This is a genomic window from Mycobacterium sp. 852002-53434_SCH5985345, from assembly GCF_001667155.1.
Taxonomy (GTDB): Bacteria; Actinomycetota; Actinomycetes; order Mycobacteriales; family Mycobacteriaceae; genus Mycobacterium.
In genome coordinates, this window is the sequence record NZ_LZIE01000058.1 from 1 (window position 1) to 57,671 (window position 57,671).

Consider the following 57,671-nt stretch of genomic DNA (forward strand, 5'->3'; position numbering starts at 1 on the left):
GCCGAGGGGGTGTAGCGCGGTTCGGCTTCGGTCGGGACACTCACCGGCACCAGCGTCGCCGAACCGGCCAACTCGGCCACCACCTCGGCGGGCACCAGCCCCTCCACGCCGGGCACCACCCCGGGGGCCGCGCCGCCCCCGGCGACCGTGGCCGCCTCGGCCACCACATGAATCACCACCGCGCTCGCGGCCGGTGTCCCCGCGGCGCACTCCGACCCCACACACTGACACCCCAACCGATCCGCACCGGCGGCCAGCGCACCCAGCGCATCGGCCCGGCGCTGCCGTGGGGTGCGCGGATCGGCCCCACACACGCTGGCCGCCAACTCATCCAGGCGCCGATCCAGCACCTGCCCGTCGGCGCCGAACACGCTGCCGCTCAGCCACGCCATCCCCGACTCGTTGGCCTGCACATCGACAAACCGATCATCGATGGCCTTTTTGGCCCGGCGCACCGCATCGGCATCCACCACGGCCACAATGCGGTCCACCGCCGCAGCCAGTCCCGCGCGGGTCAGCGACGGGCGCCGTGAGATCAACACCGCCAGCCGCGCATCCACCCGCGCCATCACCTCGGCGTCGGTGATCAAATCGGTGCGAAACACGATCGTCTGAAACGCCCGATAGTCGATACCCCCGGCCTGAAACACCTTGCCCACCTGCGGCAGCCGCTCACGCATCGCCATCGCATACCGCAGATAGCTATGGGCCAACCCCACACTGCAGCCCAACGCCGCACCCACCTGAGCGGCCACCGCATCCCACGCATCAGCCGCCCACTCGGCCCGCTCCCCCGAATCACGGCACCGCAACACCAACAAATCCCCCACCGCCACCAACCGTGTGGCGGCCGCCCGCGCCTCCGCACGCCCCGCCCCGCGCACCCGCGCCAGCAACACCGCCGACTCCGGGGTAGACCGCGACGCCAACGCATACTCGAACATACATTCGACACTACGCCGAACGTCCGACAACTTCGGGACGCACGCGAGGCGCCCCGGAGGCAGCCGTCCACCTGGACGGTTTGCGCCGACCCAAACCGGGTACGCACCCCATGCGCTTCGGTCACGACGCGCCGTCGAGACCACCTCGGTTGAAACACACAGCTGGGCGCTTACCAGTTCTCTGGGCAGTCATCGCGAGTCTTCATCGCGCGATGACTGCCTGAGCGTGTTTCGTTTCAGAAGTGAGGTGACGCATGGGCAGGACGGCCCCAGAAGTTTTGTGCGCGCGGCTCCCATGGCCGAAATTCCGACAGTGCTTGCCTCGCAATGCCTCCCGTATGTCCGTGTCGTTCAGTGCGCGGCACCGATCGGCCTGCGCGGGCGAATCAACGAGCTAGGAAGGAAACCCAAATGTTGTTGTTAGGCAACGCAGGACGGCGCGGGGGCGAGGCCCAACAGCTCGCCGAGCGGGCACTGTACGACGTCGCGCACGGTCGCTTCGAGCGCTCGCTGTCCGGGCTGACGGCCATCGCTGCCCTCGTCACGACGGCGGAAATCTATTTCGAGCACTACAAGGCCAGCTTCGGTAACAAGTGGATGTGGAGCCCGATCGTGGTGACACCGCCGGTGGTGGTCGCCGGCATTGGCGGGGTGTTCTCGCGACGCTGGGCCAAGCTCTGGCTGCCGATCACCGCGGGCATCTACACCGCCAACGGCCTGATGGGCGAATACCTGCATGCCCGCGGCGTCGCGCGCAAGCCGGGCGGGTGGAAGAACGCGTCCTACAACGTGCCTATGGGTCCGCCGATCGCGGCGCCCGGGTTGATGTGCATGGTCGGTGGGATGGGGCTGCTGGCCTCGATCCTGCGACGCGAGCGGTTCCGGGGCTGAGCGCGATGGCCGACACCTCGCGCCCCGACCACCTGCCCAACCTGCGCGCGGATCGCAAACCGCCGCACCCGTCCTGGCTGCCCAAGCAACGCCGTGGTGTCACCCCCCAAATGATCGGCCGCTACCCGGATTACGACGTGCTGGAGACGACCGACACCTGGGACGAAGCCACCAGGAAGGTGGTGCTGGCCCGGCTGGAACCGCCCGGCCCGCTGCGGTTCTTCACCGCGGAGGAGGAACCGTGCCTGCGCGCGTTCTGCGACACGGTGCTGGCTCAGGACCGCGAGCCGCGAGTGCCCGTGCCCGAGTCCGTCGATTCCAAGCTCGCCGACGGCCGACTCGACGGCTACCAGTACGCCGACATGCCCGACGACCGCGACACGTGGCGCCTGGTGCTGCTCGGCCTCGACGAGACCGCGTCCAGCCGGTATGGGAAGGCATCGTTCGCCGACGCCGACCCCGACACCCGAGAGGCGATCATCGACCAGTTCTCGCAGGGAGCCTTGGAGGGCGGGACCTGGGAGCGCCTCAACGTCAAACGGGCGTGGTCGGTGTGCATGCGAATGACCTTGTCCGGGTTCTACTCCCACCCGTGGGCGTGGAACGAGATCGGGTTCGGCGGCCCCGCCTACCCGCGCGGGTTCATGCGCCTCGGCGGTGCCACCGGTCCCGCCGCCGCCCGCGAGCCGTTCGAGACCCCGGGCGCCACCGACGAGGACCCGGTCCGCGTAGTCCAACAGGGAGAGTTGTGATGGGCGATCGACTCCGCGGGCTCCTCAGGGGGGCGATCGGACCCAAGGACAACGAATCCCGGTTCCTGCTCGACGTACATTCGCGCGACCTGCCCGGCGAAAAGACCATGCAACGCTACGGCGACGACGACGAGGTCGACCTGGTGGTCGTCGGCGCGGGCGCCGGCGGATCCGTGCTCGCGCAACGGCTGGCCCGGGCCGGCTGGCGGGTGGTGATCCTCGAGGCGGGCCCGTTCTGGCACCCCGACGAGGACTGGGTCTCCGACGAGGCGGGTTCACACTCCCTGTACTGGACGCAGAAGCGCATCATCGGCGGCGACGACCCGATCGAGCTGGGCAAGAACAACTCCGGTCGAGGGGTCGGCGGGTCGATGGTGCACTACGCCGGCTACACCCCGCGGTTCCATCCCAGCGACTTCGACACCTACACCCTCGACGGGGTCGGGGCGGACTGGCCGATCGGCTACGAAGACATCCGCCACCACTACGAGCGGATCGAGCTCGAGTTGCCGGTGGCCGGGCAGAACTGGCCCTGGGGCTACCCGCATCGGTATTCCTTTTCCCCGCACCCGATTTCGGGTGCCGCGGCGAAACTCTGGCGGGGGGCGATGCAGCTCGGCATCGAGATGCGGGTCGGGCCCGTCGGCATCGTCAACGGCACCTTCGGTAACCGCCCGCACTGCATCTACCGCGGCTACTGCCTGCAGGGCTGCAAGGTCAACGCCAAGGCCAGCCCGTACGTGACGCACCTGCCCGACGCTCTGGCCCACGCCGTGGAGATCCGAGCCAACTGCATGGCCGTCCGCGTCGAGCTCGACGAGGCCGGCTCCGCGCGCGGGGTGGTCTACTACGACGAGGCCGGCGGCAGCGAGCGGCTGCAGCGGGCCAAGGTCGTCGCGATCGCCGGGTATTCCATCGAAACGCCGCGCCTACTGCTGAACTCGGCCAGCGAACGCTTTCCGAACGGGCTGGGCAACAACGACGACCAGGTCGGTCGTTACGTGATGGTGCAGGGCGCCACGCAGTCCGCCGGCCGGTGGTCGGAAGAGGTCCGGATGTACAAAGCCCCGCCACCGGAGGTGACCTCGGAGCAGTTCTACGAGACCGACTCCTCGCGCGGGTTCGCCCGCGGCTTCTCCATCCAAACGGTTTCGCCGCTTCCCATCGGCTGGGCCGAACACGTGCTCGCCGACGGGCATTGGGGCCGGGCGTTGCGCGAATACATGCGCGACTACAACCACTGGGCGACCATCGGCGTGCTCAACGAGCTGCTGCCGTGTCCTGACAATCGGGTCACCCTCGCCCAGGAGACGGACGCGTACGGCATCCCGGTGGCCCGGTTCGACTACACGCTGTGCGACAACGACAAGGCCAACATGGCCTACTCCACCAAAGTGATCGGCGACATCCTGCACGCCGCCGGCGCCCAGGACGTGCTCACCATCGAGCGCTTCGCCCACCTGATCGGCGGCGCCCGGATGGGGACCCGCCCGGACAACTCGGTGGTCGACTCCGATCACCGGGTGTGGGGCGTGCCGAACCTGTTTCTGGCCGACGGCTCGGTGTGCCCGACGCAGGGCTCGGCGAACCCGGCGTTGACGATCATGGCGCTCGCCTCGCGGCTCGCCGAACGGATGGCGACCGGAAAGATCGACAGCACCGCCCCGGCGAGGCGGCCATCGGAGGCGGGGGTCCGTGGCTGACCGCACGATCGACATCGAGGCGACCTTCTCGCCGCGGGTGCTGCGCGAATACGCCCTGCTCGCCGATGGTGAGCGGGGTGCCCTGATCGGACCGCAGGGCGACGTCGCGTGGATGTGTGCGCCGCGCTGGGATTCCGACGGCGTGTTCTCGAATCTCATCGGGGGCGGCGGCGTCTACGCGATCACACCGACCGACGTGCGGCACGTGTGGGGCGGCTATTACGAGCCGGGCAGCATGATCTGGCGCAATCGCTGGATCACCCGCGACGGCATCGTGGAATGCCGTGAGGCGCTGGCCTTCCCGGGCGATCCCGACCGGGTGGTGCTGCTGCGTCGTCTCATCGGCTGCCGCGGGACCGCGCGGGTGCGAGTGGTGCTGGCGCCGAGTGCGGAGTTCGGCCGGCACGGACCCGGCGACATGACCGTCGACGGCGGGGCATGGAGCGGAAAGTCGGGACGGCTGCGCTGGCGCTGGCTGGGCGGCTGCGACGTGCGATCGGTGAAGGCGGCCCGCGGCCGCGGCGAACTGCTCACTTGCGAGATCACCGTCGACGAGGGCGATCAGCACGATTTCGTGCTGGAGCTCTCCGAGCGCACTCTCCCCGACCAACCACCCGACGCCGACATCGCTTGGGACGCAACGGAAGCCGCCTGGCGTCGCAGCATTCCCGAGCTGAACTGCACCATCGCGCCCCGCGACGGGCGTCACTCCTACGCGGTGCTGCGCGGGCTGACCAGTAGCGGGGGGGGCTTGGGGGCCGCCGCCACGATGAGTCTGCCCGAGCGCGCGCACACCAACCAGAACTACGACTACCGGTACGCGTGGATCCGGGATCAGGTCTACGCCGGCATCGCCGCGGCGACCGTCGGGGCGACCGAGTTGCTCGACCGCGCGGTCGAATTCGTCGGGGCCCGGTTGCTCGAACACGGCCCCGACCTCAAGCCGGCCTACACCGTCACGGGTGACAGTGTGCCCGGCGAGGAGACGCTCGACCTGCCCGGCTACCCCGGGGGTGCCGACAAGGTGGGCAACTGGGTCAACCAGCAGTTCCAGCTCGATGTCTTCGGCGAGGCGCTGCAGCTGCTGGCCTGGGCGGGCAACGCCGACCGGCTCGACGCCGAGGGCTGGCGCGCCGCGCAGACCGCCATCGGCGCGATCGAAAAGCGCTGGCGCGACGCGGATGCGGGCATCTGGGAGATCGATGAAGAGCACTGGACGCAGTCGCGCCTGGCGTGCGTGGCCGGGCTACGCGCCATCGCGAAGGTTTCCGGCGGCGGCCACGAGGTGGCGGCCTGCGCCTCGCTGGCCGACGCGATCCTGGCCGACACCGCGGCCAGCAGCCTGCACCCGCACGGCGGCTACTGGCAACGCAGCCCGCGGCTGCCCGGGGTCGACGCGTCGCTGCTGCTGCCACCCGTGCGCGGCGCCGTGCCCGCCGACGACCCACGCACCCGGGCCACTCTGGACGCCGTCCGCACGCAGCTCAGCCACGACGGGTTCGTGTACCGGTTCCGGCACGACGAGCGCGACCTCGGCGACGCCGAGGGCGCCTTCCTGCTCTGCGGATTCATGATGGCGCTCGCCGAACATCAACTGGGACATGCCCATTGCGCGATGCGCTGGTTCGAACGCAATCGCGCCGCCTGCGGGCCCCCCGGCCTGTTCTGCGAGGAATACGACGTCCGGCAGCGCCAGCTCCGCGGCAACCTCCCCCAGGCGTTCGCGCACGCGCTGATGCTGGAATGCACGGCCACCCTCGCCGACGACGCCGTCCACCATGACTGATTCGACGCAGAAGGAGATTTTGGCGATGACACAGACAGTCGTAGTCACCGGGGCCAGCGCCGGCATCGGCCGGGCCACCGCCCAACTGTTCGGGCAGCGCGGGGCGAACGTCGCCCTGCTCGCCCGTGGGTCCGCCGGGCTGGACGGCGCGGCTCGCGACGTCGAATCCGGTGGGGGCAAGGCGCTGACCATTCCCACCGACGTCGCCGACCACGCGGCCGTCGCCGCCGCCGCCGACGAGACCGAGGCGACCTTCGGCCCGATCGACGTCTGGGTGAACGTCGCGTTCACCTCCGTGTTCGCGCCGTTCAGCGAGATCAGTGCCGAGGAGTTCAAACGCGTGACCGAGGTGTCCTACCTCGGATACGTGCACGGCACCATGGCGGCGCTGGCGAAGATGCGCCCGCGCGACCGCGGCACCATCGTGCAGGTCGGCTCCGCGCTCAGCCAGCGATCCATCCCGCTGCAATCGGCCTACTGCGGCGCCAAGCACGCCATCAACGGTTTCACCGAGTCGGTGCGCTGCGAACTGCTGCACGAGCACTCCAAGGTGCGCATCACGGTGGCCCAGATGCCCGCGGTCAACACCCCGCAGTTCTCCTGGGTGCTGTCGCGGCTGCCGCGCCATCCCCAACCCGTCCCGCCGATCTATCAGCCGGAGGTCGCCGCTCGCGGCGTCGTGTATGCCGCCGATCATCCGGAGCGCAAACAATATTGGGTCGGCGACAGCACCATGGTGACGCTGCTGGCGCAGAAGTTCGTCGCACCGCTGCTGGACCGCTACCTGGGCCGCACCGGTTATGACTCGCAGCAGACCGAGCAGCACGTCGGCCCTGGCCGCCCGCACAACTTGTGGCACCCGCTGGACGAGGAACCCGGCAGCGACCACGGCGCCCACGGCGGGTTCGACGACAAGTCCCACGCGCTGAGCCCGCAGCTGTGGGCGTCGCAGCACCCGGTCGTCAGCGGTACGAGCGCGCTCGGCGCGGCCGGACTGGGCGCGTGGCTCGCCGCACGCCGGTGGACGCGATGAGTCTCGACGCACGCATCGACGAGGTCACCGCACGGGTCTACGAAATCCCCACCGACGCACCGGAAGCCGACGGCACCCTGTCCTGGTCGTCGACCACCCTGGTGCTGGCCGAGGTTGCGGCGGGCGGCCGGCGCGGGATCGGCTACACGTACGCCGACGGCGCGTGCGGCACCCTGATCAACGGGCCGCTCGCCGGCACGATCACCGGACACAGTGCGCTCGACATCGCCGGTCGGTGGCAGGCGACGGTCCGGGCGATGCGCAACAACGGCCGGCCGGGCTTGGTGTCGTGCGCAATCTCGGCGGTCGACACCGCGCTGTGGGACCTCAAGGGCAAACTCCTGGGCCTGCCGGTATGCCGACTGCTCGGCATGGCGCACGACCGGGTGCCGATCTACGGCAGCGGCGGCTTCACCACCTATGACGAGCGCGCCACCCGCGCCCAACTCGAACGCTGGGTGGACGAGTGGAAGATCCCGCGCGTCAAGATCAAGATCGGCGAGTCGTGGGGCTCCGACGAGCGCCGCGACCTTGACCGAATCGCGCTCTCGCGCAAGGTGATCGGCCCGGACGTCGAACTGTATGTGGACGCCAACGGCGCCTATCGCCGCAAGCAGGCCATCCGGATGGCCCACGCGATGGCCGACCACGACGTCACATGGTTCGAGGAACCCGTCTCCTCCGACGACCTGGCCGGGCTGCGGGAGGTGCGCGATCAGGTCGCCCCGGACGTCACCGCCGGCGAGTACGGCTACGACCTGGCGTACTTCAACCGGATGCTCGCCGCGGACGCGGTCGACTGCCTGCAAATCGACGTCACCCGCTGCGGCGGCATCACCGACTGGCTGCGGGCCGCCGCCGTGGCCGCCGCCTACAACGTCGACGTGTCCGGTCACTGCGCCCCCAACCTGCACGCCCACGTGGCCAGCGCGATCCCGAATTTGCGGCACCTGGAGTACTTCCACGATCACCACCGCATCGAACACATGCTGTTCGACGGCGCCCTGCCACCCGACGGTGGGGCGTTGCGGCCGGACCAACAACGGCCCGGGCTGGGCCTCGAGTTCAAGCCCGCTGACGCCGAGCCCTATCGAAAAGCCTGATCCATGAATGGACCCGCCGGAAAGTGGGCATTGATATACGGAGGACATAGTTACGGATCTGAAGGGCAATGCGCGATGACCGTTGACTTTGAAGACGAGGCCGTACGGAGGCGCAATCGGGGGCCCGCCCATGATGGTTCGGCCGACTCGGCGTGTGAGGCGTTCATGTCCGATGCCGTCGACGAACACGACCTCAACGCGGTCGACCTGGTCCTGGGCCTCGGCGAGCCGCAGAGCGTCGGCCGGTTTCGATTCTTCCTGGACGGGCACCGCTGGGAGTGGTCGGACGCCGTCGCCCGGATGCATGGGTACAAGCCGGGACGGGTGCAACCGACCACCGAACTGCTGCTCAAGCACAAGCACCCCGAGGAACGCGAGCGGGTCGCCGCCGTCCTGGAACGCGTGCGGCAGGGCAGGCCGTTCAGCAGTCGCCACCGCATCATCGACACCGGCGGGCGCACGCACTGTGTCGTCGTTGCGGGCGACCGGATGCTCGACGACCACGGCACCCCGATCGGGACGTCCGGCTTCTACATCGACGTCACCGACTCGCTGCAGACCGACATCAACAACGTGCTGTCGGCGGTGGCCGACGCCCGCGCCCGCATCGAGCAGGCGAAGGGCGTGCTCATGGCCGCCTATGGCATCTCCGCGGAGCGGGCGTTCGACATCCTGGTCTGGCGATCCCAGGAGACCAACCTGAAACTGCGCGACCTCGCCAGCCGCTTCCTGGACGCGGTGGCCAGCAAGGCGTCGGCGGAGACCCAGAGCGAAGTCGACCGGGCGCTGCTGACCCTCGAATAGCCGCAGTAGGGTCGGGCCGGTGGCACACCTATTGGGCGCCGAGGCCATCCACCTCGAATACCCGACCCAGTTGGTATTCGGATCGGTCACGCTGGGCGTGAACGACGGCGCGCGCATCGGCATCGTCGGACGCAACGGGGACGGCAAATCCAGCTTGCTGCGGTTGCTGACCGGCCAGTTGCAGCCCGACTCCGGCCGCGTCACCCGCCGCAGCGGATTGCGGGTCGGCGCGCTGAGCCAGGCGGACACCCTGGAACCGCACCACACGGTGGGCTGGACGCTGGTCGGCGATGTGGCCGAACACCACTGGGCCGGTGACGCGCGGGTGCGCGACGTGGTCAGCGGCCTGGTCTCCGACATCGGCTGGGACGCCGCGATATCGACGCTGAGCGGCGGCCAGCGCAGGCGCGTCCAGCTGGCCAGGTTGCTGGTCGGCGAGTGGGACGTCATCGCGCTCGACGAACCCACCAACCACCTCGACATCGAGGGCATCGCCTGGCTCGCGGAACATCTGCGGCAGCGCTGGGCGCGCAATACCGGCGGGCTGCTGCTGGTGACGCACGACCGCTGGTTCCTCGACGAGGTCGCCACCACGACGTGGGAGGTGCACGACGGCATCGTGGAGCCGTTCGAGGGCGGTTACGCGGCCTACGTGCTGCAGCGCGTCGAGCGCGACCGGATGGCCGCCGCCACCGAAGCCAAGCGGCAGAACCTGATGCGCAAGGAGCTGGCCTGGCTGCGTCGCGGCGCGCCGGCCCGCACGTCGAAGCCCAAGTTCCGCATCGAGGCCGCCAACCAGCTGATCGCCGACGTGCCGCCGCTGCGGAACAACGTCGAACTGGCCAAGCTGGCGACCGCCCGGCTCGGCAAGGACGTCATCGACCTGCTCGACGTGTCGGTCGCGTTTGATGGCCACCCGGTGCTGCGCGACGTCGAGTGGCGGATCGCCCCCGGCGAACGCACCGGGATTGTCGGCGCCAACGGCGCCGGGAAATCGACGCTGCTCGGACTGATCGCCGGGAGCATCAAGCCGGACACCGGGCGCGTCAAGCGCGGCAAGACCGTCCAGCTCGCCGTGCTCGACCAGCAGGGTGACGCCCTGGCCGGGCTCGACGACGACCGCATCGCCGATGTGCTGGGCCGGCTGCCCGGCGGATACCAGGTCGAGGGCCGTGAGGTGACGCCCGCTCAACTGCTGGAGCGGCTCGGCTTCGGTAAGGGCCAGCTCTCGGCTCGGATCGGCGAACTCTCGGGCGGGCAGCGGCGCCGGTTGCAGCTGATGCTCACTCTGCTGTCCGAGCCCAACGTGTTGCTCCTCGACGAGCCGACCAACGACGTCGACACCGACATGCTCACCGCCATGGAAGACCTGCTCGACTCCTGGCCGGGCACGCTGATCGTCGTCTCCCACGACCGCTACCTGCTCGAGCGGATCACCGACCAGCAGTACGCCGTTCTCGACGGCCGGTTGCGGCACCTGCCCGGCGGCATCGACGAGTACCTGCGGCTGGCCGCCCACCGGACCGCCCCGCTGGCGGCCGAGCCGCCGCCCGCCGCACCGGAACAGACCATGTCGGGAGCCGAGCGGCGGGCGGCCGAGAAGGAGCTGGCCGGCGTCGACCGCCAACTGGCGCGGCTGGCCGACCGGATCGCGGACAAACACCACGAGCTGGCCGAGCACGACCAGTCGGACCACATCGGCATCGCGCGGCTCACCCGGGAGTTGCGGGCGCTGGAAGACGAGGTGGCGGCGACGGAGAGCCGCTGGCTGAATCTGTCCGAGGCGCTGGAGTGAGTTGCTAGATCCGACCGGGTCGCACCGCGCCGGCATGCCCGCCAGACGCGTATCGCTTTGCGTCAGAGAGTCCGGTGACGGTTCTCCCCGCCGTTAGATATGACGAGCCGTCCAAGGCTTGCAGCCGCGGCGAATGATCCACCGAGATAGGCCTTGGCCATATCCCGAATCGAGACGTCGGCGCGACCCGGGAGCGAGGTCAGCCAGGCGACCGCGTCATCGCGCTCGTCGCCGTCATACACCCGCACCGGGCACGGCATAAACCCGCCGATGCCGCGAGCCGGTGCGCGAATCCAATCGACGTCGCTCAGGACAGCGCAGCCATCGAGCAGCCGCACGTAACGCGACCCAAGTCGAGCGTCCGCCCATAGCGCACCGGGCGTGATGGACTCGAAGTCCGGACCGAATTGGTAGAGCAGCCGCATCCGATGTCCCGCTGCCCGCGCCCGATCGATCAGCGGCGCAAAGACCCGCTCGTAGTCGTCCGTTGTCACTCGCCCGGCCGCCTCCAGGGCTTGAACGCCAGCGGGCATGTCCGAAAGTTCTTTCAGCACAATGGCCCCTCTCAGGCATCGACGGTGAGATCAACGCGCCGTACCGGTTGCCGGAGCTGCCTCCTTAGCCCCTTAGCTAGATGACACGCTAATCTTTCTTAGTGCAACTATTGCATAGTGCAATATTAGCCCTTTCTCGGCAAACGGGAAAGGTGCGCGCATGAGAGCTGGCATCGCGCGCGCGATCACCGGGGGCCCGATCCAGTGGCGCGCCTGATTCGCACCTGGTAGCCGAACGACTCAACTCAGGTGCCGGGGCCGGCTTGAGCGCTCCGGGGGCTGAGCTTGGAGGCGTCTACTCAGCGCCAGCGCAGGAGCACGAAGTCGGAGCTGAATCCCGGGCCCATCGCGAGCATCAGCCCGGGGCTGCCGCCGGGCGGCGGCTTGGCGATGGTGTCACGCAGGATATGCAGCACCGAGGCCGACGACAGGTTTGCGATCTCGCCCAGCGAGCGCCAGGTCAGCTCGAGGGCGTCGGGCGCCAACCCGAGGCTGTTGCCGATCGCGTTGATGACCTTCGGACCGCCGGGGTGCGCCACCCAAGCGCCGACGTCTTCCGTCGTCAGCCCGTGCGCGCCCAGAAACCGGCCAACGTCGCCGGCCAGGTTGCGGTCGATGAGGGTCGTCAGCTCGGGTGACATCGCCAGGTGCAACCCGGTCGAGCTGATGTTCCAGGCCATGATGTGCAGCGATTCGGGATAGAGGCGACTGCGGGAGTCGACAATGTCGGGCCCGTTGGGGCTCAGCCCGTCGGCGCGACGGTCGCCGACGGCGACCACCGCGGCGGCCCCATCGCCGAACATGGCGGTCCCCACCAGGCCCGAGACGGTCGGCTTGACCGCGGGGAAGGTGAGCGAGCACAGCTCGACCGACACCAGGACCGCGACGCCGTCCGGCGCGCCACGCAGGTAGTCGTGCAGTTGGCCCACCCCCGCCGCGCCGGCCGCGCAGCCCAGCCCGAACAGCGGCACCCGGCGCACATCCGGGCGCAGCCCGAGCCGTCCGGCGATCCGCGCGTCGAGCGACGGCACGGCAACGCCGGTGACCGTGGTGGTGGCGATCATGTCGATGTCCTGCGGCCGCAGGCCCGCCTCGTCCAGCGCGCCCAGCAACGCCTCGCAGCCGAGTTCGACGGCGTGTTCGATGAAGACCTCGTTGGCCTCGCCGAAATCGGTCAGTGACGGGTACCGCTCCAGCGGCAGGACCAAGTGGCGGCTGTTGACCTTGGCCGCGGCGTGCAACCGCCTAACGACGTCCTCGTGCTCCTTCAATGCGGGGAATTCGACGATTTGGTCGGTGATTTCGGCCTGACTGTAACGATGCGGCGGCAACGCTCCGAACACGCCCGCGATGACGCTCATGCCCAACCCTCTTGCTTTCGTCCCAGCTCAAAAGGGACTGTCATCAATTCCCGAAGTCTAAGCCGTTCTGAGTAGCCCGGCAAAGATTCCGCGTATTCGACATGTGTTGTATTGCTTGTGGATTCCGTCATTCGGCGTCCTCGTCGTCGCCGGAGTGCAGCGCCATCGCGATCAGCGCGTCGGGGCTCAACGAGTCGATCATGTCGATGACCGGTTCGGCGACAACGCTTTCCGGTTCCCCGGCGAGCAGCAGAAGCTTGTCGAGCAATCCGGTTCTGCGAAGCTCGGCGAGCGGGATGCCGCGCAGCTTTGACCACACCTTCTCCTCGTCCGGTTCATCGTCATCGCCGCGGAACAACTGTCGCCGCAGATGATCGGCCAGCGCAGCGGGGGTGGGATAGTCGAAGATCAGGGTCCGTGACAGCGCCAGCCCGGTGGCCGTCGTCAGCCGGTTACGCAGTTCGACGCCGGTCAGCGAGTCGAACCCGAGGTCGGCGAAGGCACGATGGCGGTCGATGGCGCGGCCGTCCGGATGCCCCGACACGGCGGCCGTGTGCTCGCAGACCAGTTCGGCAAGCCGGCTGTGCTGCTCCGCGGGGCCCAGGGCGTGCAATTGTTCGGCCAGGCCCGGCGACCGGGTTGCCTTGGCGGGCAACGCATTATGCTCCCCACCGAGCCAGAATCGTTGGCGGGCAAAGCCATACGTCGGCAGGTCGACCCGGCGCGCGTGCGAGCCGACGAACACGGCCGGCCAGCTCACGCCCACTCCGGCGGCGAAGAGCCGGCCGGCCGCGTTGAGCAACGATTCGATCTCGGGGGCGTCCTTGGGCACGGTGACCACCGAGAGCGGCCGCTCGGTGGTCAGCGACTGGTCGACCGCCGCGCTCAACCCGCCGCCCGGACCCACCTCGACGAACGCCGTCACTCCCAGGGCCTCGGCGGTGCGCACGCCGTCGAGGAAACGCACCGGCCGGCGCACGTGCTCGACCCAGTACCGCGCCGACCCGTAGCCGGATCCGGCCGGCTCGCCGGAGACGTTGGACACCAAGCGGATTCGTGGCTGTCGCGGCTGGATGTCGGCCACCCGATGCGCGAATTCCTCGAGCATCGGCTCCATCAACGCCGAATGAAACGCGTGCGAGACCGCCAGCCGGTGCGTCCGCCGTCCGCTGCCCGCCAGCCGGTCGGCCACGGCGCCCACCGCGGCCCGCTCACCGGACAGGACCACCGAATTGGGGCCGTTGACCGCCGCGATGCTCACGCCGTCGTTCAGCAGCGGCGCGACCTCGGCCTCGCCGGCGCTCACCGCCACCATCGCCCCGCCGACCGGCAGTGCCGCCATCAATTCGCCGCGGACCGCCACGATGCGCGCCGCGTCATCCAGCGACAACACGTCCGCCACGCACGCCGCGGCGATCTCCCCCACCGAATGACCCAGCACCACATCGGGTGTCACGCCCCAGGACCGCCACAAGGCGGCCAGGGCGACCTCGAGCACGAACAACGCGGGCTGCGCGAACTCCGTGCCCTGCAACAGCTCGGCGTCGGCTCCCCACATCACGTCGCGCACCGGCGACGGCAGGTGGGCGTCCATCGCCGCTGCGGCCTCGTCGAAAGCCCGGGCGAAGGCCGGAAACCGTTGATGGAGTTGGCGGCCCATTCCCGGCCATTGCGAGCCTTGGCCGGGGAACACGAAGGCCGTCTGGCCCGTCGGTCCGGCCCTGCGCACCGCCACACCGGGGGCCGGTCCCCCGGCCGCCAGCCCGGCCAGGCCGCGCGCAAGCGCGTCGCGATCGTGGCCCACCAACACCGCCCGATGCTCGAACACCGAACGCGTCGTCGCCAACGACCAGCCCACGTCCGCCGCCGTCACCCCCGAGTGGACCACCCGCTCCGCCAGCCGGCTCGCCTGGTTGGCCAGGGCCTGCTCCGAGCGGGCCGACAGCACCCACGCAACTGACCCGTCACGCACCTCATCGGGCGGATCCGGTTGCGCGGGAGCCTGTTCCACGATGACGTGCGCGTTGGTGCCGCCCATGCCGAACGACGACACCCCGGCGCGGCGCGGACGGGCCGCCGCCGGCCAGCGCAGCGCGTCGACGTTGACCCGCAGGTGTTCGAGGTCGGGATTCGCTTCGGCGTAGTTGAGGCTCGGCGGCAGCACCGAATGCCGCACGGCCAGCACGGTCTTGAGCAGGCCAGCGATTCCCGCGGCGCCCCCGACGTGGCCGATGTTGGTCTTGACCGACCCCACCTGCACCGGATGCTCGCGCGCACCGAACACCTCACCCAGTGCCCGGGCCTCGACCGCGTCGCCGACCTTGGTGCCGGTGCCGTGGGCCTCGACGTAGTCGATGTCGGCGCTGCCCAGACCGGCGGCGGCAAGCGCCCGCCGGATCACGTCGGCCTCACCGGAAACAGAGGGCACCGTCTGGCCGGCGGCGCTGTGCCCGGAGTTGGTCACCGCGCTGCCACGGATGACCGCGTGAATGCGGTCGCCGTCCCGCAGGGCGTTCGGCAGCGGCTTCAGCAGCACCAGTCCCCCGCCCTCGCCGCGGACGTAGCCGTCCGCGCGGCGATCGAACGCGTAGGTGTGTCCCGACGTCGACAGTGCGCCGAATTCTCGTTCCAGCATTGCCGTTTCGTTGGCCAGGTTGAGATGAACCCCGCCGGCTATCGCCAGCGCCGACTCGCCCGCGCGCAGGCTTTCGCAGGCCAGGTGCACGGCGACCAACGAGGACGACTGACCGGAGTCGACGGTCATGCTGGCCCCCTGCAACCCGAAGGCATACGAGACCCGGTTGGCGATCATCCCGCGGCTGATGCCGGCGAACGAGTGGTGGTCGAGGTTGTCGGCGATATCGCGCAGGGTGAGGACGGCGTAATCGTCGGCCATCGCCCCGAAGTACACCGAAATCGCGGTTCCGCGCACCGTTTCGGGCACCACGAACGCGTCCTCGAAGGCTTCCCACGTCAGTTCGAGCGCCAATCGTTGCCGGGGGTCCATCGCGGACGCCTCGCGCGGCGAGAGGTTGAAGAAGTCGGCGTCGAACTCCGCGACGTCCCCGGGCAGTTGCGTCGCCTCGCGGCCCTCGCGGATGAGATCCCAGAACTCACGCGGGCTTGCCGCGCCGGGGAATCGGCAGGCGAGTCCGATGACCGCGACGTCCGTCATGCTAGGGGCCCATCTCTTCGTCGAGGATGGCGAATAGCTGGCTTTCGGTGGCGGTGGCGATGTCGTCGTCGAACGGGTCGTCGGGGTGCTGCGGGTAGGGGACTTCCGCCGGGCCGGTGAGGGTGTTCAGCAGGCTCTCCAGCCGGCTGGCGAGCTGCGCCTTGTCGCCGGGGCTCCAGTCGGACCGGCCGAGCAGTGTCTGCAATTCGCGGGCCACGTCGTTGAAACGGGCCATGCGGTCGGGCGGCTCGCCGCTTGCCCCGGTGGTCAGCTGGCCGTCGAGGTGCTCGGCCAGGGCCGCCGGGGTGGGGTAATCGAAGATGAGCGTGGGCGAAAGGGTAAGTCCGGTCGCGATTTTGAGCCGGTTGCGCAGCTCCACCGCGGTCAGCGAGTCGAAGCCGAGGTCTTGAAAGGCCTGCTCGCCGCTGACGTCCGCGGTGCTGTGGCCCAACACCGTGGCGGCGTTGGCGCAGACGAGCTCCACCAGCTCGCGCCGCCGCTGGTCGGGGGCCAGGCCTTCGAGCCGCGCCCGCAGGCCCGTCAGCGACACCATGTCGGTGGGGTCGAGGACCCGCCGCGCCCGCCGGGTGGCCAGCTGGCTCAACAGCGGCGGCAGCGCGGCGCCGGCGTGCGCCAGCGCGGCGGTATCGAGGCGGGTGGCCACGACGACGGGCGGCTCGGCCAGCAGCGCGGCGTCGAGCAGGTCGAGCGCCTGGCGCGTGGACAGCGGGACCAGCCCGGCGCGGCTCATCCGCGCCTTGTCGCGGTCGCCGAGGTTGCGGGTCATGGCCGACTCCTGTTCCCACATCCCCCAGGCGATCGACAGGCCGGGCAGCCGGTGGGCGTGGCGGTACGCCGCCAGGGCGTCGAGGAAGCTGTTGGCGGCCGCGTAGTTGCCCTGACCCGGGGCGCCCACGATCCCCGCCATCGACGAAAACATCACGAACGCCGACAGATCCAACTCCCGGGTCAGCTCGTGCAGGTGCCACGCCCCGTCGACCTTGGACCGCAGCACCGTGTCGATGCGCTGCGGCGTCAGCGACGCGATCACCGCGTCGTCGAGCACCCCGGCGGCATGGAACACGCCGCGCAGCGGGAAACGCGCCGGTATCTGTGCCAGCAGGCGCGCCACGGCGTCGCGGTCGCCGACATCGCAGCCGATCACCGACACCTCGGCCCCCGCCTCGCGCAGCTCGGCGACCAGCCCGGACAGCCCTTCGGTTCGCTCACCGCCGCGGCTGACCAACATGACGTGCGGCACGCGATAGCGTTCGACCAGGTGACGGGCCACCGCCGAGCCGGCCATGCCGGTCCCTCCGGTGATCAATGCGGTGCCGCCGGCCAGCCCGTCGGGGCCGTCGGGCATCGTGAGCACGACCTTGCCGATGTGGCGGGCCTGGCTGACGAACCGATAGGCGTCGGCGGCGCAACGCACATCGAAGGCCTTGACGGGCAATGGCTTCAGAGCCCCGGCCGCGAACAACCGCAGCAATTCCGCGGACATCTCCGCGATGCGGTCCGGGCCCGCCTCCATCAGATCGAACGCGCGGTAGGTTTGCGCGATCGCGCCCGAGTCGCGCAGGTCGGTCTTGCCCATCTCGATGAAGCGCCCGCCGCGACTCAACAACCGCAACGAGGCGTCGGTGAACTCACCGGCCAGCGAGTTGAGCACGACGTCCATACCGGCGCCGCCCGTTGCGGCGGAGAACTTTTCCTCGAAGTCCAGCGTTCGCGAGTCCGCGATGTGGTCGTCGTCAAAGCCCATGGCGCGCAGGGTGTCCCACTTGCCGCGGCTGGCCGTCGCGAAGACCTCCGCGCCCCAATGCCGGGCCAGCTGCACCGCCGCCATGCCCACCCCGCCCGTGGCGGCGTGCACCAGTACCCGCTCGCCCGCCCGCAGGCCGCCGAGGTCCGACAGCCCGTAAAACGCCGTCAGGAACACCACCGGCACGCCGGCCGCCTCGGCGAACGACCAGCCCGGCGGCACCCGGGTCACCAGCCGCCGATCGACGGCCGCCTCCGACCCCGTCAGACCCAGGATGCCCATCACCGCGTCACCGACGGCCAAATCGGTGACACCGGGGCCGATCTCGGTCACCAGTCCGGCGCCCTCGGCGCCCAGCTGCGCGAGACCCGGATACATGCCCAGGGCCACCAGCACGTCGCGGAAGTTCACCCCGGCCGCGGCCACCGCCACCCGCACCTGGCCGGCGGCCAGTTGCGCCGGCGGCCCGGATACCACCGCCAGGTCCTCCAGCGTCCCGGCGTCACCGGCGGCAAGCCGCCAGACCGACGGCGCTTCGGGCAACCGCAACACCGGGTGCGCCTTGATCGGCTTCAGCCGGGCACCGTAGGCGACGCCCTCCCGCACGATCAATTGCGTTTCACCGCAGCCGATTACGGATCCCAGTTCGACGGACCCATCGGAGTCGACCAGCACCGCCCGGCCGGGATGCTCGGCCTGCGCCGACCGCACCAGCCCCCACACCGCCGCACCGGCCAGGTCCGACACGTCCTCACCGGGCAGCGCGACCGCCCCGCGGGTCAGCACCACCAACGGTCCGGACCCGTCGCCCCGGGACTGCAACACGCCCAACGCCTCATGCGTGGCGGCGTGGACCGAGCCGACCACGCCCGGGCCGTTCGCGGGCGGCTGCCAAACCTCGGGGGCCGCGTCGCTGCCGTTGTCCGACAACGGAACCGGTGACCACACCGCCTCCAGCAGTTCGCCGCCACCGGCGCGCGCCGCGGCGGCCGCCGACAGCTGCGCGGCCGAGACAGGACGCGTCACCAGCTCGCGGACCGACAGCACGGGCAAACCCGACGAGTCGGCCACCTCGACCGACACGGCGCCCTTGCCCACCGGCGCCAGCCGCACCCGGACCCGCGACGCCCCGGCCGCGTGCAGACACACCCCTTGCCAGGAGAACGGCAGGACGGTCTCGGCCCGCTCGTCGGCGACCCCCAATGCGTGCAGGGCCGCGTCCAGCACCACCGGATGAATCCCGAAGCCGCCCACCGTCACACCGGCGTGCTGCGGGGCCTCGACCTCGGCGTAGGTCTCTTCGCCGCGGCGCCACACCTTCCGCAGGCCGCGGAAGGCCGGGCCGTACCCGTAGCCGCGCGCCGCCAAATCGTCGTAGGCGCCGGACACGTCGACGGCCGTGGCACCGACCGGCGGCCACACCGACAGATCGGCGTCCGGCTTGGGCGAGGCTTGGCTCAACACACCCTGGGCATGCAGCGTCCACTCCGGGCCGGCCTGCGAGTACACCGCGGCCGCCCGGGATCCGACCTCGCCGGCGGTGTCCACCACCACCTGCACGCGCACCGAGCCGCTGCTCGGCAGCGGCAACGGGGCCGACAGCGTCAGCTCCTCGATCACCGGGCAGCCGACCTCGTCGCCGGCCCGCAGCATCAGCTCCACGAACCCCGCGCCCGGGAACAACACCGTCCCGGTCACGGCGTGATCGGCCAGCCACGGCTGAGCCGCCGTCGACAGCCGGCCCGTGAGCACCACGCCGCCCGAATCGGGCCGCTCGACCACCGCCCCCAACAGCGCATGCTCGGCGGCGACCAAACCCAGGCTCGCGGTATCCCGGGCGCCCACCGAATCGGCGGACAGCCAAAACCTGCGCCGCTGAAAGGCGTACGTCGGCAAACCGACCCGGTGCGCGTCCAGGCCATCGAACACCGCGGTCCAGTCCACGTCGGCGCCGGAGGCGAACAGCCGCCCGGCCGCCAGCAGCAGCGACGCGACTTCGGGGCGGTCCTTGGCCATCGACACCGCCGAAACGGCCGGCTCGGCCGCCAGGCACTGTTCCACCGCGGCCGTCAACGCCGCGCCAGGCCCCACCTCCACAAACGCACCGGCGCCCAGCGATTCGGCCGACCGCACCCCGTCGACGAACCGCACCGCCCGGCGCACATGCTCGACCCAGTAGTCGGCGGACCCGTATCCGGGTCCGGCCAATTGCCCGGTCACGTTGGAAATCAAGTCGATTCGCGGCGCACCGGGCGACACCCCGGCCAGCAACGCGGAGAACTCCTCGATCATGGGCTCGATCAGCGGCGAGTGGAACGCGTGCGAGACCGCCAGTCGCCGCACCCGCCTCCCGCAGTCGGCCAGCCGATCGGCCGCGGCCGTCACGGCGGCCCGCTCGCCCGACAGCACGACCGCGTCGGGACCGTTGACCGCCGCGACGCTCACGTTGTCGTTCAGCAACGGTGCGACCTCGGCCTCGGTGGCCGTCACCGCCACCATGACCCCGCCCGCCGGCAGCGCCGCCATCAACCGTCCGCGGGCCGCAACCACCCGCGCGGCGTCTGCCAGCGACAGCACCCCGGCCACGCAGGCCGCGGCGATCTCCCCCACCGAATGGCCGATCACCACATCGGGGGTCACCCCCCAGGACTGCCACAGTGCCGCCAGGGCGACCTCGAGCACGAACAACGCCGGCTGGGCAAATTCCGTGCTCTCCAACAACTCCGGGTCGGTGCCCCACATCACGTCGCGCAGCGGCAGCCGCGCATGGGCATCCACCGCAGCCACGGCCTCGTCGAAGGCCTCGGCGAACACCGGAAAGCGCCGATACAGTTCCCGTCCCATCCCGAGCCGCTGCGACCCCTGACCGGGAAACACGAACGCGCGCTTGCCGACCGGGCGGCTGCGCCCGATCACCACGCCGGGGCCCGGTTCCCCGGACGCCACCCCGGCCAGCCCGGCCGTCAGGGTGTCGCGATCGCTGCCCACCAGCACCGCGCGGTGCTCCAGGGCCGCCCGCGTGGTGGCCAGCGACCAGCCCACGTCCACGGCACGCAGGTCCGGCTCGGCCTCGACGTGGGCCAGCAACCGCCCCGCCTGGGCGGCCAACGCGTCGGCCGACCGGGCCGACACCAGCCACGGGATCACCGCATCCTGGCGATCGCCATGCGGCGCAACATGTTCCGGCTCCGCCGGCGGCTGCTCGACGATCACGTGGGCATTGGTCCCGCTGATCCCGAACGACGACACCCCCGCGCGGCGATGCCCGTCCCGCGCCGGCCACGGCTGGGGTTCGGTCAACACCGACACCGCACCCGCCGACCAATCCACGTGCGGCGACGGCACATCCACGTGCAGCGTCTGGGGCATCACCCCGTGCCGCATCGCCTGCACCATCTTGATCACCCCGGCCACTCCGGCCGCGGCCGACGTGTGACCGATGTTGGATTTGATCGATCCCAGCCATAGCGGCCGGTCCGCGGGCCGGTCCTGCCCATAGGTCGCCAGCAGGGCCTGGGCCTCGATGGGGTCGCCCAAAACCGTTCCCGTGCCGTGGCCTTCGACCACGTCGACGTCCGCCGCGGTCAACCCGGCGTTGGCCAGTGCGGCGCGGATCACCCGCTGCTGCGACGGCCCGTTGGGCGCGGTCAGTCCGTTCGAGGCGCCGTCCTGGTTCACCGCCGAACCGCGCAGCACCGCGACCACCGGATGGCCCAGCCGCCGCGCGTCGGCCAGCCGCTCGAGCACCAGGACCCCCGCGCCCTCCGACCACGACGTCCCGTCCGCGGCGCCGGCGTACACCTTGCACCGGCCGTCCGGGGCCAGTGCCCGCTGCCGGCTGAACTCGACGAACGCGGCGGGCGTCGCCATCACCGTCACACCACCGGCCAGCGCCAGGTCGCACTCCCCGGAACGCAACGACTGCGCCGCCAAATGCATGGCCACCAACGACGACGAACACGCCGTATCCACCGACACCGCGGGGCCTTCCAGGCCCAACACGTAGGACACCCGGCCCGAGGCGACGCTCAGGGTGGAGCCGGTCAGTCCGTAACCCTCCAGCTCGCCCTTCACCTCGCCGCCGTAGCCGGCGTGGATGACACCGGCGAACACTCCAGTCGCCGAGCCGCGCAGCCCCAGCGGGTCAATACCGGCCCGCTCCAACGCTTCCCACGAGATCTCCAGCATCAGCCGCTGCTGGGGATCCATCGCCAGGGCCTCGCTGGGCCCGACCCCGAAGAATCCGGCATCGAAGTCCGCCGCGTCGCGCAGGAAGCTGCCTTGGCGGGTGTACATCTTGCCGGCCGCGTCCGGGTCCGGGTCGTACAGTCCCTCGACATCCCACCCGCGGTCCGCCGGGAAGTCCGACACCGCGTCGCGCCCCTCGTTCACCATTTCCCACATTGCCTCCGGCGAATCGACCCCACCCGCGTAGCGGCACGCCATGCCCACCACCGCGATCGGTTCGGACAGCCGGCCTTCCAGCTCCGAGACGCGTCGCCGCGCCCGCCTGAGATCCGCCGTCAGGCGCTTCAGGTAATCGACGTGCTGCGTGGTATCCGGCATCGTGGTCTCAGTTGCCGAGTTCTTCGTCGAGGATGGCAAAGAGTTCGCTTTCGGTGGCGGCATCGAGGTCGGCGTCGAGGCCCTCGGGGGCGGGGTGGTCGGCGGGCCCCAGGGCCGCGAGGAGGCTGTGCAGGCGGGCACGCAGCGCCGATTTGTCGCCTGCGGCCCAGTCGGGCTGGCTGAGTAGCGCCTGCAATTCCCGGGTGATGTCGGTGAAGCGGGCCATCAGGTCCGGCTGGTCGCTCGCCCCCGCGCCGGCCAGCTGGGTGCCCAGGTGCGCGGCCAGCGCCGCCGGCGTCGGGTAGTCGAAGATCAGCGTGGGCGAAAGCGTCAGTCCGGTGGCCGTTTTCAGCCGGTTGCGCAGTTCGACGGCGGTGAGCGAATCGAAGCCCAGGTCACCGAATGCGCGCCCGGGGTTGATGTCGGCGGGGTTGGGCAAGCCCAGCACGGTCGCCGCGTTGCCGCAGACGAGGTCGATCAGCTCGCGCTGGCGCGCGTCGGGGGTCAGGCCGTGCAGGCGCGCGGTGAGACCCGTCATCAGGGCGGTCGCATCGGCGTCGTCGATGACGCGCCGGGTGGTGCGGGCGGCCAGCTCGCTCAGCAGCGGGGGCAGCGCGGCGGCGTTGTCGGACAAGGCAACCCGATCCACCCGGGCGGCCATCAGCACCGGCGCGTCGACCAGCATGGCGGCGTCGAACGACTCCAGCGCCTGCTCGGTGGACAGTGGTGCGATGCCGAGCCTGCTCATCCGGGCCTTGTCGCGCTCGCCGAGGTGTGCCGTCATCGCCGAGGCCTGCTCCCACAGGCCCCACGCCAGCGACAGGCCCGAAAGCCCGTGCGATCGCCGATACGCGACCAGCCCGTCGAGGAAACTGTTGGCCGCCGCGTAATTGGCCTGGCCCGGGGTGCCGACGATGCCGGCCATCGACGAAAACACCACGAACGCTGACAGATCCAGCTCCCGAGTCAGCTCGTGCAGGTGCCAGGCCCCGTCCACCTTCGCCCGCAGCACCGCGTCCACCCGGTCCGGGGTCAGTGACAAGACCAGCCCGTCGTCGAGGATGCCGGCAGCGTGCACCACACCGCGCAGCGGATACTGCGCCGGTATCTGCGCCAGCATCGCCGCGACCGCGTCGCGGTCGGAGACGTCGCACGCCACCACCGACACCCGGGCGCCGGCCTCCTGCAGGCCATCCACCAGCTCTGCCACCCCGGCGGCCTCAGCGCCGGCGCGGCTGGCCAGGACTACATGGGCGACGCGATAGCGGTGGACGAGGTGATGGGCGAGAGCCGAGCCGGCCATCCCGGTGCCACCGGTGATCACGACGCTGCCCCCGGCCAGCCCGCCACACCCGCTCAGCACCGCGCCGGGCCCCGACGGAATGGTCAGCGCGACCTTGCCGACGTGGCGGGCCTGGCTGACGAACCGATACGCCGCCGAGGCGCATCGCACATCAAAGGTCTTGAGCGGCAACGGCGTCAAGGCGCCATCCCGCAGCAGCCCGACGATCTGCGTCAGCATCGCCGCGGTGCGGTCGGCGCCGGCCTCCAACAAGTCGAAGGCGCAATACCGCGCGCCCCGATATCGCTCGGCGATGACGTCCGGATCGCGGACGTCGGTCTTGCCCATCTCGATGAACCGCCCACCGGGGGCCAGCAGCCGCAGCGACGCGTCGGTGAACTCACCGGCCAGGGAGTTGAGCACCACGTCGACCCCGGCGCCGCCGGTGGCCGACGAAAACTTCTCCTCGAAATCCAGCGTCCGCGAATCGCCGATGTGGTCCTCGTCGAATCCCATCGCGCGCAGGGTGTCCCACTTGCCGCGGCTCGCGGTGGCGAAGACTTCGGCGCCCCAGTGCCGCGCCAGCTGGACCGCGGCCATGCCCACGCCCCCGGTGGCGGCGTGCACGAGCACCCGCTCGCCGGCGCGCAGCCCGGCCAATACCGACAACCCGTAGAGCGCGGTGAGGAACACCACCGGCACTCCCGCGGCCGTGACCAGCGACCAGCCCTCGGGTACCCGCGTGACCAACCGCTGATCCACCACCGCCTCGGAACCGACCACCCTCAGCAGCCCCATCACCGCATCGCCGACCGTCAGCCCCGTCACGCCGGGGCCGACCTCGACGACCACGCCTGCGCCCTCGGCCCCCAACCGTCCGCCGCCGGGATACATGCCCAAGGCCACCAACACATCCCGGAAGTTCACCCCGACCGCGGCCACCGCCACGCGGACCTGCCCGGCCTCCAGTTCCACCCGTGGGCACGGGCTGACCACCAGGTCCTCCAGCGTGCCCCCGCCGCCGGCGTCGAGGCGCCAGCCGCCCGACGGCAGCCGAAGCACCGCTCCCCGCCGCGCCGGCCGCATCCGGGCGGCGTAGGCCACACCCGCGCGGATCGCCAATTGCGGTTCGCCGCAGCCGATCACCGCGCGGGTGTCCAACGATCCGTCGGAGTCGATGAGCACCACCCGGCCCGGATGCTCGGCCTGGGCCGACCGCACCAGCCCCCACACCGCCGCACCGGCCAGGTCCGCGACGTCCTCACCGGCGAGCGCGACCGCCCCGTGGGTCTGCACCGCCAGCGTCCCGGACCCCTCGTCCCGCAACCACGATTGCAGCTCGCCCAACGCCTCGGTGGTGGCCGCGTGCACCGACCGCACCATATCGCCGCCGTGGGTGCCCGACTCCCACAGCGTGGCGTCGTGATCGATGTCGTTGCCGGTCAACGCTATCGGTGACCACGCCACCTCGAACAACCCCTCGGCGGGCGCGGTCGCGAGCGACAGCTGCTCGGCCGAGACGGGGCGCATCGCCAACGAGCGCACCGACAACACCGGCCGCCCGGCGCCGTCGGCCAATTCCACCGACACCGCTCCGGCGCCGGTGGGCGCCAGCCGGACCCGCGCCCGCGATGCGCCCGACGCGTGCAACGACACCCCTTGCCAGGAGAACGGCAACACGGTCTGGCCCTGCCCGGCGGCGACACCGAGCGCGTGCAGCGCGGAGTCCAACAACACCGGGTGGATGCCGAAGCCACCGTCTTGCGCGCCTGCGTCGTCCGGCAGCGCGACGTCGGCGAAGATCTCGTCGCCCCGACGCCACGCCGCCCGCAGCCCGCGGAAGGCCCGGCCATACTCGTAGCCCCGCTCCGCGAGCCGCGCGTACGCGTCGGCCACGTCCAGCGGCGTCGCCCCCACCGGCGGCCACATCGACAGATCCCCGGCCGGTGGCACCGCCGCGGGGCGCACCAGGCCCTGGGCGTGCAGCACCCAGTCCGACTGGGCGCCGGCCGAATACACCGACAGCTCGCGCTGCCCCGATTCGGCGGCGGCGCCGACAACCACCTGCACCTGCACGCCGTCCGCCGCCGGCAACACCAGCGGGGCCGACAACGTCAGCTCCTCGAGCGCCGCACAACCGACCTCGTCGGCGGCGCGGATGGCCAGTTCCACGAATCCCGCACCGGGGAACAACACCGTGCCGCCCACCGCGTGGTCGGCCAGCCACGGCTGCGCGGCCGTCGACAGCCGGCCCGTCAGGACCACCCCACCGGAATCGGGCCGCTGCACCACCGCGCCCAGCAGGGCGTGCCGCGCGCCGGCCAGCCCCAGGGTGGCCACGTCGCCCGAACCCGTCGATCCCCCCGGTAGCCAAAATCGCTGCCGCACAAACCCGTACGTCGGCAAGTCCACGCGCCGTCCGCCGAGACCGGCAATGTCGGCCCGCCAGTCCACCGGCACTCCGGCCACGTGGGCCTGGCCCGCAGAGAGCCAAAACCGTTGCAGCGAACCGTCGTCGCGGCCCAGTGACGGGACCACGAACGCGTCGCTGCCGCAATCGGCCACCGTCTCCTCGACGGCGGCGAGCAGCACGGGGTGTGGGCTGCATTCGACGAACACGCCATACCCGGCGTCGCACGCATTGCGCACCGCCCGTTCGAACTGGACCGGTTGCCGGATGCTCCGGTACCAGTAGTCCGCGTCCAGGCCCGCGGTGTCCAGCGGGTCACCGGTCACGGTGGAGAACAGGGTGACCGGGGACGACCGCGGCGCGATGCCGGCCAGCGCCCCGGCCAACTCCGCGCGGATCGCGTCGACGTGCCGGGAGTGGGAGGCGTAGTCGACGTCGATCCTGCGGGCGCGCACGCCGCCGGCCTCGCAGTGCCGCATCAACTCGTCGAGCGCGTCCACCTCGCCGGACACCACCACCGCGGAAACACCGTTGACGGCAGCGACATTCAGCCGATCGCCCCACTCGGCGATCAATTCCTCGGCGCGGGCCAGGCCGCAGGCCAGCGACACCATGCCGCCCGCACCCGACAACCCCACCAGGAGCCGGCTCCGCAGCGCCACCACCCGGGCTGCGTCCTCCAGCGAAAGCGCACCCGCCACGTAGGCCGCCGCGATCTCGCCCTGCGAATGACCGATCACCGCGTCGGGGACCACACCCACCGAGCGCCACAGCTCGGCCAGCGACACCATCACCGCCCACAGCGCCGGCTGCACCACGTCCACCCGGTCCAACCCGGGCGCACCCGGCGCCCCGCGGAGAACGTCGACCAACGACCACTCAACGTGTTCGGCGAGCGCCTTCTCGCAGCGCTGCAGGTGTTCGGCGAAAACCGGTGAACTGTCCAGCAATTCGGCTCCCATGCCGAGCCATTGCGAGCCCTGCCCGGGAAACACGAACACCGCCTTGCCCACCGGCTGCGCCCGGCCCACCACCGCGCCCGCGCCCGGTGCGCCGGCGGCCACCCCGGCCAGCTCCGCCAGCAGGCGCTCGCGGTCCGCGCCCACCAGCACGGCCCGGTGCTCGAACAACGACCGCGTCGAAACCAGCGACCACGCCACATCGACCGTCCGCAGATCCGGGTCGCCGCTCACCCGCGCCAGGAGCCGGGCCGCCTGGTTGGCCAGGGCGTCGGCCGACCGGGCCGACAGCACCCACGGCGCCGGCGCGTCATCACCCGCGGGTGCGGGGGACTCCAGCGGCGGCTGCTCCACGATGACGTGGGCGTTGGTGCCGCTGATCCCGAACGACGACACCCCCGCGCGGCGCGGCCGGTCCTGCGCCGGCCACTCCCGCGCCTCGGTCAGCAGCGACACCGCCCCCGCCGACCAATCCACATGCGGCGTGGGCACATCCACGTGCAACGTCTTGGGCATCACGCCGTGTCGGATCGCCTGCACCATCTTGATCACGCCGCCCGCGCCCGCGGCCGCCGAGGTGTGGCCCATGTTGGACTTGATCGACCCCAGCCACAGCGGCCGGTCCGCCGGCCGGTCCTGCCCATACGTCGCCAGAACCGCTTGCGCCTCAATCGGATCCCCGAGGGTGGTGCCCGTGCCGTGCCCCTCCACCAGATCCACATCGGCCGTGCGCAGCCGCGCATCGGCCAGCGCGGCGCGGATCACCCGCTGCTGCGACGGCCCGTTGGGCGTCGCCAGCCCGTTCGAGGCGCCGTCCTGATTGACCGCCGACCCGCGCAGCAGCGCCAGCACCGGATGCCCCGAACGACGCGCGTCGGAAAGCCTTTCCAGCACCAGCACGCCGACGCCTTCGGAGAAACCCGTCCCGTCGGCGGCGCCCGCGTAGGCCTTGCACCGCCCGTCGGGGGCCAGCGCCCGCTGCCGGCTGAACTCGATGAACATCGCCGGCGTCGCCATCACCGTCACGCCGCCGGCCAGCGCCAGGTCACATTCGCCGGCGCGCAGCGACCGGGCCGCCAGATGCATGGCCACCAACGACGACGAACAGGCCGTGTCGACCGAAACGGCCGGACCTTCCAAACCCAGCGCGTAGGCCACCCGGCCCGAGGCCACGCTCAGCGTCGACCCGCGTAGGCCGTAGCGCTCCAGGTGTCCCGGCACCCGCCCCTGGCCGCCGTACGAGCCGTGGAAGATGCCGGCGAACACGCCCGTCGCCGAGCCCCGCAGGTCGGCGGGGTCAATCCCGGCCCGCTCCAACGCCTCCCAGGACACCTCCAACAACAAGCGTTGCTGAGGGTCCATCGCCAGCGCCTCGCTGGGCGCGATGCCGAAGAACGCGGCGTCGAAGTCGGCCACGTCGGCCAGAAAGCCGCCGCACCGGGCGTAGGACTTCCCCACCGTGTCGGGGTCGGGATCGAACAGGCCCGACAGGTTCCAGCCGCGGTCCGCGGGGAAATCGGAGACCACATCGCGGCCCTCGACAACCATCTGCCACAGGGCCTCCGGGGAATCCACACCCCCGGGATACCGGCAACCCATCCCGACCACCGCCACGGGTTCGGTTGCCGCGGCAAGGTATTCGCGGGCCTCGCGCTTCAGCCGCTCGTTTTCCTTCAGCGATGCGCGGAGTGCCCGGACGAGGTCCTCGGGGTTGCTGCTCACGGGACACGGCCTAAGCGAGAAAACACGGGGTACAAGAGGCGATGCCTTAGCTCAGTGCCAGCGCAACAACACGAGTTCGGAACAGAATCCCGGACCCATCGCGATCATCAAGCCGGGGCTCCCGCTGGGTGGCGGCTTGGCCCGGGTGTCCCGCAACACGTGCAGCACCGACGCCGACGAGAGATTGCCGATCTCACCCAGCGAACGCCACGTCAGTTCCAGGGCGTCCGGCGGCAGGCTCAGGCTCGCGTTGATCGCGTCGATGATCTTCGGACCGCCGGGATGGCTCACCCAGGCCCCGATGTCGGTCGTCGTCAGCCCGTGCGCACCGAGGAACCCCGTGATGTCCCGCTCGATGTGCTCCTCGACCACCTGCGCCAGGTCCTTGGCCAGCACGAGCTCGAACCCGGCGGCGCCGACGTCGTAGCCCATGGTCCGCAGGGAATCGGGATAGAGCGTGCTGCGCGAGTCGAGGATGGCGGGCCCGGCGGCGCCCACCTGTTCGGCGCGCCGCTCGCCGACGGCGACCACGGCGCCGGCCCCGTCGGCGAACAGCGCGCTGCCGACCATGCCCTGCAGCGTCGGCTTGTAGCCGGGATAGGTGAGCGAGCAGAGCTCGACCGAGATGAGGGCCGCGGCGGCGTCGGGCGCCCCCCGCAGGTAGTCGTTCAGCCGGGCCACGCCCGCGGCCCCGGCCACACAGCCCAGGCCGAACAGCGGCACCCGGCGCACGTCCTCGCGCAGCCCCAGGCGCCCGGCGATCCGGGCGTCCAGGGAGGGTACGGCGAGGCCGGTGACCGTCGTGGTGATCAGCACGTCCAGGTCCTGCGGCCGCAGGCCGGCCTCGTCGAGCGCGCCCGAGAGGGCCTCGCAGCCCAGGTTCACCGCGTTTTCGATGAAGATCCGGTTGGCCAGGCCGAAGTCGGTCAGGCTGGGATATCGCTCCAGCGGCAATACCAGGTGCCGGCTGTTGACCTTCGCGCTGGCGTGCAACTGCCGGACGATGTCCTCGTAGCCCTCGAACTCCGGGACGCTGACGAAGAAGTCGGTGAGCTCGCGCTGGGAGTAGCGATACGGCGGCAGAGCGCCGGAGACGCCCGCGACGACGCTCAATGGACCCACCCCTTGACAACGAAGATCAGGGCCGAAATGTTCACCCGGATCACTTCCTGCGGGCAGTTTAGTCGGCATGCCACCGCCCGGCACAGAAACCAAAGTCCTTCATTCCCTGCCGCCGAGCCGCGCTTTGAGCTCCTCGGACTCGGCCAGGACGGCTTCGAGCTGCTCGGCGACCCGAACCGGCGCGGTGCCGCCCCGCCGGTCGCGCGACGACACCGAGCCCTCGATCGTCAATACCTCACGGACCTGCGGTGTCAGCTCGGGGCTGATCGCGGCCAGCTCGTCGTCGGTCAGCTCGTCGAGCCCGACGGAGCGGCCCTCGGCGGCGCGCACGGCGGCCCCGGCGGCCTCGTGCGCGGCCCGGAACGGCACGCCCCGCCGCACCAGCCATTCGGCGATGTCGGTGGCCAGCGTGTAGCCCGCCGGGGCCAGGGCCGCCATCCGCTCGACGTCGAACGACAGGCTGGCCACCAGGCCGGCCATCGCCGGCAGCACCAGCTCCAGCTGGGCGACCGAGTCGAACACCGGCTCCTTGTCCTCCTGCAGGTCGCGGTTGTAGGCCAGCGGCTGGGCCTTCAGGGTCGCCAGCAGCCCGGCCAGGTTGCCGATCAGCCGCCCGGACTTGCCGCGGGCCAGCTCGGCGATGTCCGGGTTCTTCTTCTGCGGCATGATCGAGCTGCCGGTGGACCAGGAATCGTGCAACCTGACGTAGCCGAACTCCGTCGAACTCCACAGGATGATGTCCTCGGCCAGCCGCGAGGTGTCCACGGCGATCATCGCGAAGATGAACGCGGCCTCGGCGGCGAAATCCCGGGCGGCGGTCGCATCGATGGAATTGTCGGCGGCCGCCGCGAAACCCAGCTTGGCGGCGATGGCGTCCGGGTCCAGTCCCAGCGACGAGCCGGCCAGCGCCCCCGAGCCGTACGGGGACACCGCGGCGCGCCGGTCGAAGTCGACGATGCGGTCGACGTCGCGCAGCAGCGGGTGCGCGTGCGCGAGCAGGTGGTGGGCCAGCAGGACCGGCTGCGCGGACTGCAGGTGCGTCTTGCCCGGCATGATCGCGCTCGGGTGCTCGGCGGCCTGGCCCGCCAGCGCGGCCACGAGCTCCAGCGCCCCGGCCGCGACCCGGCGCACCGCGTCGCGCAGCCACATCCGGAACAGGGTGGCCACCTGGTCGTTACGCGAGCGCCCGGCCCGCAGCCGGCCGCCCAGGTCGGGGCCGACGCGATCGATCAGCCCGCGCTCCAGCGCGGCGTGCACATCCTCATCGGTCACCAGCGGTGTGAAGCTGCCGTCGGCCACGTCCTCGGCGAGGCTGTCCAGGCCGGCCAGCAGCCCGTCGCGCTGCTCCTCGGTGAGCAGGCCCGCGTGAAAGAGAATCACGGTGTGGGCCCGCGAGGCGACGATGTCGTAGGGGGCCAGCACCCAGTCGAAGTGCGTGGACTTACTCAGGGCGGCCAACGCGTCCGACGGGCCGTCGGCGAACCGCCCACCCCACAACGACCCCTCGCGCGTGCTCACGCTTCGTCGGCTGCCAGGTCCCGGCGGGACGCGATCTTGGACGACAACCCGTGCACGTAGACGAAGCCCTTCGCGGCCGACTGGTCGAAGCTGTCGCCCTCGTCGTAGGTGGCCAGGTTGAAGTCGTAGAGCGACTGCGCGCTGCGCCGGCCGTTGACGGCGATGTGGCCGCCGTGCAACACCATTCGCACTTCGCCCGAGACGTGCTCCTGGGTCTTGGCGACGAACGCTTCCAGCGCGGTTTTCAGCGGCGAGTACCAGAGCCCGTCGTAGACCAGCTCGGCCCAGCGTTGGTCGGTGTGGCGCTTGAAGCGGCCCAGTTCGCGCTCGAGCGTGACGTGTTCGAGCTCGGTGTGCGCGGTGATCAGCACCATGGCGCCGGGCGCCTCGTAGATCTCGCGGCTCTTGATGCCCACCAGCCGGTCCTCGACCACGTCCAGGCGCCCCACCCCCTGACTGCCGGCGCGCCGGTTGAGCTCCTCGATGGCGGCCAGCACCGACACTCGTTTGCCGTCGATCGATACCGGGACCCCGCGCTCGAACCCGACGATCACCTCGTCGGGGGTGTTCCAGTTGATGGTGGGATCTTCGGTGTAGGCGTAGATGTCCTTGGTGGGCGCGTTCCAAAGGTGTTCCAGGAAGCCGGTTTCCACCGCGCGACCCCACACGTTCTGGTCGATGGAGAACGGCGAGCGTTTGGTGACGTTGATCGGGATGGCGTTCTCCTCGGCGAACGCGATCGCCTTCTCCCGTGTCCATGCGTAGTCGCGGACGGGCGCCAGCACCTCCAAATCCGGTGCCAGCGAAGCGAATCCGACTTCGAAACGGACCTGGTCGTTGCCCTTGCCGGTGCACCCGTGCGCGACGATGCTGCCGCCGTGCTCGCGCGCGGCAGCCACCAGGTGCTTGGCGATCAGCGGCCGGCTGATGGCCGACACCAGCGGGTAGCGGTCCATGTACAGCGCGTTGTTCATGATGGTGGGCAGGCAGAATCCCTCGGCGAACTCGTCGCGGGCGTCGACGACGACGGCCTCCACCGCACCGCAGTCCAGGGCCCGCTGGCGGACGACCTCCATGTCCTCGCCGCCCTGGCCGAGGTCAATCGCCACCGCCACCACCTCGCGGCCGGTCTCCTTGCCGATCCAGCTGATCGCGACCGAGGTGTCCAGACCGCCGGAATACGCCAGAATGACGCGATCTGACATGAACCAATCTCCTTTTTTAGGTGAGCTCTTCCAGGGTGCGGGCCAGCTCGGCGCCGGTCATCGGCTCTCGAGCGGCCACGAAGACCGTGTCGTCGCCGGCGATGGTGCCGACGACGTACGGTAACGCCGCGCGGTCGATCGCGCTGGCCAAATAGTTGGCGCCGCCGGGCGGGGTGCGCAGCACCGCGAGATTGGCGCTGGCGTCGGCGGAGACCAGGAGTTCACTCAGCAACCGGGACAGCCGAGCGGTGCCGCCGGAGACGCCGCGCACCGGGCTGCCGTCCTCGGGAACGATGTAGACGCCCACGCCGCCGTCGGCGCCGCGCAGCTTCACCGCGCCCAGCTCCTCGAGGTCGCGTGACAGCGTGGCCTGGGTGACCTCGATGCCCTCGTCGGCCAGCCGGGCCGCCAGTTCGCTCTGGCTGCTGATCGACGCCGACGACAGGATCGCCACGATGCGGTCCTGCCGGCCGGCCCGGGTGGTCTCGGGGGTGGTCTTGCTACGGGTCATGAGCGCCGCTCCAGCAGCCAGACCAGCAGCGCCTTCTGGGCGTGCAGCCGGTTCTCGGCCTCGTCCCACACCACGCTGGCCGGCCCGTCCATCACCTCGTCGGTGATCTCGGCACCGCGGTGCGCCGGAAGGCAGTGCAGCACAATGGCTTCCGGGTCGGCCAGGCCCAGCAGCCGCTGGTTGACCTGGAAGGGCCGGAACGGGGTTAGGCGGTCCAGGCCGTCGTCTTCCTGCCCCATCGACGTCCACGTGTCGGTCACCAGGACGTCGGCACCGGCCGCGGCCGCGTCGGCGTCCGTGGTGAGGGTGACCGAGCCGCCGGTGGTTTCGGCGCGCTCGCGCGCGGCCGCCGTGAACGAGGGGGCGGGGGCGAAGCCGTCCGGCGCGGCGATGGTGACGTGCATACCGGCGGTCACGCCGCCGAGCAGGAGCGAGTGGGCCATGTTGTTGGCGCCGTCGCCGAAGTAGGACATCCGCAGTCCGGCAAGCGATCCCTTGCGTTCGGCGATGGTCTGCAGGTCGGCGAGCACCTGGCAGGGGTGGAACTCGTCGGAGAGCGCGTTGATCACCGGCACGGTGGCCGCCTCGGCCATGGCCTCGAGCCGGTCCTGCTCGAACGTCCGCCACACGATGGCCTCGACGTAACGGGACAGCACCCGCGCGGTGTCGCCCAGCGTCTCGTCGCGGCCCAGCTGCGTGCTGCGGGCGTCGACGACGACGGCGTGCCCGCCGAGCTGGGCGATGCCCACCTCGAAGGAGAACCGGGTGCGGGTGGAGTTCTTGTCGAAGAGCACCGCGACGCCGCGGGGCCCCTCCAGTGGCCGGCAGCTGAACGGGTCCTCCTTCAGGTCGGCGGCCAGCTGCAGCACCTCGGCCTGCTCCTGGGGCGACAGGTCGTCGTCGCGCAGAAAGTGCCGGATCATTCAGCGAGCCTGTCCAGGATGCCCGGCAGCGCAGCGACGAAACTGTCGAGCTGGGCTTCGGTGACGATCAGCGGTGGTGCCAGCCGGATGACGTCGGGTGCGGCGGCGTTGACCAGGAAACCGGCTGCCCGCGCGGCATTTTCGGCTTCCTTGGCGCGTGGCGCGGTCAGCACCATGCCTTGCAGCAGGCCACGTCCGCGCACGTGGTCGATCATCGGGTGGTTCAGGGATTCGATGCCGTGGCGCACCGACTTGCCCAGCACGTCGGCGTGCCGGACCAGGTCCTCGTCGGCGATCACCCGCAGCACCGCCCGCGCCGCCGCCGCGCAGATCGGGTTGCCGCCGAATGTGCTGCCATGCAGGCCGGGCGCCATCAGGTCCGCGGCCCGCCCGGCGGCCAGGCACGCGCCGATGGGCAGCCCGCCGCCCAGCCCCTTGGCCATGGTCACGACGTCCGGGGTGATGCCGTCGTGCTGATGAGCGAAAAACGCTCCGGTGCGGCCCATCCCGGTCTGCACCTCGTCCAGGACCAGCAGCGCGCCGTGCCGCGCGGTGATCTCGCGCGCGGCGGTCAGATAGCCCTCGGGCGGGACGACGACGCCGCCCTCCCCCATGATCGGTTCGAGGAACACCGCGGCGGTGGCGTCGTCGACCGCGGCCGCCAGCGCCTCCGCGTCGCCGTAGGGCACGTGCGTGACGTAACCCGGCAGCGGCTCGAACGGCGCCCGCTTGCTCGGCTGACCGGTCAGCGCCAGCGCGCCCATGGTGCGGCCGTGGAAACCGCCCTGCGCGGCAACGAGTTTGGTGCGTCCGGTCAGCCGCGACAGCTTGAACGCCACCTCGTTGGCCTCGGTTCCCGAGTTGCAGAAGAACACCCGCGTCGGCGCGCCGGTCTTGTCGGAGCCCAGCAGCGCCGCCAGCTCCTCGGCCAGCGCGATGCCCGGTTCGCTCGCATACAGGTTGGAGGTGTGACCCAGCGTCGCCATCTGCCGCGTGACGGCCTCGATGACCGCGGGATGGCGATGGCCGAGGACGTTGACCGCGATGCCGCCGAGCAGGTCCAGGTATGTGTTGCCGTCCACGTCGGTGACCACGACGCCGTCCCCGCTGGCCAGCGCCAGCGGCGGGGTGCCGTAGTTGTTCATCATCACGGCTTCCCAGCGCTGCTTTATCGCTTCGGATTCACTCATTGGCTCACCACCTTGGTGCCGGTGCCCGCATCGGTGAAAAGCTCCACCAGCACGCAGTGTTCGACCCTGCCGTCGATCACGTGCGCGCTCGGCACGCCCGCTGTCACGGCCCGCAGGCACGCTTCGACCTTGGGAATCATGCCCGCCTCCAGCGTGGGTAGCAGTTGCGCGAGTGTGGCGGTGTCGATTTCGCTGACCAGCGATTCGCGGTCCGGCCAGCTGGTGTAGAGACCCTCGACATCGGTGAGCATCAACAGCTTTTCGGCCCGCAGGGCCTCGGCGAGTGCAGCCGCGGCGGTGTCGGCGTTGATGTTGTGCACCACACCCCCGGCGTCCGGGGCAAGGGTCGACACCACCGGAATACGGCCCGCCGCAATGAGATCCAGCACGGCGGCGGTGTTGACCCGCTCGACGTCCCCGACCAGGCCGATGTCGGTCGCCACGCCGTCCACGGTGACGCTGCGCCGCACGGCCGTGAACAGTTGCGCATCCTCGCCGGTGATGCCGACGGCGTAGGGGCCATGCGCGTTGATCAGGTTGACCAGTTCGCGGCCCACCTGGCCGAACAGCACCATCCGCGCCACGTCGAGCACTTCGGGTGTGGTGACCCGGAACCCGCCCTTGAAGTCGCCCGCGATGCCGAGGCGCCGCAGCATGGCGGTGATCTGCGGGCCGCCGCCGTGCACGACGACGGGGTGGACGCCGCAGTTGCGCAGGAAGGCCATGTCGGCGGCGAAGGCGTGCCGCAACGTGTCGTCGGTCATGGCGTTGCCGCCGTACTTGATGACGACGATCTTGCCGTACAGCTGCTTGAGCCAGGGCAGCGCTTCGGCCAGCACCTGCGCTTTGACCGCGGTCGGCAGCTGTTGCGTGTTGATGGTCATGAGCTGTATGCCGAGTTCTCTTCGACGTAGGCGTGCGACAGGTCGGTGGTGCGCACGGCCGCGGAGCCGTCACCCACGCCCAGGTCGACGGTGATGTCGATGTCCGCGCCGGACAGGTCCACCTCGCGCGCGCCCGGCGCCCCGACCCCGTCGACGCACACGGCAAAGCCGTTGAACGACACCCGGATCCGATCCGGATCGAGCGTGACCGGCGCCATGCCGACGGCGGCCAGCACGCGGCCCCAGTTCGGGTCGGACCCGAACACCGCGGTCTTGACCAGGCTGTCGCGGGCGATCACCCGGGCGGCGGTCAGCGCCTCATCCTCGGAGGAGGCCCCGGTGATGGTGACGGTGACGCGCTTGGTGACCCCCTCGGCGTCGGCCTGCAGCTGCGCGCACAGGTCGTCGCACACCCGCAGCACGGCGTCGTCGAGATCGGCCTGCGCGGGGGCGATCCCGCTCGCCCCGGAGGCCAGCAATAGCACCGTGTCGTTGGTCGAACAGCTGCCGTCGATGTCGAGCCGGTCGAAGGTGCGCGCGGCGGCGCGGCGCAGCGCGCGGTCGAGCGCGGCCGGTTCGGCGGCCGCGTCGGTGGTGAGCACGCAGAGCATGGTGGCCAGCGACGGCGCCAGCATCCCCGCACCCTTGGCCATCCCGCCGACCGTCCAGTTGCCCGGGTGGTGCAGCGCAACCTGTTTCGGCACCGTGTCGGTCGTCATGATCGCGCGGGCGGCCTCGTCGCCCCCGCTGAGCCCGCCGGCCATGTCCTGCACGATGGTCCGCACCCCAGCGAACACCTTGTCCATCGGCAGCCGGTCGCCGATCAGCCCGGTGGAGCAGACCGCGACCTCAACGGCGCCGGTCTCGGTGCCCCAGTCGGACAACGCGGCCGCGACCGCCTCGGCGGTGGCGTGGGCGTCCTGGAAGCCGCCCGGGCCGGTGCAGGCGTTGGCACCGCCGGAGTTGAGAATCACCGCGCGCAGCGCCCGGGTGGTCAGCACCTGCTGGGTCCACAGCACCGGCGCGGCCTTGACCTTGTTGCGGGTGAACACGCCGGCCGCCGCGTAGTCGGGCCCCTCGCTGAAAACCAGGGCCAGGTCGCGGTTGCCCGACGCCTTGATGCCGGCGGCGATACCGGCGGCCCGGAACCCGGCCGGCGCGGTGACGCCCTGTTCGCGCACCAGGCGCGCCTCGATGCGGGTCACGGTGCGACCCCGACCACCGAAAGGCCTTGCGTCTCCGGCCATCCCAGCGCCAGATTCATCGACTGCACCGCCGCGCCGCCCGTGCCCTTGACCAGGTTGTCGATGGCGGCGATTGCCACGAACGTCCCCGCGGCCTCGTCTACCGCCACGGCCAGGTGCGCCGCGTTGCTGCCGATCACCGATCCGGTGCGGGGCAGCTGGCCCTCGGGCAGAAGGTGAATGAAAGGTTCAGCGTCGTAAGCCTTTTCGTAGGCGGCCCGCAACTGCGACAGCGGGGTACGGGTACGCGCGGTGCAGGTGGCCAGGATGCCGCGCGAGGTCGGGATCAGCACCGGGGTGAACGACACCGTGACGTCGCGGTCGGTGACGGCGCGCAGGCCTTGGGCGATCTCGGGGGTGTGCCGGTGGGCACCCGCGATGTTGTAGGCCCGCGCGGATCCGATGACCTCGGAGCCGAGCAGATCGGTCTTGGCGGCGCGGCCGGCCCCGGAGGTGCCGCTGACGGCGACCACCGTGACCGCGGGCTCGATCAGGTCCTCGGCCATCGCGGGCAGCAACGCCAGCAGCGCCGCGGTCGGGTAGCAACCCGGGACGGCGATGCGGCGCGCCCCGCACAACCGCTCCCGCGCGCCGGGCAGTTCGGGCAGCCCGTACGGCCAGCTGCCGGCGTGCGGGGAGCCGTAGAACCGTTCCCAGGCGCCGGCGTCGGTGAGCCGGAAGTCGGCGCCGCAGTCGATGATCAGGGTGTCGGGACCGAGTTGATCGGCCAGCGCCGCCGAATGCCCGTGCGGCAGAGCCAGGAACACCACGTCGTGGCCGGCCAGCACGGTGAGTTCGGTGGGCTCGACCACCCGCTGGGCCAACGGCGTCAGGTGCGGATGGTGCTCGCCGAGCGTGCTGCCGGCGCTGGTCGCGGCGGTCAGCGAACCGATGGCGAGGCGCCCGTCGGCGTAGGCCGGATGCCCGAGCAACAGCCGCAGGATCTCACCGCCCGCATAACCGCTGGCCCCGGCGATCGCCACCCTCAATACGTCGGCCATTCAGCCGATTCTGCATGGTTATGCATTGCTTTGCAAATCCATTCCAACGCGGGTCGCTAGCCGCGCAGTTCGGCGCCGACGGCCTCGGCGGCGCGTCGCACCGCGGCATCGCGGGCCGCGCTGGCGTCGTCCTCGGTCAGCGTGCGGTCCGGGGCACGGAAACGCAGGGCGAAGGTCAGCGATTTGCGGTCATCCCCGAGCTGCGGGCCGGTGAAGACGTCGAAAAGTTGCAGGTCTTCCAGCAGCTCGCCGGCGCCGTCCCGGACGGCGTCGGCCACGGCCTGGGCGGGCACGTGCGCGGGCACCACCAGGCTGAGGTCCTGGAAGACGGCCGGGAACGGCGACACCCTGGGCGCCGGCAGCGCCTGGACGATGGGGATCGCGTCGAGGTTCAGTTCGACGGCGCAGGTGCCCTTCGGCAGGTTGGACCGCTCGATCACGGCAGGGTGCAGTTGCCCGGCGTGACCGACGACGGTCTCCCCGACGAGCACCTCGGCGCACCGGCCCGGGTGCCAGGGCAGGCACTGGGCCGCCCGCAGGCTCACCTCGACGCCGCTGGCGCGGGCGATGATGCGCGCCGCGTCGAACGCGTCGGCGGCTTCCGCCCGGCGGCCGGGCCCCCAGGGGCCGCGGCGTTCGCGCAGGCCCGCCAGCACCACCGCGACATGCTGCGGCTGTCGGGGCAGCGAGGCGTCCAGCAGGGCGATCTCATGGTCGGTCGGCCGGCGGTGCACGGGAATGGGCTGCACGCCGCGGGTCTGCTCGGTCGGTTGCACCACCTGCGCCAGGGCATACAGCCCGACGTCCACCAGCCCGCGGGATACGTTGCGCACCAACGCTTCCAGCAGCGCGGGCAGCAGCGTGGTGGCCAGGTGCGGACGGTCGGCCTCCAGCGGGTTGAGCACCTGCGTGGTGGCGCGTCGCGGGTCGTCCTCCGGCAGGCCCCACAGGTCGAACACGCCGGCGGGCAGGAACGGCGTCGGCAGGATCTCGACGTATCCCGATTCCGCGAGCGATCTGCCGATGGCGCGGCGACGCTTCTGCCCCGCGGTGAGGCCCGGGCCCGCCGGGGCCGCGGGCAGCACCGACGGGATGGCCTCCAGCCCCTCCAGCCGCAGCACCTCCTCGACGAGGTCGGCGGGCTGCAACAGGTCGGGTCGCCAGCTCGGCGGCGTCACCGTCAAGGCCCCGCCGGCCCCACCTTCCGGGGCCACGTGACACCCGATCTGCGTCAGGCGTCGCGCGGTCGCGCCGGGCGGGTAGGCCACGCCGGCGACGCGGTCGGGCAGGTCGGCGGGGATCCGGATCGGGGGGAGCGACCAGTCGTCGGTCGGGGGGTCGCCCCGCCAATCGGTCAGCTTCTCCGCCACCGCTCCCCCGGCGATCTCGACGAGCAGCGCCGCGCAGCGGTCCAGTGCGGCCACCGAGATGGCCGGGTCCACCCCGCGCTCGTAGCGCCGGGCGGCCTCGCTGGGCAGGTGCAACCGGCGCTGGGTCCGCGATACCGCCGCCGGGTCCCACACGGCGGCCTCCAGCAGTACGTCGGTGGAGTCGGCGCGCACCTCGGTGCTCGCCGCGCCCATCACGCCGCCGATCGCCGCGGTCGCCCGGTCGTCGACGATCAGGACGTCGGCCGGATCGAGCCGGCGCTCGACGTCGTCCAGGGTGATTACCGTCTCGCCGGGCCGGGCGAACCGTACGACCAGGCCTCCGGAGATGCGGTCGCAGTCATGCGCGTGCATGGGGTGACCGAGTTCGAGCATCACGTAGTTGGTGACGTCCACCGCCGGCGACGTCGCGCGGATACCGGCCAGCAGCAGCCGCCGTTGCAACCACCACGGCGACACCGCCGCGGGGTCGATGCCGGTGACGGGCCGCAGGGCGAACCGGCGCACGCCGGTCTCGGCGTCCACCGTGAGCGCCCACGCCTCCCCTTCGGCCGGCAACGGCTTGACGTCGGCCGGGTCGACGAAGTTCAGGTCGTAGGCGCAGGCGATCTCGCGGGCCAGCCCGCGCACCGACATGCCGTAGCCCCGGTCGGGGGTGATCGCCAGGTGAAAGACCACATCGTCCAATCCCAGCACCGCGGCGCCGTCGGCGCCCGGTTCGGCCGTGCCGGCCGGCAGCACCAGGATCCCGGAATGGTCGGCACCCAAACCGAGTTCGGCCGCCGAGCAGATCATGCCGTCCGAGTCGCGGCCATAGGTCTTGCGCGCCGTGATGGCGAACCCGCCCGGCAGCGTGGTGCCGGGCAACGCCACGACCACCAGATCACCGACAACGAAATTCGTTGCCCCGCAGACGATGTCGCGCTCCACGCCGTCGCCGACCGCTACCCGGCAGGCACGGATCGGCTTCTTGAAGCCGGTGAGCTCCTCGATGCTGGTCACCCGCCCCACGGTCAGCGGTCCGTCGACCGGGCCGAGGGTGACGACCTCCTCGACCTCGTGGCCGATGCGCACCAGCGTCTGCTCGAGATCGCCGGGGGCGACGTCCCAGCCCGGCGAGCCCGCCGCTACCACTTCCCGCAGCCAGCTGTAGGGGATGCGCATCAGGCACCCACCCCGAACGGCAGCGAGAACCGGACATCGCCCTCGACCATGTCGCGCATGTCGGGTATGCCGTTGCGGAACTGCAGGGTGCGTTCCAGGCCCATGCCGAACGCGAACCCGGAGTAGACGTCCGGGTCGATCCCCGCGGCCCGCAACACGTTTGGGTGCACCATGCCGCAGCCGCCCCACTCCACCCAGCCGGCGCCGCCCTTCTTGCCGACGAACCACACGTCGACCTCGGCGGAGGGCTCGGTGAACGGGAAGAAGTGCGGGCGGATCCGGGTGCGCGCCTCCGGGCCGAACTCGGCCCGGGCGAACGCGTCGAGGGTGCCCCGCAGATGCGCCATGGACAGACCGCGGTCCACCGCCAGCCCCTCGACCTGGTGGAAGACCGGAGTGTGGGTGGCGTCGAGCTCGTCGGTGCGGAAGGTGCGGCCGATCGAGATGATGTAGACGGGCAGCTCGTGGGCCAGCAGGGTGCGCACCTGCACCGGCGACGTGTGGGTGCGCAGCAGCTGCCGGGAGTCGTCCGGCGCGATGTAGAAGGTGTCCTGCTCGCTGCGCGCCGGGTGGTCCGCGGGGAAATTGAGGGCGTCGAAGTTGAACTGCTCGGTCTCGACTTCCGGCCCCTCCGCCAGCTCCCACCCCATCGCGACGAAGGTGTCGGCGATGTGGTCGGCGAGCTGGGTGATCGGGTGCCGGGCGCCGATCGGCTGCCGGCTCGACGGCAGCGTGACGTCGATGCCCTCGGCGGCCAGCACCGCCGCGTCGCGTTCGGCGCGCAGTGCCGCCAGGCGATCGTCGTAGCTGCGCTGCACTTCGGTTCGCGCGGAATTGACCCGCTTGCCGGCGTCGGCCCGCTCGTCCTTGGGGACGCTGCCCAGCGCCTGGCGGGCCAGCGCCAGCGGTGAGCGGTCACCGAGGTGCTCGGTCTTCACGCGCGCCAGCGCGTCCAGATCGCCGGCGCGCGCGATCGCCTCCCGGGCGGCGCCGACCGCCGCGGCCAAGGCGTCCGGTGACAGGTCGACGGGCTGAGCACCCACGCGGCGACACTCTCCTTGCTGATGAGGGGCTGGGAAAGAAGCTTGCCCAGCGGCAAGTGCCGATCATAGTGATGCGGTGCGTGCACCCCGGCGGGCGCTTCGGACTAACGGCGGACGGCTGGCCTAGCCGGTTGTGACGGGCTGCGGACCGGTCAGCGCGTGCTCGGCCAGCACCGCGCTGCGCCCGGTGACGAACCGCACGAGCTTGTGCGCGGCCAGCGCGCCCAGCACGCCGAACGCGGGCGCCGCGGCCATCGTTCCCCAGTGGTGGGCCAGCAGCAGAAAGCCGAAGCCCGAAGAAGCGGCCAGCATCATGATGCGCACCGGCGTCCAGTGGATGGGCTGGCGGAGCCGGGCGGAGACCAGCACGCCCAACACCACGGCGACGGTGTGACCGGCATCGGTGAAATCGCCGCCGATGATCGCCGAGGCCATCCCGGCCGCCACCCACCAGCCGACCCAGGCGGCCCGCCAGCGCTGCGGGATCACCGCCGTCATCGCCCCGAGCACCGCCAGGGCGCCGTAGCTCATCCCGACATCGCTGGCCCGGGTGATCGACAGGGGCATCCACTCGAACTCGACCGCGGCGGCCAGGGCGGCGGCCACGAGCAGCGTCGCGCCGATGTGCCCGACGAGGAACGCCACCGCCAGCCGGATGGTGCGCAGGTGCAACTCGCCAAGCGCGAGCAGGCAGGTGAGGAACGGCAACCAGAAGTAGAGCGGACCGGCGTCGACGACCAGGGCGCTGCCCAGCAGCGTGCCCACGTGGCCATGGGCCAGGTTGTGCAGGTTGGTGCTGGCCCGCTCGACCAGCACGTCGTGCGCGTGCGGCCCGAGCGCCAGGATGGCACCGCTGACGGCAAGCAGCACCGCCACGTATCCCACCGTGAACTGGACCCGGGCGAGCCGGGCGAAGATGCCCCCAAACATTGCATCCATTATGTCGGCTAATTTGTTTCGGAAGTGTGATCGGGCGCTGTCAACTCCCTATGAGTCCTCAAACGATATATCGCCAAGTCGGCCGGGACGCCCGGGGTCTTGCCCGCAAACACGGGTTTACGTGCACGTTTGGCGACGACGCCCATCGCGTCCAGTTCGCTCTGGGCGATCAGGTCGAGTGTCGAACCTGACACCATGACCCCGCCCTTGGTGGCCCGTTCCATCACCCGAGCGGCGATGTTGACGTCGACGCCGAGCCAGTCCGCGGCCAACCGCTGGGGCCGACCGGTGTGGATCCCGACCCGCATCCGCGGCGTGTAGCCCGCCACCTCGACCGACTTCAGCGCCCCCTTGGCGGCCAGGACGGCCCGCACCGCGACCGTGGGATCGCCGAAGACGGCCATCAGGCCGTCGCCCATCCGTTTGACGATGTGGCCACCGGCGTCCAGCAGCGGCGGCTCGAGGGCCCGCGCCACCTGTCGCAGCAGGGTGAGCGCCGCTTCGTCACCGGCCTGCAAGGACCACGACGAGAAGCCGACCAGGTCGGTAAACACCAACGTCACCTCGGGATTCGCGGGACGTCGGGCGACCGACTCGGTCAGCGCCTGCCACATCTGCAACAGCCCGAGGCTGACCTCACGCGACACCGCGTCGCGGTCCCCCAGCAGCCGGTCGGCGGCTCGCGCCGCGGCGCGCGGTCCACCCTCGCCGGCCGTGGACAGCGGGTCGCCGAACTCGGGATCGCCGGGTAGCAGACGCCGCGCCCGGCGGATGAACGCCACCGCGCCGGGACTGTGATTCCGGTTGTGCAACCACTGCGAGGCGCCGTGCGCCGAGACCGCGGAAGGCGGTGGCGAATCGGGCTCGCCCGAGTCCGAGTCGCGACGCGCGAGTTCCACCTGGCCAGGTTATTTGGTTCCGGCGGAGCCGGGCAACGAAGGCCCCACGGTTTGTGTCACAGCTCGCAACGTATCGCCTGATCACAGCGATGCCACACCGCTATGGACGCCGCATAACACCCGCCGGCGCGCGCGGCCGAAATCGTAGACAACGCGCGTTGTCAAAGTTATCGTGAGCCGAGGAGGCCGAGATGACTGCCATTCCAACGACATCCGACGATCCGCTCGGACCCGATTCCCTCACCTGGAAGTACTTCGGCGACCTTCGCACGGGAATGATGGGCGTCTGGATCGGCGCGATCCAGAACATGTATCCGGAGCTGGGCGCCGGCGTCGAGGAGCATTCGATCCTGCTGCGCGAGCCCCTGCAGCGCGTGGCCCGCTCGGTGTACCCGATCATGGGCGTCGTCTACGACGGCGACCGGGCTGCCCAGACGGGGCGGCAGATCAAGAGCTACCACCACACCATCAAGGGCGTCGACGCGTACGGCCGCCGGTATCACGCGCTGAACCCCGAAACCTTCTACTGGGCCCACGCCACCTTCTTCATGCTGGTGATCAAGGTGGCCGAGTACTTCTGCGGGGGCTTGACGGAGGCGGAGAAGCGCCAGCTGTTCGACGAGCACGTGCGGTGGTATCGGATGTACGGGATGAGCATGCGACCGGTGCCCACCTCGTGGGAGGAGTTCCAGGAGTACTGGGATCGGGTCTGCCGCGAGGAATTGGAAATCAACCGGGCGACGCTGGACATCTTCCAAATCCGGATCCCCAAGCCGAAATTCGTGCTGATGCCGACACCGATCTGGGACCAGATGTTCAGGCCGCTGGTCGCGGGCCAGCGCTGGATCGCGGCGGGCCTGTTCGAGCCAGCGGTTCGCGAAAAGGCCGGCATGCGCTGGACGCCCGGCGACGAGGTGCTGCTGCGCCTGTTCGGCAAGTTCGTCGAACTGGCCTTCCTGGCGGTTCCCGACGAGATTCGGCTGCACCCCCGGGCGCTGGCCGCGTACCGCCGGGCCGAGGGGCGGCTACCCGGCAACGCGCCGTTGGTGGAGGCTCCGCCGTTCATGGCGCCGCCCCGCGACCGCCGCGGCCTGCCCATGCATTACTTCCCTCCCCGTCCGCGGTCGCCGCTCGACCCCGCGAAGGCCCTCATTGAGCGCGCCGGCTCGCTGGTGCACGGGACGCTGTCGCTGGCGGGTCTGCGGCCCGCCCGGGGTCGCGTCAGGGCCGCTTGAACATGCCCAGCGCCTGCGCGCTCTGGTAGAGGCAGATTGCCGCGGCGGAGGCCACGTTCAGGCTCTCGGCACCGCCGGCCATCGGGATGCGCATGCGGTGATCGGCCGCCGCCGCGATTTCGGTTGGCAGACCCTGCGCTTCGGGGCCGAACAACCACGCGGTCGGCCTGGCGAGCAGCGCCGCGGCATCGTCGAGGCGCGTCTCGCCGTCGACCGTGGTCGCCAGCACCTGCAGCCCCGCGGCGCGCACGGCGCCCAGCGCGGCGGCCACGTCAGGCGCGGCGACCACCGGAATCGAGAAGATGCTGCCGGTCGAGGCGCGTAGACACTTGCCGTTGTACGGGTCGACGCTGTGCCCGCCGAGGATCACACCCTGTGCGCCCATGGCGTCGGCGATGCGAATGACCGTGCCGGCGTTGCCCGGCTCGCTGATCTCGACGGCGACCGCGATCAGCCGCGGCGAACCGGACAGCACGTCCGCCAGGCCGGTCGCCGGCGTTTCGCAGACGGCGACCAGTCCGGCGGGGGTGACGGTGTCGGACAGCGCCTTTGCGGCCCGCTCGCTGACCAGATGGACCGGACAGTGCTGCGCGCCAAGCAAAGCCGCATAACGCTGCGACGCGGCTTCGGTGACGAAGACGTCGCGGACCAGACCGCGGGCGGCCGCCGCCTCCACCAGATTGGGGCCTTCGGCCAGGAATCGCCCCGCCCGCCGCCGGCCGACGTGGCGATGCAGTTTGACCGCCGCGGCGACCCGGGCCGAACGTTCGGTCAGCACCTGCACCCGGAAGCCGGTTTAGGCGGCCTCTCCGGAATCCGAGGGTGCGTTGACGTCCTCGGGCAGTGCGGCCCGGGCGACGTCGACCAGTGCGGTGAACGCCGCGGGATCGGTGATCGCGATGTCGGCGAGGTTCTTGCGGTCCACTTCCACACCGGCGGCCTTCAAACCCTGGATCAGCCGGTTGTAGGTGATGTCGTTGGCGCGCGCCGCCGCGTTGATCCGCGAGATCCACAGTTTCCGGAACTCGCCCTTGCGCGCGCGGCGGTCGCGGTAGGCGTAGTTCAACGAATGCAGCTGCTGCTCTTTGGCTTTGCGGTAGAGCCGCGAGCGCTGGCCGCGATAGCCCTTCGAGGCCTTGAGAATGCTGCGCCTCTTCTTGTGGGCGTTGACCGCCCGCTTCACGCGTGCCATGGGGTTCCTGCTCTCTGAAAAGTAACGTGCAAAGTAAATGGGTCGGGTGCCGGCACCGACGGGCCGGCGCACGGCTTGTTGAAGGTCAGCCGTTCAGCAGCTTGTTGATCCGCTTGGTGTCGTTGGCCGCCACGGTCGTGCGGCCTTCCAGCCGGCGAGTCCGGGTGGACGGCTTGTGCTCCAACAGGTGCCGACGGTTCGCCTTTTCGCGCAGGATCTTGCCGGTTCCGGTGCGCCGGAACCGCTTCGAAGCCCCGCTGTGGGTCTTGGCCTTGGGCATGTTTCCTCTACTTCTCGAATCTCGCTATTTGGTCTGAAGGTCAGTTGGGTGAAGGGGTGTCGGCGCCCGCGTCGGCGTCCGATGCCTCGCCGTCCCCCGGGCCTTCGGGGTGCCGCGCCCTGGCCCGAGTCTTCGCGCCGCGGTGCGGGGCCAGCACCATCGTCATGTTGCGGCCGTCCTGCTTGGCGGACGTCTCGACGAAGCCGTATTCGGCGACGTCCGCGCCCAGCCGCTGCAGCAGGCGGTAACCCAACTCGGGGCGCGACTGCTCACGTCCGCGGAACATGATGGTGACCTTCACCTTCGAACCCGCCTCCAGGAAGCGGATTACGTGACCCTTTTTGGTCTCGTAATCGTGATCGTCGATCTTTGGTCGCAGTTTCTGCTCTTTGACGACGGTCTGCTGCTGGTTGCGGCGGGATTCGCGCGCCTTTTGCGCCGCCTCGTATTTGAACTTGCCGTAGTCCATGATCTTGCAGACCGGGGGTCTGGCGTTCGGGGCGACTTCGACAAGGTCGAGATCGGCGTCCGCGGCGACGCGAAGTGCGTCTTCGATGCGCACTATGCCTACCTGTTCTCCCCCGGGGCCGATCAATCTGACTTCAGGTACGCGGATGCGCTCGTTGACGCGGGTCTCAGTGCTGATGGGGCCTCCCTTGTTGGGCTTATAGATATCCTGCGCTCACGGCCAAGGCCTCGGTCGGGAGTCAGCGGCGGAAACACCACACCACCAGCAGAAAAGCCCTGCAATAGCAGGGCCCAATGCCGACCGATCACGGCTTGCAACTGGTCAAGCCGCCCGCGTTTGCTCGCGGAACAGACATGCGCGATGCCTGTGACCGGACCGCCAAGCCTTGAAGGAAACTTCGTGGCACGCGGTGGGAGTGGGACTCCACTTGCTGTTCCTGGCCTTCGCCGGGATGGTCGCGGACGCTAGTTTAGCAGCCACGGGGCGGCTTTTTGCACTTCGCCCCCGACCCCCGTCCGGCGCGCACGAGCACGCTTGCGCGACCGGACCGATTATTGCCAGCCCCTCTTCGCGCTTCGCCAAGCTTTTCACGGATTGAGGGCATATCCTCGCGGTCTGTGACACTCGCTTCATCTCGCTCGGGGTCCCGTTCGGGGGCTCGCGGCCGGTCGCAATCCCGGTATCGCTGGGTACCGGCGGCGGCCGGGTGGATCGTGGGCGTCATCGCCACCGTGTCCCTGCTGGCCAGCGTGTCCCCGGCGATCCGGTGGATGATCAAGGTCCCGCGCGAGTTCATCAACAACTACCTGTTCAACTTCCCCGACACCAGCATCGCGTGGTCGTTCGTGCTCGCACTGCTGGCCGCGGCCCTGACCGCCCGGAAACGGATCGCCTGGCTGGTGTTGCTCGGCCAGATGATCCTTTCCGCCGGCCTGAACGTCGCCGACATGGCCGCGGGCGACAACACCGCGGCCGAAACCTTCGGGGAGAACCTCGGGTTCGCGGTGCACATCGTGGCGATCGTGCTGCTGGTGCTGGCGTACCGGGAGTTCTGGGCCAAGGTCCGCAAGGGCGCCATGGTCAAGGCGGCCGCGGTGCTGGTCGCGGGGGACGTGGTCGGCATCCTGGTCTCCTGGGGCCTGGTGGAGTTGTGGCCCGGAACGCTGGCGCGCCCGGACCGCCTGCCCTACGTGGCCAACCGGGTGGTCGGATTCGCCCTGGCCGATCCGGACCTGTTCACCGGCAAGCCGCACGTGTTCCTCAACGCGATCTTCGGCCTGTTCGGGGCGCTGGCGCTGATCCTGGCGACCATCGTGCTCTTCCAATCCCAGCGCGCCGAGAACGCGCTCACCGGTGAGGACGAGTCGGCAATCCGCGGGCTCCTCGAGCTCTACGGCAAGCACGACTCGCTCGGATACTTTGCGACCCGCCGCGACAAGTCGGTGGTGTTCGCGCAGAGCGGCCGCGCCGCCATCACCTATCGCGTCGAGGTCGGCGTCTGCCTGGCCAGTGGCGACCCGATCGGCGACCCGCGGGCGTGGCCGCAGGCCATCGACGCGTGGCTGGGCCTGTGCCAGGCGTACGGCTGGGCGCCGGGCGTCATGGGCGCCAGCACGCAGGGGGCGCGCGTCTATCGGGAAGCGGGGCTGAACGCGCTCGAGTTGGGCGACGAGGCGATCTTGCGAACCGCAGATTTCCGGCTGTCCGGTCCGGACATGCGCGGGGTGCGCCAGGCCGTGACCCGGGCGCGCCGGGCAGGGTTGACCCTGCGCATCCGCCGGCACCGCGACATCTCGGCCGAGGAGATGGCCCAGACGATCACCCGCGCCGACGCCTGGCGCGACACCCAGACCGAGCGCGGATTCTCCATGGCGCTGGGCCGGCTGGGCGATCCGGCGGATGGGGACTGCCTGTTGGTCGAAGCGCTGGACCGCGACGGCGCCGTCGTGGCGATGCTGTCGTTGGTCCCCTGGGGAACCACCGGGGTCTCCCTGGACTTGATGCGCCGCTCGCCGCAATCCCCCAACGGCACCATCGAGCTCATGGTCAGCGAGCTCGCGCTGACCGCCGAAACCCTTGGCATCAGCCGCATTTCATTGAACTTCGCGATGTTCCGCTCGGCGTTCGAACAGGGCGCGCAACTCGGCGCAGGCCCGGTCGCCCGGCTGTGGCGGGGGCTGCTCCTGTTCTTCTCGCGATGGTGGCAGCTGGAGACCCTGTACCGGTCGAACATGAAATACCAACCGGAATGGGTTCCGCGCTACGCCTGTTACGAGGACGCGCGCCTGATCCCCCGGGTGGGCGTCGCCTCGGTTATCGCCGAGGGCTTCCTGGTGCTGCCGTTCACCCGGCGCGACAAGGTGCACACCGGCCATCACCCCGCCGTGCCGCCCAGGCTGGCGGAGTCGGGCCTGCTGCACCACGACGGCTCGGCGCCCGACGTCAGCGAGTTACAACAACGGCGCGACGACGCGGAACTCGAGGAGTCGAGGGCCCGCCTGCCCGAGCAGGTGCGGGTCCGCCTGGCCAAACTGAAGATATTGCGGCGCAACGGCATTGACGCCTATCCCGTGGGATCCCCGCCCAGCCACACCATCGCCCGGGCGCTGGACGCCGACGATCAGGAAACGGTCTCCGTGGCGGGCCGGATATTGCGGATACGCGACTACGGCGGGGTGCTGTTCGCCCAGCTGCGGGACTGGTCGGGCGAATTGCAGGTGCTGCTGGACAATTCACGCCTGGAGCAGGGCCGCACCGCGGACTTCACCGCGGCCATCGACCTTGGCGACCTGGTCGAGATGGCCGGGCACATGGGCTTTTCCAAGAACGGAACCCGCTCGTTGATCGTGCGAGACTGGCGGATGATCGGTAAGTGCCTGCGGCCGCTGCCGAACAAGTGGAAGGGGCTGACCGACCCCGAGGCGCGGGTGCGGACCCGCTACGTCGACCTGGCGGTCAATCCCGAGTCGCGCGAGCTGGTCACGGCCCGCAGCAGCGTCCTGCGTTCCGTCCGGGAAACGTTGTTCGCCAAGGGGTTCATCGAGGTCGAGACGCCGATCCTGCAACAGATCCACGGTGGAGCCACCGCCCGGCCGTTCGTCACCCACATCAACACCTACGACATGGACCTGTTCCTGCGGATCGCGCCGGAGCTGTACCTGAAGCGGTTGTGCGTCGGCGGCGTGGAGCGGGTGTTCGAGCTGGGCCGGGCCTTCCGCAACGAAGGGGTCGACTTCAGCCACAACCCGGAGTTCACGTTGCTCGAGGCCTACCAGGCGCACGCCGACTACATGGCGTGGGTCGACGGCAGCCGGGAGCTCATTCAAAACGCCGCGCAGGCCGCCAACGGCGAGCAGACCGTGCTGCGGCCCGGCGCCGAGGGCCGCCTCCAACCGGTCGACATCTCCGGGCCCTGGCCGGTGAAGACCGTGCACGACGCGGTGTCCGAGGCGCTCGGGGAACACATCGATCCCGACACCCCGTTGTCCGTTCTGCGCAAACTGTCCGACGCCGCCCACATTCCGTATCGGGCGCAGTGGGACGCCGGCGCGGTGGTGCTGGAGCTCTACGAGCACCTGGTCGAGGACCGGACCGAGCGGCCGACCTTCTACATCGACTTCCCGACGTCCGTCTCGCCGTTGACCCGGCCGCACCGCAGCCGGCGCGGCGTCGCCGAGCGGTGGGACCTGGTGGCCTGGGGGGTCGAGCTGGGGACCGCGTACAGCGAGCTCACCGACCCGGTGGAGCAGCGCCGTCGCCTGCAGGAGCAGTCGTTGCTGGCCGCCGGCGGCGACCCCGAGGCCATGGAGCTCGACGAGGACTTCCTGCAGGCCATGGAGTACGCGATGCCGCCCACCGGGGGGCTCGGCATGGGCATCGATCGGCTCGTCATGCTCATAACCGGCCGCAGCATCCGCGAAACCCTGCCATTTCCGCTGGCCAAGCCCCATTAGGCGGCCCGCGACGCGCGGGCGGGCCGATGGCGAACATTCGGTGAATATGTTCCAGGCCGGTTAACAATGGATCACAATGAATGCCGTGACCGCGTCGACGATCAATGCCACGACGCAGTTGCTGGCAAGTAGTCACACCTCGCTGATGCACGGCTGGGTGCCCACCACGATCCAGGTGGTCACCGCGGTCGTGCTGACCCTGGCCGTCGGCTGGCGGTCGCGTCGCTGGCGGACCGTGTGGTTGCCGGCGGCTGCGCTGGCCGGCGCTGCCGTGGCCTACCTGACGCACTGGTACATCGTCGACCGCGGCCTGTCCGACGAACCCGCGCCGGCGGCACTGTGGCTCTGGATCACGTTGACCGGCACGGCGGCGGCGGTGCTGGTCCTGGGGTGGCGCGGCGCTCGCCGCTGGCGGCGCGGGGCAGGCCTGCTGGCCGTGCCGTTGTGCGCGCTGTGTGCCGCGCTGGTGCTCAACTTATGGGTCGGCTACTTCCCGACGGTGCAGGCCGCGTGGAACCAGATCACCTCCGGTCCCCTGCCCGACCAGACCGACCCGGCCACCGTCACCGCGATGGCCGCCAAACGGGCGCGGCCACCGCACGGCAGCGTGGTTCCGGTGGTGATCCCGTCTGACGGCTCTCATTTCAAGCACCGCGGCGAGCTGGTTTATCTGCCGCCCGAGTGGTTCACCAGCAGCCCGCCGCCGGCGCTGCCGACGGTCATGATGATCGGCGGCCAGTTCAACACGCCGGCCGACTGGACCCGCGCGGGCAACGCGGTCAAGACGATCGACGACTTCGCGGCCGCCCACAACGGCAAGGCCCCGGTGCTGGTCTTCGTCGACTCCGGCGGGGCCTTCAACAACGACACCGAATGCGTCAACGGTGTCCGCGGTAACGCCGCCGACCATTTGACCAAAGACGTTGTACCGTACATGGTTTCCAAGTTCGGCGTCAGTGGCGACCGGTCGCACTGGGGCGTCGCGGGCTGGTCGATGGGCGGCACCTGCGCGGTCGACCTGACCGTCATGCACCCCGACATGTTCAGCGCGTTCGTCGACGTCGCCGGCGACTTCTTCCCCAACGCCGGAAACAAGACCCAAACCATCGCGCGGCTCTTCGGCGGAAACGCCGACGCGTGGGCGGCATTCGACCCGACCACGGTGATCAGCCGGCACGGGCCCTATAGCGACGTCGCCGGCTGGTTCGCCATCTCCTCCGACGGCCCGCCCGCACCGCGCCACGACCCGATGATGACCGACAGCGGCGCGATCCGTCTCGCCGGCCGGGAAGCGGCCGCCGACCCCGGCAACCAGACGGCGGCCGCCTACTCGCTGTGCGCGCTCGGGCGCGCCAACGGGATCGACTGCGCGGTGCTGGCGCAGCCGGGTAAGCACGATTGGCCGTTCGCCGACCGGGTCTTCGCCGCCGCGCTGCCGTGGCTGGCCGGCCGGCTGGGCACGCCGGGAATCCCGCGGACCGCGTTGCCCGGCGCTGCCCCGCCCGCACCCACCGCCCCGGTCATCGTCCCGGCCGACCATTCGCCCGCCAGGCGGTAGCCCGCCGGTGTTTTCCGTTGCGCGGGTCCGGCGCGCGATCTTTGCGCGGCACTGCAATCCGTGGAGCGCCTGGACCCGCTGGGCGAGCACCCCGCTGATCCTGGTGCCACCGTGGACGCGGCGCTGGAGCCATGCGGCGTGGATCGGGCTGTGGCTGGCCGTCAACCCGTTCGTTTTCGGCAGGCCGGCGCACGAGCGGGCGTGGTCGACGCGGGCGATGCTGGGCGAGGAGTTGTGGATCGGCCGGCGCCCCCGGGACGCCGCCATGGTGGTCAGCGCCCTGACATCGGTGGCCGCGCTGGCTGCCGTCGTCGCCGCGCGCCGCCGTCGCCTGCTGCCCGCGGCGGCGGCTATCGCCGTTCAGATGGCGTTGACGCTGGTGTACTGGGAGCAGATGGTGCGTTATCTGGAGCGCGAGCGGCGGGCGGGCCTTTAGTAGCGTGGCCTCCATGCCCGACGAACCAACCCCACCCGATCCTGGGTACGACAACGCCGGTGTGCCGACCTTCGAATCCGTCCGCGAGAAGATCGAAAACCGCTACGCGACATCCTTGGGCGACGCGGAGCTGGACGCCGAATCGCCCGAAGGCCGCACTGTCGCCGAGCAATACGACGAGCGCGAGCGCGCCGCGGCCGAACGATTGGCCGAGATCCGCGAGTCGATGCACACGGATGAGGACTAGGGCGGCTGGCTTAGCGTCGGGGGACGTCGATGAGTGAAACGCAGCCCGGTTCGAGGATCGGGAGCCGATTTGGGCCGTATCAACTGCGCCGCCTGCTGGGCCGCGGCGGGATGGGCGAGGTCTACGAGGCCTACGACACCGTCAAGGACCGCGTGGTGGCGCTCAAGCTGATGTCCGAGCAAGTGAGTTCGGATGACTCATTTCGGCGGCGCATGCAACGCGAGGCCCGGACCGCGGGCCGGCTACAGGAACCGCACATCGTGCCGATTCACGATTTCGGCGAGGTGGACGGTCAAGTGTTCATCGACATGCGCCTCATCGAGGGGCGCGACGTGGGGAAGGTGCTGAGCCGCAGCGGGCCGCTCCCGCCACCGCGCGCGGTCGCGATTGTCGAACAAGTCGCCGCCGCCCTCGATGCCGCGCACCGCACCGGGGTCATTCATCGCGACATCAAACCCGAGAACATCCTGCTCGCCGAGGGCGACTTTGCCTACCTGGTCGACTTCGGCATCGCCGCCGCGGCCACCGACGAGCGGGTGACCAAAACCGGTGCCGCCATAGGCAGCTGGAGCTACATGGCGCCCGAGCGATTCGGCAACGACGACCCCACTTACCGCGTCGACATCTACTCCCTGGCCTGCCTGCTTTTCGAATGCCTCACGGGCACAAGACCTTTCCAGACGACCAGCCTCAGCAGCCTGATGGCCGCACACCTAGTGGAGCCGGTCCCGCGCCCGAGCCAGCGCAATGCCGCCGTCCCGGCGGCGTTCGACGAGGTCATCGCCCGCGGGATGGCCAAGGATCCGAACGACCGCTACACGACCGCAGGCGATCTCGCGAAAGCGGCCCTGCACGCGCTGAGCGCCCCGGACCAACGCGAGGCGACCGAGCTGATCCAGCACAGCCAACATTTCGCGCCGCCGCCGAGCGCGCAGCAGTTTCGGGCCCAGCCCGCACCGCCGCATCCGGCGTGGTTCGCGACTCCACCCGTCGCGCCATGGGCGCCGCCCGCACCACCGCGGCGCCGGCTGGGGCTGGTCATCGGTGCCCTCGCGCTCGTCGTCGCGGTGATCGCGGGCACCGGGGTGTGGTTGGCGGTCGAAAAGTCCGGTGATCCCCCGCCCGACGCCTCCCCAACGACGACCACCGCCGCTCCCTCCACCACGAGCGCAGCGACCAGCGGCGCCGCCCCGACAGTGGCTCCCGCACAACTGGATTCGCTCCTGCTTCCGGTCGACCAGATCAACGTCCTGGTCGGCACCACCGGGATCATCCTCGACCACAACGTCACCGAGATGACGGACCCGGGCCCCGGCAACACGCTGTCGGACGACAAGTGCCTCGGGGCGCTCATCGGTTTCCAAACCCGGACGTACAAGAGCAGCGGCTACACCGCGATGCTCGCCCAGCTGCTGAAGAAGCCGAACAGCAACCCCGCCTACGTCGTGGCGCAGGGGGCGGTGATCTTCGCGTCCGCCGACCAGGCCCGGGGATTCGTGACCGACCAGTGGACCCAATGGCGGGACTGTGGGGGGAAGACCGTGACCCAGCCCAGCGACAAAGCCCCGTTCGAATGGACCTTCGGGCAGATCAGCGGCAACCCGCCCAACATCGCCATTCAGCGCACACTGGCCAACACCGCGGTGGTGTGCCAACACGTCATGGAGGCGGTATCCAACGTGGTCCTCGACGTCAACGTCTGCGCACCGGGAACCATCAACCAGGCCAGGTTGATCGCCAACCAGATGGCGACCAAGATCCCCGGCTGACGGCGGATCAGGCGGTGGCTTTGCGCCGCCGCTTCAACCGCCGCGGCGGGGCGGCGCGGCCGATGACCTCGGCCAGGAACTTCCCTGTGTAGCTTTCCGGCACCGCGGCGATATCCTCCGGAGTGCCTTCGGCGACAACGGTTCCGCCCTCGGCACCACCCTCTGGCCCCATGTCGACGATCCAGTCGGACGTCTTGATCACGTCCAGGTTGTGCTCGATGACGATGACCGTGTTGCCCTTGTCCACCAGCCCGTTGATGACGGTGAGCAGCTTGCGGATGTCGTCGAAATGCAGTCCGGTGGTGGGCTCGTCGAGGATGTAGACCGTCCGCCCCGTCGAGCGCTTCTGCAGTTCGGCGGCCAGTTTGACGCGCTGCGCCTCGCCACCGGACAACGTCGGGGCGGGCTGGCCCAGCCGGACGTAGCCCAGGCCGACGTCGACGAGCGTGCGCAGGTAGCGGTGGATGCCGGTGATCGGCTCGAAGAACTCCGCCGCCTCCTCGATCGACATGTCCAGCACCTCGGAGATGGTCTTGCCCTTGTAATGCACTTCCAGGGTTTCGCGGTTGTAGCGCGCACCGTGGCAGACCTCGCAGGGGACGTACACGTCGGGCAGGAAGTTCATCTCGATCTTGATGGTGCCGTCGCCGGTGCACGCCTCGCAGCGGCCGCCCTTGACGTTGAACGAGAACCGGCCCGGTTGGTAGCCACGGACTTTGGCCTCCGTGGTGGCCGCGAACAGGGTCCGGATCTTGTCGAACACGCCGGTGTAGGTGGCCGGGTTGGACCGCGGCGTGCGACCGATCGGCGACTGGTCGACCCGCACCAGCTTGTCCAGGTGGTCCAGGCCCGTCACCCGGGTGTGCCGCCCCGGTACCAGCCGGGCACCGTTGAGCCGGTTGGCCAGCACCGTGGCGAGGATGTCGTTGACCAGCGTCGACTTGCCGGAGCCGGACACGCCGGTGACCGAGGTGAGCACGCCCAGTGGGAACGAGACGTCGATGCCGCGCAGGTTGTGCTCGCGCGCGCCGACGACGGTGAGCTGACGCTTGCGGTCGACCGGACGCCGGATCGCCGGCATCTCGATGGCCTCCTTGCCCGACAGGAAGGCACCGGTGATCGACTCCTCGTTGGCCAGCAGCTCGGCGTACGTCCCGCTGTGCACGATCTCGCCGCCGTGCTCACCGGCCCGCGGACCGATGTCGACGATCCAGTCGGCGTGCGCGATGGTGTCCTCGTCGTGCTCGACGACGATCAGGGTGTTGCCCAAATCCCTGAGCCGCGTGAGGGTTTCGATAAGGCGACGGTTGTCACGCTGGTGCAGCCCGATCGACGGCTCGTCGAGCACGTAGAGCACGCCCACCAGGCCGGACCCGATCTGGGTGGCCAACCGGATGCGTTGCGCCTCACCGCCGGACAGCGTGGCCGCCGCGCGCGACAACGACAGGTAGTCCAGCCCCACGTCGAGCAGGAAGCCGAGCCGCGACTGGATTTCCTTGAGCACCTGCCCGGCGATCGCCTGCTCCCGGTGCCCCAGGGTGAGCGCGTTGAGGAAGTCCGAGCAGTCCGAGATCGACAGCTCGGAGACCTCGGCGATGGACTTGGCTCCCCGGTCCCCCGCGCGCAGCGTCACCGCCAGGATCTCCGGCTTGAGCCGGGTGCCCTCGCACTCCGGGCAGGGCACGTCACGCATGAAACCCTCGTAGCGTTCCTTCATCTGCTCGGATTCGGTCTGGGCCATCTTGCGCTGCAGGAATGCCAGCACGCCCTCGAAATCGGCGTAGTACGAACGGGTTCGGCCGTATCGGTTGCGGTAGCGCACATGCACCTGATGGTCGGACCCCTCGAGGATCGCCCTGCGCGCCTTGGCCGGCAGCTTGCGCCACGGCGTGTCGACGTCGAAGCCCATCTCGTCGCCGAGCCCGGCCATCATCCGGGTGAAGTACTCCGCGGTGTGGCCCGTCGACCACGGGGCGACCGCACCTTCGGCCAGCGTGCGTTCGGGATCGGGCACCACCAGGTCGGGGTCGACCTCCTTGCGGATCCCCAGGCCGGTGCACTCGGGGCAGGCGCCGTAGGGCGAGTTGAACGAGAACGATCGCGGCTCGAGGTCGTCGACCGCCAGCGCGTGCCCGTTGGGACACGCCAGCTTCTCGGAGAAGCGCTGCTCGCGGTTGTGGGCGTCGTGCTCGTGGTCGACGAACTCCAGCACCACGATTCCGTCGGCCAGGTTCAGCGCGGTCTCCACGGAATCGGTGAGCCGCTGCTTGGCGCTGGCCTTGACGGTGAGGCGGTCCACCACCACCTCGATGTCGTGCTTCTCCTGCTTCTTCAGCTTGGGCGGATCGGTCAGCGAGTGCACCACGCCGTCCACCCGAACCCGGCTGTAGCCCTGCGCGTTGAGCTTCTCGAACAGGTCGGCGAACTCGCCCTTGCGGGTGCGCACCACCGGGGCGAGCACCAGGAAGCGGGTACCTTCCGGCATCACCAGCACCTGGTCGACGATTTGCTGGGGCGTCTGGCGGGCGATCCGCTCGCCGCAGACCGGGCAGTGCGGCGTGCCGGCGCGCGCGTAGAGCAGCCGCAGGTAGTCGTACACCTCGGTGATCGTCCCGACCGTCGACCGCGGGTTGCGGTTGGTCGACTTCTGGTCGATGGACACCGCCGGGGATAGGCCCTCGATGAAGTCGACGTCCGGCTTGTCCATCTGGCCCAGGAACTGGCGCGCATAGGCGGACAGCGACTCGACGTATCGGCGCTGGCCCTCGGCGAAAATCGTGTCGAACGCGAGCGACGATTTGCCCGACCCCGACAGCCCGGTGAAGACGATCAGCGCGTCGCGCGGTAGGTCGAGGTCGACGCCCCGCAGGTTGTGTTCGCGGGCGCCCTTGACGAT

At 70.3% G+C, this 57,671-nt stretch carries 37 protein-coding genes and 1 pseudogene (1 of these 38 running past the window's edge); 14 read left to right on the forward strand and 24 right to left on the reverse strand.

All coding sequences use genetic code 11. The annotated features are described in order from the left end of the window. On the reverse strand, nt 1-944 hold a 944-nt coding region (locus A5756_RS13640; protein WP_082960033.1), incomplete at its 3' end, for a DUF222 domain-containing protein. A gap of 411 nt (nt 945-1,355) precedes the next feature. Here A5756_RS13640 and A5756_RS13645 point away from each other — a divergent pair. From A5756_RS13645 to A5756_RS13680, 8 genes are all read left to right on the forward strand, one after another. Next, nucleotides 1,356-1,835 carry a hypothetical protein gene (locus A5756_RS13645; RefSeq protein ID WP_066953071.1) on the forward strand — a complete coding sequence of 160 codons (480 nt, stop codon included), beginning with the start codon at nt 1,356-1,358 and terminating at the stop codon, nt 1,833-1,835. Between the two features lie 5 nt (nt 1,836-1,840). After that, nucleotides 1,841-2,587, forward strand: a complete 747-nt coding sequence (locus A5756_RS13650) for a gluconate 2-dehydrogenase subunit 3 family protein (RefSeq protein ID WP_066953073.1) — start codon at nt 1,841-1,843, stop codon at nt 2,585-2,587. Beyond that, complete coding sequence (locus A5756_RS13655) at nt 2,587-4,290, forward strand: GMC family oxidoreductase (protein WP_066953075.1); 1,704 nt, start codon at nt 2,587-2,589, stop codon at nt 4,288-4,290. The genes A5756_RS13650 and A5756_RS13655 overlap by 1 nt, the downstream gene beginning before the upstream one ends. Next, a complete protein-coding gene (locus A5756_RS13660) occupies nt 4,283-6,076 on the forward strand; it encodes a glycoside hydrolase family 15 protein (RefSeq protein WP_066953077.1) in 1,794 nt (597 codons plus the stop codon). Before A5756_RS13655 ends, A5756_RS13660 begins: the two co-directional genes overlap by 8 nt. A gap of 25 nt (nt 6,077-6,101) precedes the next feature. Next, nucleotides 6,102-7,109, forward strand: coding sequence for an SDR family oxidoreductase (locus A5756_RS13665; RefSeq protein ID WP_066953080.1), 1,008 nt, complete (start codon nt 6,102-6,104; stop codon nt 7,107-7,109). Beyond that, the gene (locus A5756_RS13670; protein WP_066953321.1) at nt 7,106-8,212 is read left to right on the forward strand and encodes an enolase C-terminal domain-like protein; all 1,107 of its coding nucleotides are present in this window, start codon (nt 7,106-7,108) and stop codon (nt 8,210-8,212) included. Before A5756_RS13665 ends, A5756_RS13670 begins: the two co-directional genes overlap by 4 nt. Nucleotides 8,213-8,287: 75 nt before the next feature. Then, nucleotides 8,288-9,016, forward strand: a complete 729-nt coding sequence (locus tag A5756_RS13675) for a PAS and ANTAR domain-containing protein (protein ID WP_066953082.1) — start codon at nt 8,288-8,290, stop codon at nt 9,014-9,016. Between the two features lie 19 nt (nt 9,017-9,035). Beyond that, the gene (locus A5756_RS13680; protein WP_066953084.1) at nt 9,036-10,811 is read left to right on the forward strand and encodes an ABC-F family ATP-binding cassette domain-containing protein; all 1,776 of its coding nucleotides are present in this window, start codon (nt 9,036-9,038) and stop codon (nt 10,809-10,811) included. A 62-nt stretch (nt 10,812-10,873) separates the two neighbouring features. On the opposite strand, the gene A5756_RS13685 is transcribed toward A5756_RS13680, so the two are convergent. The 18 genes and pseudogenes from A5756_RS13685 to A5756_RS13770 all read right to left on the reverse strand — a co-directional run bounded on the left by A5756_RS13685 (nt 10,874) and on the right by A5756_RS13770 (nt 43,636). Beyond that, nucleotides 10,874-11,344, reverse strand: coding sequence for an STAS/SEC14 domain-containing protein (locus tag A5756_RS13685; protein ID WP_231989256.1), 471 nt, complete (start codon nt 11,342-11,344; stop codon nt 10,874-10,876). 320 nt (nt 11,345-11,664) lie between these two features. Continuing rightward, entirely contained in the window at nt 11,665-12,726 is a 1,062-nt protein-coding gene (locus A5756_RS13690) for a type III polyketide synthase (protein ID WP_066953088.1), read from the reverse strand. A 127-nt stretch (nt 12,727-12,853) separates the two neighbouring features. Then, nucleotides 12,854-15,901 carry a type I polyketide synthase gene (locus A5756_RS13695; protein WP_066953090.1) on the reverse strand — a complete coding sequence of 1,016 codons (3,048 nt, stop codon included), beginning with the start codon at nt 15,899-15,901 and terminating at the stop codon, nt 12,854-12,856. Nucleotide 15,902: 1 nt separating this feature from the next. Next, a complete protein-coding gene (locus A5756_RS13700; RefSeq protein ID WP_066953092.1) occupies nt 15,903-22,232 on the reverse strand; it encodes a type I polyketide synthase in 6,330 nt (2,109 codons plus the stop codon). A gap of 7 nt (nt 22,233-22,239) precedes the next feature. Then, complete coding sequence (locus A5756_RS13705; protein ID WP_066953094.1) at nt 22,240-28,605, reverse strand: type I polyketide synthase; 6,366 nt, start codon at nt 28,603-28,605, stop codon at nt 22,240-22,242. Nucleotides 28,606-28,656: 51 nt separating this feature from the next. Further along, the gene (locus A5756_RS13710; RefSeq protein ID WP_066953096.1) at nt 28,657-29,718 is read right to left on the reverse strand and encodes a type III polyketide synthase; all 1,062 of its coding nucleotides are present in this window, start codon (nt 29,716-29,718) and stop codon (nt 28,657-28,659) included. Nucleotides 29,719-29,826: 108 nt separating this feature from the next. Beyond that, nucleotides 29,827-31,245 (reverse strand): argininosuccinate lyase, encoded by a 1,419-nt coding sequence (gene argH / locus A5756_RS13715; RefSeq protein ID WP_066953098.1) that lies wholly within the window; start codon nt 31,243-31,245, stop codon nt 29,827-29,829. Beyond that, nucleotides 31,242-32,450, reverse strand: a complete 1,209-nt coding sequence (locus tag A5756_RS13720) for an argininosuccinate synthase (RefSeq protein ID WP_066953100.1) — start codon at nt 32,448-32,450, stop codon at nt 31,242-31,244. The genes argH and A5756_RS13720 overlap by 4 nt, the downstream gene beginning before the upstream one ends. A 16-nt stretch (nt 32,451-32,466) precedes the next feature. Continuing rightward, a complete protein-coding gene (locus A5756_RS13725; RefSeq protein WP_066953103.1) occupies nt 32,467-32,961 on the reverse strand; it encodes an arginine repressor in 495 nt (164 codons plus the stop codon). Then, the gene (gene argF / locus A5756_RS13730; RefSeq protein WP_066953105.1) at nt 32,958-33,884 is read right to left on the reverse strand and encodes an ornithine carbamoyltransferase; all 927 of its coding nucleotides are present in this window, start codon (nt 33,882-33,884) and stop codon (nt 32,958-32,960) included. The genes A5756_RS13725 and argF overlap by 4 nt, the downstream gene beginning before the upstream one ends. Further along, on the reverse strand, nt 33,881-35,074 hold the full coding sequence (locus A5756_RS13735; protein ID WP_066953107.1) for an acetylornithine transaminase: 1,194 nt from the start codon (nt 35,072-35,074) through the stop codon (nt 33,881-33,883). Before A5756_RS13735 ends, argF begins: the two co-directional genes overlap by 4 nt. Further along, the gene (gene argB, locus A5756_RS13740; RefSeq protein WP_066953109.1) at nt 35,071-35,958 is read right to left on the reverse strand and encodes an acetylglutamate kinase; all 888 of its coding nucleotides are present in this window, start codon (nt 35,956-35,958) and stop codon (nt 35,071-35,073) included. The genes A5756_RS13735 and argB overlap by 4 nt, the downstream gene beginning before the upstream one ends. Then, nucleotides 35,955-37,205: a bifunctional glutamate N-acetyltransferase/amino-acid acetyltransferase ArgJ gene (gene argJ / locus A5756_RS13745; RefSeq protein WP_066953111.1), complete on the reverse strand. Its 1,251-nt coding sequence runs from the start codon at nt 37,203-37,205 to the stop codon at nt 35,955-35,957. Before argJ ends, argB begins: the two co-directional genes overlap by 4 nt. Then, nucleotides 37,160-38,219 (reverse strand): annotated as a pseudogene (gene argC / locus A5756_RS13750) (N-acetyl-gamma-glutamyl-phosphate reductase). The gene argJ and the pseudogene argC overlap by 46 nt, the downstream one beginning before the upstream one ends. A gap of 40 nt (nt 38,220-38,259) precedes the next feature. Beyond that, nucleotides 38,260-40,755, reverse strand: a complete 2,496-nt coding sequence (gene pheT / locus A5756_RS13755) for a phenylalanine--tRNA ligase subunit beta (RefSeq protein ID WP_066953115.1) — start codon at nt 40,753-40,755, stop codon at nt 38,260-38,262. Beyond that, the gene (pheS, locus tag A5756_RS13760) at nt 40,755-41,798 is read right to left on the reverse strand and encodes a phenylalanine--tRNA ligase subunit alpha (protein ID WP_066953117.1); all 1,044 of its coding nucleotides are present in this window, start codon (nt 41,796-41,798) and stop codon (nt 40,755-40,757) included. Before pheS ends, pheT begins: the two co-directional genes overlap by 1 nt. A gap of 123 nt (nt 41,799-41,921) precedes the next feature. Then, nucleotides 41,922-42,728, reverse strand: coding sequence for a rhomboid-like protein (locus tag A5756_RS13765; RefSeq protein ID WP_066953119.1), 807 nt, complete (start codon nt 42,726-42,728; stop codon nt 41,922-41,924). A gap of 17 nt (nt 42,729-42,745) precedes the next feature. Continuing rightward, on the reverse strand, nt 42,746-43,636 hold the full coding sequence (locus A5756_RS13770) for an adenylate/guanylate cyclase domain-containing protein (protein WP_066953121.1): 891 nt from the start codon (nt 43,634-43,636) through the stop codon (nt 42,746-42,748). Between the two features lie 191 nt (nt 43,637-43,827). Here A5756_RS13770 and A5756_RS13775 point away from each other — a divergent pair, with 191 nt between their 5' ends. Next, nucleotides 43,828-44,871, forward strand: coding sequence for an oxygenase MpaB family protein (locus tag A5756_RS13775; protein WP_066953123.1), 1,044 nt, complete (start codon nt 43,828-43,830; stop codon nt 44,869-44,871). Here the strand turns inward: A5756_RS13775 and A5756_RS13780 are convergent. From A5756_RS13780 to infC, 4 genes are all read right to left on the reverse strand, one after another. After that, entirely contained in the window at nt 44,858-45,649 is a 792-nt protein-coding gene (locus A5756_RS13780) for an RNA methyltransferase (RefSeq protein WP_066953323.1), read from the reverse strand. The two genes, A5756_RS13775 and A5756_RS13780, sit on opposite strands and share 14 nt — an antisense overlap. Nucleotides 45,650-45,667: 18 nt before the next feature. Continuing rightward, a complete protein-coding gene (gene rplT, locus A5756_RS13785; RefSeq protein WP_046184507.1) occupies nt 45,668-46,063 on the reverse strand; it encodes a 50S ribosomal protein L20 in 396 nt (131 codons plus the stop codon). An 85-nt stretch (nt 46,064-46,148) separates the two neighbouring features. Beyond that, nucleotides 46,149-46,343: a 50S ribosomal protein L35 gene (gene rpmI, locus A5756_RS13790; protein ID WP_066953125.1), complete on the reverse strand. Its 195-nt coding sequence runs from the start codon at nt 46,341-46,343 to the stop codon at nt 46,149-46,151. Nucleotides 46,344-46,383: 40 nt separating this feature from the next. After that, entirely contained in the window at nt 46,384-46,989 is a 606-nt protein-coding gene (gene infC, locus A5756_RS13795) for a translation initiation factor IF-3 (protein WP_082959153.1), read from the reverse strand. 440 nt (nt 46,990-47,429) lie between these two features. Between infC and lysX the strand changes: the two genes are divergently transcribed. The 5 genes from lysX (at nt 47,430) to A5756_RS13820 (ending at nt 54,775) form a co-directional block, all read left to right on the forward strand. Next, on the forward strand, nt 47,430-50,765 hold the full coding sequence (gene lysX / locus A5756_RS13800; protein ID WP_082948162.1) for a bifunctional lysylphosphatidylglycerol synthetase/lysine--tRNA ligase LysX: 3,336 nt from the start codon (nt 47,430-47,432) through the stop codon (nt 50,763-50,765). Nucleotides 50,766-50,841: 76 nt separating this feature from the next. After that, entirely contained in the window at nt 50,842-52,323 is a 1,482-nt protein-coding gene (locus A5756_RS13805) for an alpha/beta hydrolase family protein (RefSeq protein ID WP_197505772.1), read from the forward strand. A gap of 7 nt (nt 52,324-52,330) precedes the next feature. After that, the gene (locus A5756_RS13810) at nt 52,331-52,759 is read left to right on the forward strand and encodes a DUF6653 family protein (protein ID WP_232001823.1); all 429 of its coding nucleotides are present in this window, start codon (nt 52,331-52,333) and stop codon (nt 52,757-52,759) included. A gap of 13 nt (nt 52,760-52,772) precedes the next feature. After that, nucleotides 52,773-53,006 carry a hypothetical protein gene (locus A5756_RS13815; RefSeq protein WP_066953132.1) on the forward strand — a complete coding sequence of 78 codons (234 nt, stop codon included), beginning with the start codon at nt 52,773-52,775 and terminating at the stop codon, nt 53,004-53,006. 29 nt (nt 53,007-53,035) lie between these two features. Then, the gene (locus A5756_RS13820) at nt 53,036-54,775 is read left to right on the forward strand and encodes a serine/threonine-protein kinase PknH/PknJ (protein WP_066953134.1); all 1,740 of its coding nucleotides are present in this window, start codon (nt 53,036-53,038) and stop codon (nt 54,773-54,775) included. Nucleotides 54,776-54,782: 7 nt separating this feature from the next. Here A5756_RS13820 and uvrA read toward each other — a convergent pair whose 3' ends face one another. Further along, nucleotides 54,783-57,671, reverse strand: partial view of an excinuclease ABC subunit UvrA gene (gene uvrA, locus A5756_RS13825; RefSeq protein ID WP_066953330.1) — the 3' portion only. The gene runs 15 nt beyond the window's last position; the window shows 2,889 of its 2,904 coding nt (coding positions 16-2,904); its start codon lies beyond the right edge, outside the window — the gene reads right to left on this strand; it ends in the stop codon at nt 54,783-54,785.

What these genes read in the sequence shown, in the direction of transcription:
- A5756_RS13645 (WP_066953071.1), top strand. Translation starts at nt 1,356, where the DNA reads ATGTTGTTGTTAGGCAACGCAGGACGGCGCGGGGGCGAGGCCCAACAG.
- A5756_RS13650 (WP_066953073.1), top strand. Translation starts at nt 1,841, where the DNA reads ATGGCCGACACCTCGCGCCCCGACCACCTGCCCAACCTGCGCGCGGAT.
- A5756_RS13655 (WP_066953075.1), top strand. Translation starts at nt 2,587, where the DNA reads ATGGGCGATCGACTCCGCGGGCTCCTCAGGGGGGCGATCGGACCCAAG.
- A5756_RS13665 (WP_066953080.1), top strand. Translation starts at nt 6,102, where the DNA reads ATGACACAGACAGTCGTAGTCACCGGGGCCAGCGCCGGCATCGGCCGG.
- A5756_RS13670 (WP_066953321.1), top strand. Translation starts at nt 7,106, where the DNA reads ATGAGTCTCGACGCACGCATCGACGAGGTCACCGCACGGGTCTACGAA.
- A5756_RS13675 (WP_066953082.1), top strand. Translation starts at nt 8,288, where the DNA reads ATGACCGTTGACTTTGAAGACGAGGCCGTACGGAGGCGCAATCGGGGG.
- A5756_RS13685 (WP_231989256.1), bottom strand. Translation starts at nt 11,344, where the DNA reads ATGCCCGCTGGCGTTCAAGCCCTGGAGGCGGCCGGGCGAGTGACAACG.
- A5756_RS13690 (WP_066953088.1), bottom strand. Translation starts at nt 12,726, where the DNA reads ATGAGCGTCATCGCGGGCGTGTTCGGAGCGTTGCCGCCGCATCGTTAC.
- A5756_RS13695 (WP_066953090.1), bottom strand. Translation starts at nt 15,901, where the DNA reads ATGACGGACGTCGCGGTCATCGGACTCGCCTGCCGATTCCCCGGCGCG.
- A5756_RS13700 (WP_066953092.1), bottom strand. Translation starts at nt 22,232, where the DNA reads ATGCCGGATACCACGCAGCACGTCGATTACCTGAAGCGCCTGACGGCG.
- A5756_RS13720 (WP_066953100.1), bottom strand. Translation starts at nt 32,450, where the DNA reads ATGTCAGATCGCGTCATTCTGGCGTATTCCGGCGGTCTGGACACCTCG.
- A5756_RS13725 (WP_066953103.1), bottom strand. Translation starts at nt 32,961, where the DNA reads ATGACCCGTAGCAAGACCACCCCCGAGACCACCCGGGCCGGCCGGCAG.
- argF (WP_066953105.1), bottom strand. Translation starts at nt 33,884, where the DNA reads ATGATCCGGCACTTTCTGCGCGACGACGACCTGTCGCCCCAGGAGCAG.
- A5756_RS13735 (WP_066953107.1), bottom strand. Translation starts at nt 35,074, where the DNA reads ATGAGTGAATCCGAAGCGATAAAGCAGCGCTGGGAAGCCGTGATGATG.
- argB (WP_066953109.1), bottom strand. Translation starts at nt 35,958, where the DNA reads ATGACCATCAACACGCAACAGCTGCCGACCGCGGTCAAAGCGCAGGTG.
- argJ (WP_066953111.1), bottom strand. Translation starts at nt 37,205, where the DNA reads ATGGCCGGAGACGCAAGGCCTTTCGGTGGTCGGGGTCGCACCGTGACC.
- pheT (WP_066953115.1), bottom strand. Translation starts at nt 40,755, where the DNA reads ATGCGCATCCCCTACAGCTGGCTGCGGGAAGTGGTAGCGGCGGGCTCG.
- A5756_RS13765 (WP_066953119.1), bottom strand. Translation starts at nt 42,728, where the DNA reads ATGTTTGGGGGCATCTTCGCCCGGCTCGCCCGGGTCCAGTTCACGGTG.
- A5756_RS13775 (WP_066953123.1), top strand. Translation starts at nt 43,828, where the DNA reads ATGACTGCCATTCCAACGACATCCGACGATCCGCTCGGACCCGATTCC.
- rplT (WP_046184507.1), bottom strand. Translation starts at nt 46,063, where the DNA reads ATGGCACGCGTGAAGCGGGCGGTCAACGCCCACAAGAAGAGGCGCAGC.
- rpmI (WP_066953125.1), bottom strand. Translation starts at nt 46,343, where the DNA reads ATGCCCAAGGCCAAGACCCACAGCGGGGCTTCGAAGCGGTTCCGGCGC.
- A5756_RS13805 (WP_197505772.1), top strand. Translation starts at nt 50,842, where the DNA reads ATGAATGCCGTGACCGCGTCGACGATCAATGCCACGACGCAGTTGCTG.
- A5756_RS13815 (WP_066953132.1), top strand. Translation starts at nt 52,773, where the DNA reads ATGCCCGACGAACCAACCCCACCCGATCCTGGGTACGACAACGCCGGT.
- A5756_RS13820 (WP_066953134.1), top strand. Translation starts at nt 53,036, where the DNA reads ATGAGTGAAACGCAGCCCGGTTCGAGGATCGGGAGCCGATTTGGGCCG.